This is a genomic window from Bacillus sp. 9.4 (assembly GCF_055486415.1).
Genome location: NZ_JBVFMU010000002.1, coordinates 688,184 through 743,544, shown reverse-complemented (window position 1 = coordinate 743,544; position 55,361 = coordinate 688,184). Strand labels below are relative to the sequence as shown.

The window sequence follows — 55,361 nt, the reverse complement described above, 5'->3', positions numbered from 1 at the left end:
CGTTATCGTGGAAAGAAATAAAGAAATAATCGGGAAAGAACGCTATCACGAGGTTGAGCTTTGTGATCGTGATGTCATTGAAATTGTCCATTTTGTAGGAGGCGGATGAGCATGTTAACAATTGGCGGAAAATCATTTCAATCAAGATTGCTGCTGGGCACGGGGAAATACCCATCGTTTGACATTCAAAAGGAAGCAGTAGCTGTTTCTGAGTCTAATATTTTAACCTTTGCTGTGCGGAGAATGAACATCTTTGAAGCATCTCAGCCGAATTTTCTGGAACAGCTTGATTTATCCAAATATACGCTTTTGCCGAATACAGCGGGCGCCAGCACTGCTGAAGAAGCGGTTCGGATTGCAAGGCTGGCGAAAGCGTCAGGCCTTTGTGACATGATTAAAGTTGAAGTTATCGGATGCAGCCGTTCCTTGCTGCCTGACCCTGTTGAGACATTAAAAGCGTCTGAACAGCTTCTTGAAGAAGGCTTTATTGTGCTCCCGTACACGTCGGATGACGTTGTGCTGGCGAGAAAGCTGGAAGAGCTCGGCGTTCATGCCATCATGCCGGGTGCATCTCCGATTGGATCAGGACAAGGAATCTTAAATCCTTTGAATCTGTCGTTTATTATTGAACAGGCGAAAGTGCCGGTCATCGTGGATGCTGGAATCGGCTCGCCTAAAGATGCGGCATACGCAATGGAGCTTGGAGCGGATGGCGTACTGCTCAATACGGCTGTATCGGGAGCTGACGATCCTGTGAAAATGGCTCGTGCCATGAAGCTCGCGGTGGAAGCAGGACGCCTTTCTTATGAGGCGGGCCGAATCCCGCTTAAGCAATACGGAACGGCAAGCAGTCCGGGAGAAGGTCTTCCTGTATGACGGGCAGGTATTCAAGGCAGGAGCTGTTTGCTCCGATCGGCCCATCCGGCCAGAAAAAATTGAAAGAAGCGCGCGCCGTGATTATCGGCGCCGGCGCGCTCGGAACAGCCAGTGCAGAAATGCTGGTGAGAGCGGGAGTCGGCTCTGTGAAAATTGCCGACAGAGATTATGTTGAATGGAGCAACCTCCAGCGCCAGCAGCTTTATACAGAAGATGATGTCAAAAAAGAAATGCCGAAAGCAGCCGCTGCGGAGCGCCGTCTCCGTTCGATTAACAGCGATGTTGATGTGACCGGCCTTGTCAAGGATGTGACAGCAGAAAATATCATCGAGCTGATTAGGGATGCATCGATTATTGTGGATGCGGCTGATAATTTTGAAACCCGCCTGATCGTAAATGATGCTGCGGTAAAGGAAGGGATTCCTTTTCTTTACGGTGCCTGTGTAGGGAGCTACGGCCTCACCTTTACCGTGGTGCCGGGTTCTACTCCTTGCCTGCATTGCTTGCTCGATACACTTCCGATTGGCGGAGCAACATGTGACACAGCCGGCATCATCAGTCCGGCTGTTTTGCAAGTAGCAGTCTTTCAGGTAACAGATGCACTGAAGCTGCTGACGGGAGAGGAGTGCGAGCCGGTGCTGCGCTCTTTTGATTTGTGGAAAAATGAGCGGTCAGAAGTGAGAGCAGCCAGTCTCAAACATGACGCATGCCCAAGCTGCGGCACAAAGGATTTTCCGTTTTTGTCATATGAAAATCAAACAAAAGCGGCTGTATTGTGCGGCAGGAACACGGTGCAGATCAGATCATCTATTACGAAAGAAGCGGATCTTGAAGCGCTTGCCGCTCAGCTGAGGCAGGCCGGGCTTGAAGTAGCTGCGAACCCGTATTTAATTTCCTGCCGCTCGGATGATATGAAAATGGTGCTGTTCCGGGACGGCAGAGCTTTGATCCATGGAACAAATGATATTGCCCGGGCAAAATCCATTTATCATAAATGGATTGGGTAATAAAAGGAGTGTAGTGTAATGAGTATATATAAAGCATTGACAATCGCCGGATCAGATTCAGGCGGCGGCGCAGGGATACAGGCTGATATTAAAACCTTTCAAGAGCTTGATGTATTCGGAATGTCTGCGATTACGGCGGTAACCGCTCAAAATACGCTTGGCGTTCACGGTGTGCATCCGCTGACTGTAGAGACGTTGAGACAGCAAATTGACGCTGTTGCTGAGGATTTGAGACCGGATGCAGTTAAGACGGGAATGCTCTGGAATGCCGACATGATTGAAGAAGTGGCAAGAAAAATTGACGAGTACGGATTCAATCGTGTAATTGTTGATCCGGTTATGATCGCAAAGGGCGGGGCATCCTTGCTGCGTGATGAGTCAGTTGCCACCTTAAAGGAGTTGCTCATTCCAAGAAGCTACGCGATTACGCCGAATGTCCCGGAAGCAGAAACGCTGACAGGAATGACAATCAGCTCGCTGGATGACCGGAAAAAAGCAGCGGAGCAGCTCGTCAAGATGGGTGCGCAGCATGTCATTATCAAAGGCGGGCACCAGCCTGAAGACAATCACATTACTGACCTTCTTTTTGATGGCAGCATGTTTATGCAAATCACCCATCCTTATATCAATACGAAGCATACGCATGGCACAGGCTGCACCTTTGCTGCGGCTTTAACGGCCCAAACGGCTAAAGGAGACAGCATCCATCAGGCATTCGAGGTCGCGGCCAACTTTGTCCGTGAAGCGGTGGAAAATACGCTCGGCATCGGATCGGGACACGGGCCGACAAACCATTTCGCTTTTAAACGAAACAGCTTAAATACAAGCCGATGAGATCACCAGCTGATGGTGATCTCTTTTGCGTTTGCTACGGTATGCGCTTTTCATCTGGACAAGGTTATGATATGATAGGAATTAAGATCAGGTACTAATACTATGTCTTTATTAAATATAGGAGGCTTTATACATATGAATTTTTCACTTGAAGGCCGCAACATTGTTGTGATGGGGGTAGCCAACAAACGCAGCATCGCCTGGGGCATTGCGCGTTCTTTACATGAAGCGGGTGCACGTTTGATTTTCACATACGCTGGTGAACGCCTGGAGAAATCCGTTCACGAGCTTGCCGGAACATTAGACCGCAACGATTCCATCATCCTCCCTTGCGATGTTACAAACGACGCAGAAATCGAAACTTGCTTCGCAAGCATTAAGGAGCAGGTCGGTGTAATCCACGGTATCGCGCATTGTATCGCGTTTGCCAACAAAGAAGAACTTGTCGGCGAATACTTAAACACAAATCGTGACGGCTTCCTTTTGGCTCATAACATCAGCTCATATTCTCTGACTGCTGTTGTCAAAGCGGCACGTCCGATGATGACTGAAGGCGGAAGCATTGTTACTTTGACGTACCTTGGCGGAGAGCTTGTGATGCCAAACTACAACGTCATGGGTGTAGCAAAAGCTTCTCTTGATGCAAGTGTGAAATATTTAGCTGCTGACTTAGGAAAAGAAAATATCCGCGTCAACAGCATTTCTGCCGGCCCGATCAGAACATTATCTGCTAAAGGCATCAGCGATTTCAACTCTATCTTAAAAGACATCGAAGAGCGTGCACCGCTTCGCCGCACGACAACACCTGAAGAAGTGGGCGATACAGCTGCGTTCTTGTTCAGCGATATGTCCCGCGGGATTACAGGTGAAAATCTTCACGTTGATTCAGGTTTCCATATCACTGCCCGCTAAGCAGGATCTATATCAAGCAATCCCGAATAGGGATTGCTTTTTTATTTCTTCTGATTTTCAGCTTTCTGTCATATAGATAGAATATGACACAATCGGAGGGATGAAGATGTCTAATAAGAAAAGAAACGCGGATAAAAAACCGCTCATGTATATTGTTCAGCCGGATTATGCAGAAACTACAAGGTCATCCATGCAGGAGATTGTCATCAAAAGAAAGGCCGACAAACCCGCTCCGCCAAAAGCTGAGGAAAAGCCGGCTTACCATGAGAAGCAGCAGGAGGAAGCCGTGGCACAGGATGTCCTGCAAGAAGACCAAAAGCCTGCAGCCGAACCAGTGAGTCAGCAAACACAAGAGGTGAGAGAGCCAGAGAACATAAAAAGCCAGGAGGAACAGAAAGCAGAGCCGCAGGCCGTAGAAGAAACCGTTGAACACGAGCCCCCGAAAGCAGAAAAAAAGGAAGAGCCTGCACTTGAGGCCCGGAAGCCTGAGAAAGAACCGGAAGCTGTCCATAGTGCTGATAAAGCGGAGGAAAAAGCACCGCCGGCACGAAAAGTGAAAAAACCGATGAGCAAGATGACGATCCACGAAAAAATTGATTTTTTAACAAAGCTGCCTCATAACATGCCGAGAGCGCTTTGTTTGATTGAAGCCAATGGAAGAACGTACAGGGGCGTGATTGTCGGAAGAAGAAATGATTCCGTCCTGCTTCGAACAACCGGAAACGGAGCCCCAACCGAACTGGCAATCGATGATATTACCTCTTTGCACCCGCTCGGTTTTTAACGAAAAAGAAAAAAGCTGCCCGGCTGATGTTGCCGGACAGCTTTTTTACATAGAGAAAAGCCTGCAGGCCTGCAAGCTTTTCCAGCTTATGATTAATGATGATGTGTACGATTGATTAATCGAGGATTTAAGCAGTTGATTGCGCAGAAGCAGTCTAAGTCAACTTCAATACAGTAGTTCGTTTTTTCGAGTCGGAACACTTCACACACCGTATCTTTATCGGTGAAGTCCAAAATGTGTTTGTGTTCGTCAAATGCGATTAATAATGACAGTGTTGCGCAGCTTCCATGCACTCTTTCGACCCTGAAAAATACTGTATTAAAGCAAGGGCCGTTATCGAGTTCGCCGACATTTCCGAAGGCGACTAATGGCGTTGATTTTGATGTAAATATTGCAAAAGGCACTGTGTCGCCTAACGAATGGCTTACAGATAAAAGCTTAGAGTGGCAGCCGGTCGGGCAGTCTTCTTCAACAGCGTTTTGCAGATCTTCAATATTTTCTACAGCTTCACGCACGCAGCTTGATGTTTTCTGGCTCATATTATCCCTCCTGCCTTATAAATTTGAGACTGGCGAAATGATGGAGAGTCAGCTGCCTCACGCTGGAAGCAGCTGAATGATTTGCACCTGTAATAGAGTTTGGAAGGGGATTCCTCTTTACAAGTGTTTATCCATTGTGATGATGCTTTTTATCTTTATGAGGCGATGTTCTGTCAACTAGCTCTGGTGACAGGCACTGAATCGCGCAGAAGCATCCGAGATCCACTTCAATGCAGAAATCTGTTTTTTCTAGCCCGAAGAAATCCGGGTCGCAAGGGTGGCAAACACTTAAGGTATCGCCTTTGACATCGACCGGGCGTAAAATAGAAAGTGTTGCACAGCAATCGCATAATTTTTCGACGCGGAAGAAAATGGATTCAAAGCATTGCATATCATCCACAAATCCCCCCACGTTTCCGAATGTGGAGAACAATCCGCCTTTTTTATCAAAAACGAGAAACGGAATTGTGTCTTTTCCAGCAATCGTAGGGTTTAAAAGGTTGGTATAGCAGCCAGTCGGACACTGTTCTTCAACTGCCTCCTGCTCTGCTAAAATCTTTTCCACTGCATCGCATACACAGTTCTCATGCCGGCCATGGGTTTTTCCGCAGCTCATTGATTTCAGCTCCTTCTTTATAGGGTATTTGACTTTAGTCCTTAACAACATATGTACCCGTGCCCCACTTGGTGTGGGTGAACGTCTATATATTCATCATATGCTTGGAAAATAAGAAAAAGCAGAGCGTTTTTAGCTCTGCTTTTAGGTTCTAGAGGACAAGAGTGATAACTAGGATGGCTACGAGTGTATTTGTTGCTGTAGAGATAAGGGTTGCGATATCGGCATCTACTGTTGTGACGTTTACGCCGCGGGAACATTCGATGAGAAGTTTTTGGCGGTTTACTTGTTTGTTGGCTGTAAGCTGTAACAAATCTTGTGCGACTAATTCGGCAATTACGCCGTCTGCAATTGATGTCAGAGTTGCCGTTACGACAGCGGCATTAAGTGCTGTTACAACTGATGTTACGGCTTGAACGTCTGTAGATGTAACATTGATGTCACAAGAATCTCTAATAATAATCGTTTCATCTGATACTTGTTTGTTGAGATTTGCTTGAGCTAGATCTTGGTCGATGAAGGCGTTGTCGTTGCCAAAAAAACCATTGCCATTACAGCAAACGTCGCAATGACATTTTCTTTCGTGTTTTTCTTTATCTTTCTCTTTGTCATCTAACGGATGGTCACAGTCAGGATCAAGTGCAACCCAAGAATATGGTCTGCTTTCCATATCTATTCCTCCTTTTCTTTTACTGTTATTAAATGAGCGAGCCTCTTATTTTGACTGAGTCATATATCCTGATGAAGAACCCTATTTTTTTTATGATTGGCTAATTGTTATCGTTTTTCCGTCTTTGTCTGATCTGTTCAATGAGCTGCTCTCTGCGGCTTAGCGGTTTTGTGTTTTGCTCTTGCACGGCTGCTTCTTCTTTTTTCTTCTTTTGGTTTTCTATTAGCGCTTGTGATTTAGCTTGTAAGTCTTTTACAAGATTTAAGAGCATTTCTTTTTCTTCGTCTGATACTTTTTTCATTTTGTCTTTCGTGACACCATGTTTAGAAAATATATTTTGGACCAGCATTTTCGTCATTGGATCAACTTCTGGAAGCTTTGCAAGCTCTTCTTTGAATTTATCGTTATCTGACATTTGTTTTCACCTCGTCTTTTAAGTTTGTGAAAAAGAAAGGGTTAAAGGACGTCAAGTTCACTAAGAATGCTGTTTAACACCTGAAGCAAGATTTGTACAAAGGTTATTATCTCGTCGGCAGACAAAGTAATTTTGATGTTGCGGCTGTTGATAATTTTAATGATGGTTCTTTTTTTGATTTGTGAGCTATCGAGAATAAGAATTTCACTTGCCACTGCGTCAGCCAAATCCTCGTCGGCGATGACGAACTGAGTCGCCACGATAATCATGGTTGTCACAAAGGCTTGTATAGAAAGGGCAGCTGTTATATGTGACGTGTCAATTGTGATATTTTCGCAATCAATCACTTCGATCTGCTGTTCGAATTCGCTTGATAATTGCTCAAATATTGCAGGGTGCAGGGATTCGACTTTTTCTTCAAATGACATAACCTTCACTCCTTTCTTATCCATACTCTATATAATGCAAATGGGGTGCAGAGCGGAATAATAAAAATAACCAATTTTCTGCCGGACAAGATACAATTCATGAAGAATAGGGTTTTGGCATATATGTGAAGGGATCATGATTGGCAAAGGAGTGAACGAGTGGTTATAAATGGGCTGACAATTGTTCTTCTTTCGCTTGCGGTCTTTCGGCTCGCCCGCCTGCTGGTGTTTGACACGATTATGGCGCCGCTTCGCAGTCTGTTTCATGAAGAGAAGGAAGAAAAGGATGCGGACGGGAATATTCAAACCTATATCGTGATTAAAGGAACCGGTGTCAGGGCGTTTATTGGTGAATTGCTGAGCTGCTATTGGTGCACAGGCGTGTGGTGCGCCGGCTTTTTGATTTTATGCCAGGTGTTGATCCCGCAAGCGGCGCAGTGGCTGATTTTACTTTTGGCGATCGCCGGCCTTGCCGGCATCATAGAAACGCTCGTATCAAAATGGCTGCAAGAATAAGGCGTTACCACCAGCAACTTTCTGTCAGAATACGCATAAAGTAGCATATATGACATAAGGAAAGGAAGGGGACAAAAATGAATCAACATAATAAACCTTCCCAAAAATCTCCATATACAGATTCATCGTATCAATCAAAAAAGATAAAAAAGAAAGGCTGCGGGTGCGGAAATAAAAAGAAAAAGCCTCAATAGCCTGGCAAAGAAACCGGAGAACTCCGGTTTTTTGTTTTTTTAACGGGGCGGCCTCGCTCAGCATATATCATAAGCGGGGGGATAAAAGTGAATGAGTTTGAAAAATGGATAGAAGGAAGATATGAACCACACGAACAAAAGCAAAAAGAGTATGAAGACACGATGGGCCGCATCAGAAAAGACTTGGATGCATTTGATAAAGCCGGTCTGGAATTTGAAGATGAGATTGAAGAGCTGGCTGAAAAAACGGAGGCCTTACTTAAAAAACATCAAGCTCAATATGATCAATCGTAAATCCGCAAACGCCCTATGCGAATATCCAAGCCGATCCAAGCAGCTCACATAGTGTATAGAGAGTAAAGGAGGTGCTTATCTATGGGCTTTGGATACGGATTCGGCGGCGGCTACGGCGGCGGCTGTTATGGCGGTTATGCTGGCGGTTACGGCGGCGGCTATGGTTCAACATTTGTTTTGTTGGTCGTATTATTCATTCTCCTCATCATCGTAGGTGCATCTTTCTTTTAAGATGTATTGAGGAAGTACGGGTTATAACCCGTGCTTCCTTGCCTTGTGTTTATTTTTAAAAATGTTGGAAAAGCACATTGTATTATGTGCATTCATACAATACCGTATTACTCCGCCAAAAGGAGGCGCATTATGGATAATCAATTTTTTAAGAACATCGAAAAGAAAACAGGTGTGAAGATGCAGGATGTAATGAATCTTGCCGGATCACTCCAAAACGCTAATTTTAAAGATGAAAATACAGTCCGCAGTGTCATTAACCGCGTAGCGCAGCTCGCAAACAGACGCGTGCCAAAAGAATTAGAAGATAAAATTGTGGAATCTATTACAAGCGGAAAAGAAAAGCTTGATTTTGGCACGATTTCTAAAATGATGGATAATAAATAAGTGGATGGCCTGGCTGACTCACTGCAGCGGGCCTTTTTTTTACCGTAAAAACCCGGCAGTAATCTGCCGGGCTGTTAATGATGCAAGGGCTGTCTTGCTTTCTGTAGCAGGGGATACAAAAATCTTGAGCGGTTGGCTGTTTTGCCGCGCCTGTTAGCGGGGCAAGACAAATATAAATGCTGTTTCGCCCGGGTCATGGCTACATATAAAAGGCGTCTTTCCTCCTCAAGAGCGGCCTCGTCTCCTTTTCTTGCCGTTTCTAATGAGAAATCGTGCGGAATCGAGCCGTCTACAGTGCCTAACACGTAGACTGTTTTGAATTCAAGGCCTTTTGACCGGTGAATGGTCATCAGCTGAACGCCATGTTCATCCGTTCTGTTTTTCTCAGCGGCCCTCATATGGTCTACGTGGGCAAGAAAGTCAGGAATCGTTTTGAACTTCTTGGCGACAACCTTGATGTCGCGCAAGTCATCGGAACCTTTTTCCAGCTTGTTGCCCTCATTGCCCCGCTTTTTTAAATACTCGGAGAAGCCCATTTTTCCTTCTGCAAAGGTGATGGCTTCTACGGGTTTCATTGTGCGGAGGCTTGCGAAAAACGGTACGATTTTCTTGATTTTGTCCAGCTGGAATGGCTTCAGATCAGGCAATTTGGCCAGCGCTTTGATCATGGTACAGTCCTCTGTAATCGAGAGCGCCTTCAGCGTATTCAAAGCGGACTGTTTTAAAAACAAGGCGGGAAGCAAGTGTTTAATCGCTTCGGTGTCATCCTCATTTTGGCTGGCATACAAGTAGGCGAGAATCTGGCGGACGATCCGTCTGCTGTAAAACGATTGGACGCCGCGGTCAGCTGTATACGGAATTGACGATTGATGAAGCCTCTCATATATAGCACGGCCTCCGCTGTTTGTACGATAAAGAACCGCAAAGTCATCTGGACTGGCTCCATTTTGAATTTTTTCTTTGATATCGGAAACGACCATTGTGGCTTCTTCCTCTTCATCGTAAGGATAAAACAGCACAGGGGCCTGAATGTCATCGCGGGCCGCTTCAAGCGTTTTGGCATATCTGTTTTTGTTCTTTTTCACGACGATATCAGCACTAGAGACGATCGGGTGCGTAGACCTGTAGTTCGCAGTTAAATAGATCGTCTTCGCTCCCGGATAATCCTTTTGAAAATCAAGAATGAAAGACGGATTGCTTCCGCGAAACGCGTAGATGGACTGGTCATCGTCTCCGACACAGCACAGGTTTTGCTCCGGGCTGGCGAGCATTTGCATGATTTTGTATTGAACCGGATTAATGTCCTGAAACTCATCAATTAAGATATACGTAAACCGAGATTGATATTGTTCCAGAAGGTCAGGCCGCTCGATAAACAATTCATAGCAGGCTGAAGCCATGTCATCAAAATCAAATTGGCTGTGTTCTTTTTTCTGGCGTTCATAATGTTCATATAAACGATAAACTTGTTTTTCCCACTCATCTTTTAGAGGGATGCGTTCATTTGGGACATAAGTGTTTTTCCAAAAACCGATCTGCTGCAGGGCTTGGTCAACTGGGAATTCTTTCTCATCGATGCCCTCTTCATAGAGTGCTTTTTTGATATATTGTTCCCGCTGCCACTCCATTTTCAGCAGATGCTCACCGTTCCATTTAGCAGAATTAGAGTGATACAAGATCTTATAAAACAGACTGTGGAATGTTCCTGTCACAAGTCTTCGGACTTTTGCAGGCTGTAATCCGTACTGGTTCGCCATACGCTCTTTCATTTCAGCGACAGCTTTTGTTGTAAAGGTGACAAGCAGCATATTTTCAGGCGGTATGCCTAAGTGTTCGATCATGTGGGCGGCACGGGCTGTCAGCACCCGTGTTTTTCCGCTCCCCGCACCTGCAAGCACAAGCAGCGGGCCCTCTGTTTCCGTGACAGCTTTCAGTTGATCCGTGTTTAAACCGACAGACGGAAAAAGGCTCGTATCGGGTTCTATTGTTTTTGGCACAAATGGTGTTCCTGGTTTAATGCTTCTAGGACGATGCCATTCCGTAACAGCTGGGGACGGGTCAGCGGCGATCGCTTTTCCCTTGGGTAAACGAATGACACCAGATTCCTGATCGTCTTCTTTTTTTTCCTCTTTAGAAGGCTTCGGTTCGCACGCCTCCTCACATGCCGGAAAATCGCCTGGCTGGCGATGGATAAACTCTGGCGGATCGGCGATGTTAAGCCGTAACAAAACGGGCTTTCCGCAATGAGAACAAAATAAATGTCCTTTTATTCCCTCTTCAAAGAGGAATTGATAATGTTCTCTCGAATATGTATGTAAATGTATGATTCTATCATTCAGTCGGGCGCATTTCAAAAAGGGGTCCTCCCTATCAAAAGGTGTTCATTACAGACAATGACTATCATATCAAAAGAAATGTGTTTCAAAAAGTAAGTTTAAGGGAAAAGAGACAGCAGAGGGGTGGGTATTGTATGATATATGCAGGTCAAATTCAGAACCAGCAATACGCTCAATATGCTAATAGAACGATTGGACATAAGCAGGATTATGCCGGAACCGAAAAAATCAGCTATGTGCCGTTTCAGCGGGTATACAAAGAACTGGAAAAGCAGCAGGAGAATCAAACGGCCGCTGAAAGAAAAGTAAACGAAATGAAACGTAAGCGCTCTCTTTATAAGAGGTTGCGAGAAAAAGGAATGGGCACATATATTAATCGATATGTATAAAAAACCGTTCATACCAGAGAACGGTTTTTTATATGCAGTAAAAATCCGGATCTCAAAAGATCCGGATGCGTTCAGTCCTTCATCATTTGTAAGTGCGGAATGCCGGCATCGAGGAATTCTTTTTCAGAAAGCACGCGATACCCGTGTTTCTTGTAAAACGGCACAGCCTGTGTTTGCGCGTTTAAAATGAAACCGGAAGCGCCTCCGTCTGCCGCTGCTTTTTCGAGCGCTTTCATAATGATACCGCCGACACCGGCTGAGCGGTGGCTTTTCAGTACGCAAATCCGCTCTAACTTGCCGTAGCCGTCCTTCATACGCCATCTTCCGGCACCGACAGGCTTTTCACCGTCATACACGACGATATGCTCTGACTCATTTTCAAGTTCGTCAATTTCTTCTTCAGCAGGCACGTTTTGTTCTTTGACAAAGACTTCTTCTCTTACATAGAATGCATCTTTCAGTTGTTCTTCATTTTTTGCGATAACTGCTTTCAAACATTATTCTCCTCTGCCTAGCAAGAAGGTTTCATATACTGTCCACGATCCGTTTTCCAACTGGTAAAGCAAGTGGAAACGGTCAACGATTTCTTCATGCGACACTTCCTGCATTTTTAATTGTCCCAGCACATCTGAATGCTCATCGTCGGAAAGATTTTGGCCGACCGTCACATGCGGAACGAAATTATATTCCTGTTCTCCTGCCAATACACCGGTGTATAGCTTTTCATTGAGTGTTTTTAACTCTTCCGTCGGTTCTGCTTTGATGTAAATGACATTATTGACAGGCGCAAATGAGCTGTATTTTGTCATTTTGAGAACGAGTGGGTGGGACTCTTTTGCGATGTTTCTTAAATGTGATACGAGCTGATCCGCTTTCTCCTCCGCGCATTCAAAGGATGCTCTCAGCGTCAAATGAGGCGGGATTAGAGAGTAGCTTGGGTCATAGCGCTTTCTGTAAGAGTTTGCAAGGTCTTGGAGCTTTTTTGATGGAAATAAAACGATTCCGTATTTCATATTATGTCCCTCCTGGAAATAAAGTATGATAGAGTGTTAAAGCATTTTTTTCAGCGCCGGGGTGATGAGCGGCTGCCAGTATGTCCATTTGTGGTCTCCGTCAAATGGCTCGAAATCATAATCGGAAAGCTTTTTCTCCAGCAGCTGTTTCAGCTCCCGGTTCGGTTCTGTAAAGTCCAGAATGTTCCCGTCTGTCGTGTGGACGTCAGTTTCTTTTGTTCCGATTTGGTGATAAATAGAGAGGTGTTTGATATCGTCTGACTGTTTTACGGCTTCTAGTACGTGTTTGTCAACATAGGGAGACTGCATGATGATGTTGCCAAACATATTCGGATAATCAAGCGCTGTCATAAGTGACACGGTTGCTCCGAGCGAATCACCGATCAGCGTTCGGCCGTAACCGATCTGATAGGTTGGATACTCATCATCTGCAAAAGGAACGAGCTCATGGGCGATGAACCGTTTATAAGCCGAAAATTTTGAACCCTCCGGATGATAGGTGTTTCTGCGCTCTTTTACATCCTTATAAGGAACACCGATAATAATGCTCCGGTCTATTTCGCGTTTCGACAGCAATTCCTCAACCTGTCTGCCGATTCTCCCCAGCCTGAAATAATCGTGGCCGTCCTGCGCGATAATGACATGGTATTTATAAAGCGGGGAGTAGTTGGACGGCAGATAAACAAGCAAGGTCATTTCCTCGTTAAGCTCTTTTGAAAAGAATTTCTTTTCTTGCACTGTGCCGTTTTTCGGTGCCATAAAAACATTCCTCCAGGACATCACTATACTTTCTTGCATTTTCAATTATTGTACCATGAATTATTAGAAATTTCTCTCTTTAAACGGTTCGGCACACGAAGAAAAAAGTGTTGAAATAAACTGTGAATTGTGTTAATATAAAACAATCAGAAAATTGAAATCGATATTTCTTATCGTGAGAGGTGGAGGGACTGGCCCTTAGAAACCTCAGCAACCGGCTTGTTTTGCATGTGCAAAGCGCCAAGGTGCTAAATCCAGCAAGCGTTTTTTATGCTTGGAAGATAAGAAGAAGCGTTAAACCCCTTCTTCTTATGAAGAAGGGGTTTTTATTTTGAAAAGGGAAGGTGTCAGCTATATGTCACAGCACGTTGAAACGAAATTAGCCCAAATTGGGAACCGTAGCGATGAAGTCACGGGGACAGTGAGTGCTCCTATTTATTTATCAACAGCATACCGCCACAGAGGGATCGGAGAATCTACCGGATTTGATTATGTCCGCACAAAAAATCCGACACGCCAGCTTGTTGAGGACGCGATCGCTAACTTAGAAAACGGCGCAAGAGGGCTTGCCTTTAGTTCAGGAATGGCTGCTATCCAAACGATTTTGGCGCTGTTTAAAAGCGGAGATGAACTGATCGTTTCATCGGACCTATATGGCGGCACGTACCGTTTATTTGAAAATGAATGGAAAAAATACGGATTGACTTTTCATTATGATGATTTCAGCGATGAGGACTGTTTACGCTCTAAGATTACGCCGAATACAAAAGCGGTGTTTGTGGAAACGCCGACAAACCCCCTCATGCAGGAGGCGGACATTGAACATATTGCCCGGATTACAAAGGAGCACGGTCTTCTGCTGATCGTAGATAATACATTTTATACACCGGTCTTGCAGCGGCCGCTTGAGCTGGGAGCTGACATTGTCATTCACAGCGCAACCAAGTATTTAGGCGGGCATAACGATCTGCTTGCTGGACTTGTCGTGGTGAAGGATGAGCGGCTCGGAGAGGAAATGTTTCAGCATCAAAATGCGATCGGCGCCGTCCTGCCGCCATTTGATTCGTGGCTTCTGATGAGAGGAATGAAGACGCTGAGCCTCAGAATGCGTCAGCATCAGGCAAACGCGCAGGAGCTTGCGGCGTTTTTAGAAGAGCAGGAAGAAATTTCGGATGTGCTGTATCCCGGAAAAGGCGGCATGCTGTCCTTCCGTCTGCAAAAAGAAGAATGGGTCAATCCGTTTTTAAAAGCACTGAAGACCATTTGTTTTGCAGAAAGCCTCGGCGGGGTGGAAAGCTTTATTACATACCCTGCGACCCAGACGCACATGGATATTCCTGAAGAGATCCGCATCGCAAACGGGGTGTGCAATCGGTTGCTGCGCTTTTCTGTCGGTATTGAACATGCGGAAGATTTAAAAGAGGATCTAAAACAGGCATTATGTCAGGTCAAAGAGGGAGCTGTTTCATTTGAGTAAACACAATTGGACGCTGGAAACCCAGCTCGTGCACAATCCATTTAAAACAGACGGCGGAACCGGGGCGGTCAGTGTACCGATTCAGCACGCCTCGACTTTTCACCAATCTTCATTTGAAGAGTTCGGGGCATATGATTACAGCCGCTCTGGCACGCCGACAAGAACAGCTCTCGAAGAAACAATTGCCGCATTGGAAGGCGGAACAAGAGGATTTGCTTTCAGTTCAGGCATGGCTGCTATCTCAACAGCATTTTTACTTCTGTCACAGGGTGATCACGTTCTTGTGACAGAAGATGTATACGGCGGAACCTTCCGTATGGTGACAGAGGTGCTGACCCGGTTTGGCATTGAGCATACGTTTGTCGACATGACGGATCGTAATGAAGTGGCGCGGAGCATCAAGCCGAACACAAAGGTCATTTATATGGAGACACCATCAAATCCGACACTTGGGATTACGGATATTAAAGCAGTTGTTCAGCTTGCAAAAGAAAACGGCTGCCTGACCTTTCTGGACAATACATTCATGACGCCGGCACTGCAGCGTCCGCTTGATCTCGGCGTGGATATTGTACTTCACAGCGCGACAAAATTCTTAAGCGGACACAGCGATGTGCTCTCAGGTTTAGCTGCTGTCAAGGATGAAGAGCTTGGGAAGCAGCTGTATAAGCTGCAAAACGCGTTCGGCGCCGTCCTTGGCGTGCAAGATTGCTGGCTCGTGCTGCGCGGCTTAAAAACGTTGCAGGTCCGTTTAGAAAAAGCGAGCCAAACAGCGCAGCGGCTTGCGGAATTTTTCCAGAAGCACCCGGCGGTCAAGCGCGTGTATTATCCGGGACTGGCTGATCATCCCGGCGCTGAAACCCATAAAAGCCAGTCAACGGGAGCGGGCGCCGTACTATCTTTCGAGCTTGAAAGCAAAGAGGCCGTTAAGAAGTTAGTCGAGAATGTGTCACTTCCAGTCTTCGCTGTCAGCCTTGGCGCCGTGGAATCGATTTTGTCTTATCCGGCAACGATGTCTCACGCGGCAATGCCTAAGGAAGAGCGTGAAAAACGCGGTATCACTGATGGCCTGCTCCGTCTGAGTGTGGGCGTCGAACATGCAGACGATTTAGAACACGATTTCGAACAAGCGCTGAAAGAAATTGCTCCAGTTGCGGTTCGTTAAAAAAGAAGCCGGGGATGGCCCGGCTTCTTTTATTATTGTTCGTCATCAGGATTCAGAATCGCGAGGACTTGATGATCCTCCCAAACGCCATTAATTTTCACATTTTTTCGGGCGATGCCTTCTTTATGAAATCCCGCTTTTTCTACAACACGCATGGACCCGAGATTACGGGGCATCACACCGGCTTCAATCCGATGCAGTTTCAATTCGTGGAACGCATAATCAACAACCAATCTGACTGCCTCTGTCATAATGCCCTTTCCATTATGGGCTTTGTCTAAAAAATACCCAATGAACGCAGTTTGCAGCGCTCCACGGATGATTTGAAAGAGCGAAACCGTCCCGATTAATCTATCGTCTGGCGTTGTAAAGATGCCAAAATGATATTCTTCATCTTTCTCAAGTCTTTCCTGATACTCGGTTATTCGTTTTCTTTGCCCCTCAACCGTATAGTAATCGTCTGCGCGTATCATAGAAAACTGTTCGAAAAAATCCCGATTTTCGCTTTGCAGCCGCAGATTTTCTTCTGCATCCTTTACTTCTAAAGGTCTTACATAAATGGTATTTCCTTTTAACATACATTGATCTCTCCGTTCTCATGTCGGCATTCCTCTTACATTATTCTCAGGGAAATGCAAATATCCTTTTTATAAGAAGGAAGAAAACCAATTTCCCATAAAAGTGCCAACATAGTTGCCGATTAAGTAGCCGAGCGTACCGACAAGCATGATCGGGGCGACAAGCTCCCGCCATCCCTTGGCAATTGCCATCGCAGCCGCAGTCGTCGGTCCCCCGACAGTAGCATTGACGGCGAGCAGAATTTCTTCAAGCCGCACACGGAACAATTTTCCGGCAGCTAAGGAAACCGCTAAATTGCTAATTGCAATGATAAACACGAATAATAGAATAAGAGGCGCATTCGTGACGATTAAGCGGAGATCTGCAGGAATGCCGATCACCACAAAAAATAAATAAATCAAAAAGGTTCCAAGCTCCTGAGATCCATTGAGCCTTTCAAAAAAACGCGGGAAAAGAAAAATGATAAGAACAGTTAAAGACGTAAGCACCAGGTACTGATCGCCAAGCGTACCGGTCAGCAGGGGATGAGAAAAAATGCTTTTAAAATAAACGGAAACCTTCATACTCACCGCAACAAGCGCGAAAGCAGCACCGGCATTAAATGCGATATCCTTTAAGGAAATATCCTTCCGTTTCCAATAGCTTTCAGCACTGTTTCCGCTGTTTCCATCGGCTTTTACCTTCTCTTCAAACGGCATGGCATAATGCCGCTGAAACCATTTAAGTGCAGGAATGCTGATTAAAATAAAAAACAAAAGCGCCATCATAAAATTATCAGCCACAACGGTAGCCGACACATATTCACCAGGCGTCTCAAATTTTCCCGCCATCGCCGCAAAGTTGACCCCGCCGCCGATATAAGAGGCGCTGATCATCCCGCCGATTTTATCGAGATAAGGAATATGCTGTTTGAGAAGAAAAAAAGCTAGAATGCTCCCAAGGACAGTGCCAGCGGAGCTAATCAGAAAAATAAACAGCAAACGCCTGCTTTCCTTAAAAATTTGCCGAACATTGATCTGAAACAATAAAAGTGGTATCGCCAGCGGCACCACATAAGACCACACAGTATCATACACAGGCGACTCAACAGGAAGCACTCCTACATTTGTAAACACCATAGCACCTGCCAGCGCGATAATAGCACCCGACACAGCGGACGCCCACTTAAAGCGCTGCTCCAGCCCGATGCTCACTGCCGCCCACACCGCAATAAACCCCCACAATACCCATGTATCATTAGAAGAAATCAAAGAATGCAAAACCCCATCACCTCTATTGTTAGAAAATTAAGACATATTATAATAGCCGGGGAACGGAACAGCAAGTCCAAAAAAAGTTTTTCTAAAAAAGCAGTTGACGAATAGAAGGGAAGGTTATATAATAGAACTTGTCAGAAAGACAACAACATACCCAGCAACACATACATATCATGATTCCGTAGCTCAGCTGGGAGAGCGCTACCTTGACAGGGTAGAGGTCGCTGGTTCGAGCCCAGTCGGAATCATAGCTTAAACCCTTGCGTAGCAAGGGTTTTTTTACTTTGCTTTAATAAAGGCGGTTTATCAAATTCGCGAGTTGTTGGCGAACTTGATTTTTTGGCTTCGAATTCATTTACCTGTATAGCATCAAAATTGTTGGGAAAATCAGCTGTCTTATCAGCTGATTTTATTGTTGCATGGCCATATCTATCGAATGTAGTTTGATTACTGGAAAGCGACACAAGATAAGATTGATGAAATCGACAAAGAAGATGACGAAGCTAAGTATCAGAAGGAATTAAAAGAGAAGAATCAAGCCATCCAGGAAACGAAAGATAAAATTAATAAGCTTTCAATGGATGATTCTGACGAAGCGAAAGCTCAAGTCAAAGACCTAGAGAAACAGCTCCAAGAACAACAGGAAGCATTAGACGAATTCATTAAAGACCGCAGTAATACAATACGGAAAGAAGCTCTACAAGATCAGCTTGAAAAAGATCAGGACGCCATAAAATGATAAGTACGAAAATTTAACGAATGACGAAAGAGCAATTAAGAAGATTGAAGACAAACTCATGAATGGAAAGATAACTGATATCAGCAAGCAATTGAACGAGTTTTCAAAGTTTATTAACAGCAATATGGAGTCTATCGGTAAGAGTATTTCAAACAACCTTATTGATAAGTTAAAAGAGGCTTCAAATGCACTCTCCACAGTAGTTAAGGGGAACACAACCGGTAAAAAGGTATCGTCATTTGATACAGGCGGATACACAGGAACAGGCTTAGGTGCTGGTAAGCTTGCATTCCTGCATGACAAAGAACTTATTTTAAATAAGACAGATACTGAGAACACGCTTCAAGCTGTTAAAGAAGTACGTAAGCTATCTAATAGTGATTTAGAAGCTGAGAAGCAAGTTAAACCCGACCTAAGCAAGTACAAAGATATTCTCAGTTCTGTATCGTTTGCAGCTGGGAAACTTGGATTGCCAAACCTAAATGCAAATGTAAAGACGAATGTTCCAAATTCCATAGTGAACAATAACACTGAAAACTCAACGGTTAATAATGATTTTAAATTCCAAGTTACAGTTAATGAATCAGGAAATCCACAAAAAGCAGTTGATTTGATGTACAAACAATTTGTTAATGGACTAAAACAAAGTGGTATTAACCTAAATTTCAATATGAGATAAATAGATTTAAAGCGTATTACATAGTGGAAATACGCTTTTTTGTTTATTTTTGGATTTGGATATAGGATAATGGTATTAATAATAAACAACGGTAAGTTGATCTAATTGCAATGGGGAGAGTTATATTGAAAGTAAGGAAAAGAGGAAGGCTTGAAACTTTTGAAACCATGGGAAAATGGTGGACAAAGGATAATCCAGATAAAATGGTAACCGGGACATTAAAGTATACTCCTGAAGAAATCACGCTTGATTTAATTGGGGTTCTTGGTGAAGATTACTTTCTAAACTTTGAAAATGAAACACCAGAAGAAATTTACGGAATATCTGTAGGTGGAGAAAGCTTTAAACTTGATGTCTTAAATAGAAGTGGGTCTAGATCTTCTTCGCCAGGCATACCTATTGAAACCTATAACGTGAGAAGTTTTTTAGCAGGTAATTATACAGAAGAATTTCCTGAAAGTTTTGATAATGTATTGTTTAGCGCAGATTACTTAACTCCCTGGATTGATCCAGGGGTATTTGAAGAAGAACGATCAACTAAAGATAACTATTATAAAATAGAATATTTTCCTCCAGAAACAAAAGAATACAAGATAAAGAGCATTAACACCACTATTGAAGAAAATTTTATTGGGAATACAAAGAGAGATTTTATTTCAAAGGTAGAGATCAATGCTAGTCATACTTCCTGGTTTAAAATAAGTCCAGATGAAAACAAGAATCTGACTTGGTTTTTGGATATAGTTCGTTCTTTTAAAGGCTTTTTAAATCTTTTATTAGATTATACTACATCAGATGAGCATATTTTATTTAGGGTGTTTAAAAAGGAAGAAAAAAGATATTTAGAATACAAATATTTTGAGAGTATTAAAGAAGTTAAAAAGAAAAAAAGAAATATTCAGTTCCTATTTAAGTATAATGATGTAAAAGAAAACCTTGAGTCAATACTAAATAATTGGTTTGAAAAAGAAGAGAAGCTAAAAACGATAATAAGTTTTCACTTAGTTAATTTTGAAAGATTATATCTTGATACTAAATTTATTAATTCTGTTCAAACATTAGAAATCTTTCATAGAAGATTCTATGAAGGAGCTAAAATAGACCAAGAATTATATAGTGATAATACAAAAAAAATAAAGCAATTTATTATTGAAAATATTAAGGACGAAGAAGTAAAATCCTTCTTTTTAAATAAATTCAATCATGGCAATGAATATAACTTAGGGAGAAGATTAAAAGAGTTAATAAATGGGTTGTCACAGGATGTTAAAATCTTTTTAATAGGGAATAGCGAGAATAGAGATCGTTTTATTCAAAAAGTAGTTGAAACAAGAAATTATTTAACTCATTTTGATTATACGAATAAAAAAATGGTTCTTGAAGAACCCATTGGAAAATTTTATGCTGCATATCGAATGAAGGTAATTCTTATTTTTATTGTCTTGAAAGAATTGGGATTAGAAGAGGAATTAATCTTTAAGAAGGTTAAAGAGCATAGAACAATGAGTACATTCTTGGATCAAAGTAAAGAGGTTTTAAATAAGAAGAAGTAAAATTAATTTAACCCTATCCAGTTTAAAGGATAGGGTGTTTTATTACTCATAATTATTGATGCACTCGACAGCCACACACAAATAAAGTGTACATGCTTGTTCCCATTCCAGTTACAAACATAATTAGTTGATTTTTTTTGACATGAAGGGCAAGTTACACCAGGTTTAATGTTAGGTTCGCCGTCATGCTGTTCATAAACCTCTAATACATCATCAAACATTTTAAGCACTCTTTTTAGTTCTTCATCAAGCTCCTTTGTATTTTTTACTTTGCTCATCTGTTTCACCTCGCACTGAGTAGCCTAAGTTCTTATCTAATACAAAAAAGCCCATTATAGGGCTGCGCTTTATAGATCTGCTTTTTTACGCTGACGGAGTCTGATAATAAGATACAACTCCTATTATTGCTAACACGATGAATACGGCTAGGATGCTCCATAACGTTATTTTAACGCCCTTTGTCATCTTATGCCCCTCACTTTTTATTAAGTTCCAACCGGTCTCTCTGCAATTTGGATATCAGTTCCGACTGGTTTTTCACTAAATTGAATGTCTGACTGAGTAAACAAACTAGCGCCAGCAGCTAACCCACTTAAGATAATAGCTGTAACAGACACACGAAGTATTAATCTTTTCATCCTATTCCCTCCAACTGCCTCATTTTCTTTTCGGCTAAAATAGCTCGCTTAGAAAATTCAAGAGCATCCTTATAACATTCTTTCTCCTCGCAGTACTGAGAGATAATCAAGGAAAGATCAAGAACACTGTCTAAGTCATTCTTTTTTTGAAGGAAATGAATGTAACTCCAACATTGCTCAATGGTTTCGTTTTGATTATCTTGAAGAAGTGCATAAATGATGTTTATTTTAGCCTCATACACTTTATTCTCTTTCTGGGTTAAATTTCCCTGTCCTTTTTTGTAATAATATACAGCTTTATCTTTTTGATCCATGAGGAATAACTCTTTGGTAGCCATGTAAAGAGAGTTAATGTAATAAACTGATTGTCGCCACTCTTTATTTCTTATGGCTTTTCTCAGTGCGTTGAGACAGTCTTGGGATCTGTTTGCAGCTGAGTATGTAATACTTAAATTGTGATGGATTTGAGCTTCAAAAAAATATCATCAAGCTCTTTTGAAATTCTAATGGCTTGGAAGTAAGCTTCTTCAGCTTTATCGAATTGTCCTAGATCTGTATAGTTAGTTCCAACAACCATCAGTGCTGTTGCGTACTTCCTTTTGTAATTTTCATTCCCTTTATAAATGTTAAGTGCGTTGTTTATATAATTTAATGAAACAATACTCTGACGGAGTATCATGTACATTGAGGCCACTTTAGAATAAAATTCGGCAGCTTCAATTTCATCAGGAATAATGGATAGCTTTTTCTCAGTAATTTTAAATAAGCTTATGGCATTCTCGAAGTTTCGATTATAGGATTCGTATAACGCTTCAAACAAAAAGAAATAGTACTCTATCATGTTATCTGTTTTTTGAATTTCTCTTGCATGTCTTTTGTTGAAGTAGGAATGCTTGGGAAAGTCTGTTCCTTTTACTTGATACATCATCATTTTATGTCTCTCTTCAAGTAGAGAGTAATACATCAATACTTCCTGGTCTTCTTCCATGTCATCAAATAAAGATTTGACTTCTTTAAAATATTTTTCAGCAGCCTCAACATTCTGCTGTTTTATGGCCATATACCATTCATTTAAGAAATTAGCAACATATTCAGAAGCAAGTTTACTCATAATAAACCTCTCTTTCTGTCAAAATTCTAAATTATCAAACAAATGTTAACACATATTTAACATTAAATGTAATATATAGAAAAAATTTTCGACATAGCGCAATTCTGCTTTCGTGATGACGCAATTAAACTCAAGGGATAATATGCCTAATTTTTAGGATGCGAAAGAACAGATTGCCTAGGTCTTGTATATCGATTATATGGAAATGTCCTTTTCTGGACAATCGATTGAGTAAAAATAACTATTTCCATTGGAGGATTTCTGGTATTTGGCCGATCTTAAAGCCGTTAACTCTCCTAAACTATGGTAAAATTTTGAGTATTGAGTGTCAGAAAAAGGAGAATGGTATGAAGGTATTTGAAGCAAAGTCATTACTTTCTGAAGCGGATAAACGTGCAAAAGAGTACAAGGAACTCAGATCACAAATAGTTAAGCTCAGAAAAGCATTTAACGACGTAGCAAACTTAGATGACAGCGAGTTTTCAGGTAAGGGTGCAGACAACATTAAAGCGTTTTATCATGATCATGTCGGTGTTACAGACCAATGGATTGATCTTATCGATATGAAAATTGCTTTCCTTACAAGTATCTCTGGAGTTGTAGAGGAAGCTAGCTTATCAGATGCATACGTCGAGGAGTCTTTTTTAGAGCATGAACTTGCAAATGCATATAAAAAATCAAAGGCTATTATGTCCGAACAGAAGAAAGCAATGAAAGACATTCTGAATGATATTGACGATATTCTACCACTTGATCTGTTTTCAACAGAAAACTATAAAGATGAACTTGCCCGTGCAGATAAGAAACGTGAAAAAACAATTGATAAAATTGGAGAAGTAGATGATGATTTAACAACTGAATATGCATTAACAGAACCAAACGAACAATTCATTCAGCAAGATTTTAAAAAGCTTCAGGAATCAACAGGTAAAGGGAAAAACGCCACACCGATTCACTATAACGCCAAAGCGTATAGAGAAAGTGACATACATAAGAAAAAAGGCGATATTGAAAAACGTACAGAAGCTTATTTGACGATTAAGAAGAAGGAAGAAAAAGACCGAGAGATTGAAAAACTGAAAGAAAGGCTAAAACACTACGATTATGCGGATGCCGATGAATTTTACTCAATGGCCAAAACCATTGGTTATGAAAATCTGACAGCAGATCAACAAAGATATTTCACACAGATTGAAAACACACGGGAGCTAGTGGCTGGAGCTAAAGGTACTGTTACAGCTCTATATGATATGACAGCTGAAACATTAGACTATATGGCACACAATCATCCTGTCGACATGTTTATTAATTCTGCAGTTGCAGTTTATCACTATGATTCCACGTTTAATTCAATTAAAGATGCAATAATAACCTCCTATATTAGAGACGTAAAGAACGGAGACGCAGAATCAACGGCTCACTGGATTACGTGTGCAGCAGTAAACATCTTTGCTTTAAAAGGTGCTGGTTCAGTTGCTAAAATAGGAGTGAAAACAGCCGGAAAAGCTGCAGTCAAAAAAGTGTCTAAAAAACTGGATGAAACTCCTGATCCACTAACAGCAATCAAACCGTTTGTCATGCGTGAAGATGTAGTTGTAGCAGGTGGTGTGCCGTATAATGTCATCAACGATGTGAGCGCAAAAGATAGGCTGCTTCAGCTTGCTAAAAAATTAGATGAGAGCAGAAAACCTTTTACAGGTAAGGAAATAAATCTTCCTTGGTTAAATAAAGAAAAGTATCGTGCTGTTGAAATAGACGGCAAAGTAAAGGTTAAAGGTGAAGTTAGAGATGTAAGCCGGAGAGTTTATACCTTAAAGGACATTGATATTAATCAAAAAACTCCAAGAGGAAAAACCAATCTTGAATTAATGAAGGATGGTAAATCTCCTTATGCTAAAGACGGTACACAAATTAACTTGCATCACCTCATACAAGAAGAAAGTGGAACATTGCTTGAGATTCCTAACAGTTTACATACAAAGTATAGTGACGTGATACATGGCCTAAAAGGTAATGGCGAAAGCTTTAGGAATGATGTTTACCTGGAGAAACAATACAATAACTTTAAGACAAGGTATTGGAAGTGGAGAGCAAAACAATATGAGAAAGAATAAGGGGTTATAAACCATGGATTTTTATTTGAAAGTAAAAGAATTCTTAGCTGAAAATGCAAAGGAAAAAGATTTCACAGGTGGAATTAGCGAAGATAGAATTTTGAAAATCGAACAAGGTCTTCAAGTCAAACTTCCAGATAGCTACAAATGGTTTCTTAGAAACTATGGTTCTGGCGGGGTTTATGGAATCGATTTATTAGGCTATGACTTTGGAGGTGCTTCAGTTGTTGAGACAACCAGGGAATATCGTGAATATAGGGAATTGCCAAGTGGATTGGTAGTTATAGAGCATGTTGATTTTTTTGGTTATTGCTTAGATACCAATAAAATGAACAATGAAGGAGAATGTCCAGTTGTTATTTGGAGTGAATTTGGTGGCTATAAAGAGCTTGATTCGGCGCATTTTATAAAGTTCTTTTATGAAAGACTTCTTGAGATGAAAGAAAACTGGGAAGAAGATGAAGATTGGGAAGATTAATAAGATTAAATTAAGGGGGGATGAATCTGCCCCCTTCTTTAAAGTTGTTCTACCTGGAAGTGAATTTTGGGATCAGTACCTTCTTGGAAGAATTGTAATGAATTGGAGAAGACTTCTTTAACACTAAGTGTAACATCTTCACTTAATGATCTATCTTCACCAAAGACGTATGGATAATGTTTATGTCCTTCTAGGATCGACCCATCATTACATTCTACCTTATATACACTAAGACCATCAGCACATCCAGTTATTGTAGGCCTTATAATTTCTTTGTATGGAAATACATTTTTAATTCCCAAAAATTTATCTAGTTCTGAAAATCCTTCGGTTACTATTGTTTTTAATTTTGTTCTTGACAAGTTTGTTTCTTAATATACCCGTTTCAATTGTCTTTTTTGATAGCCCTTTCAAACAAAAATTGTGCGATCTCCTTATAGAACGCTTCTTTGTCATCACTACCCTTTGTTTGCTCGATAAACCTTATTGAATAATTCTTCTTATGAACAACCTTAATTGTTTTCTTCTTCAGTTCTTTATACTCTTCAAATGGCTTACCTTCATTAGACAATTAAAATCACCTCTTAGCTTTAAAATTCTAGCTGCAGTTTTAAGTCAATTCTCAATACTCTTAAGTATCATTATTCCTCAATTTAAAATCTACGTTTAAATTTTTCCAAGAAAAAAGAGCCTTAATCGGCTCTAAGTGTTAATTGCAATACTTTTGCTTCTCCGAAATTCGGAAGAGCAGAATATTTCAATGGTTTTGTTTAACGAATTAAAAAATAAAAGCAATACTTTTGCTTAAGAGTTTCTAGAACTGTTTTCTTTTTTAAATTCAATGACATCAGTAAGATCACAGTCTAAAGCAGTACAGACTTTATCTAAAGTGTCTAACGTAATTGTTTTAGCTCTTTTTTCTTCAGGTAAACTGTCGTGATTGACCCATTGACCAATTGTATTAGATCTGACGCCTGATTGTTTAGCTAACCAGTATGGCGTTCTATTTTGTTTTTTTAAAGTTTCATTTAACTTGAATCTGATCAAAAGTATTCACCTCAGAATAATAATACCATAATCCATCATTAAAAAAATAATTAATTATAAACTCTTGACGTTATCAACCTGATGAGATGCTATTAACTCATGAAGTTGATAACTCGATGAGTTGTTAAAGGTGAGGAGAGTATTTGGAGGAGGAGTGGAATGAAACACATAATCATCCGCAGAAGTGACTTAGGAGATTTACCTGCAATACTTTTTTATAAGCAGTTCGCAATTGGTGCTGAAGAGGGTCAAGTTCATCTGTATCACGTCTTAAAAAGAGGAGATGGGACGTACGATAGCCTTCATTCAGATTTCTTAGGTGAAGATATCCAATACAAAAGTCTCGTTAGTCTGACTGATGCAGTGGTAGAGAAGTTACTTCACACAACCTTATGGAACATTCTTATTGATGATCGTAGTTTGTTTATCACGTATGACAAGTTTCAAATCTTAGACAAAAACAAAACATACTAAAGGGGATAACGGCAATGCAAATTAACCGACACACTGTAGGAACTAACGTAGCGAGCTTAGGGACAATCACTAACGAGGAACGCTTTGAGGATATAGCTAATCACTTTCACCATTTCATTGGCAAGAAATTCGAAGAGGATAACCACTTTATTAAAACACATGATGACGGAGAGCTTTCAAAGTTCTTCGACATACATACTAGTATCGGTGTTCCCTCATTTATTCAAATGAAAGGGAAAAATAAGAAAGATATTATGGATAAGATTGAACTCATTCAAGAAATGGGAGTAAAGCATGTACATATTATGTTGGAGTTGCATGGAGGACAGACCGTAATTCCAATGGTAACGAACAATACTTTTGAACTTGATCCTGATACTTCAATTGAGGAAGCTTATGAAGATGAATAAAACTGAGGTACATAATGATTGGTTCTGCAAAGTGGGTTTTGGAGTAATGATTGTAGCTGTACCGGCTATATGTATCCAGTTTGTAGCTTGGTTTGGATGATTAGGGAGTGCGGGCACACTCTCCTAATCGTAAAAGGGTTGATACCCTCCCATTGTATTGAAACAAAACAATTTAATCAAGGGGATGAATTGAATGGAATCATTTTATTATTCTTACTTATTGAAGTCTTATGACAGAAAGAACAAGTGTTTAATTTCTGGGTTATCTTGTGATTATAAAAAAACTCTACCTTACTTTGTTGCACATGTTAAAGAGAAATATCCAGATGTTGATGTAGTTGAATGCACTGTAATCAAGAATGATGAAGATTCCTTTAGAAAAGAGTATGTAGACATTTTCATCTTATGGAAAGCAGATGATGAAGTATTAGCAGTTTAATATGCCTATTCATTAAAGGTGATGATCGTCTAACCAAAAAATATACTGGGGATGGAGAAAGAGAAACTTTGGCGGGCAAGTCTTTCTTCATTGTACACTTCTCAAGGTTGCATTGATCGGAATAATTAAATATGGGGTCGTGCAATGCGACTCCTTACAATTAAATAAAGTCAGTCTATGCTCCTGAATTAAGGTGTTGTCTTTAGTGATGCCTATTTTAAGGATCAGACTGCCGTGGAATGCGCTAACACACGTAAAACTTGACAGGGTAGTGACTCAGCCGACGCAAAAAATGAGGATAGGATGCCTTCTGTGTTTCCCTATTTACACATGCATCTGAAAGGCGAAAGCTGCCATTAAGTGCTGACGAAGGAAGGGTGTATCGTTTCTGACGATGCAGGACAAGCCACAAGTATACGAACCCAATTTTGGGTTGGTTGAACCTGTTAGGGACACTTGACACAGTAGGCTTATTTGGGGAATAACCAACGGCAAATAGGGTGAACACACGGATACCACAAGTGGATATACAATCAAGTTTCAGTCGCCTGCCTGAGTTTGTTTATTTTTTTACAAGCAAACTCAGGCAGACAACTTGTCCAGTCGTTGTCCACAGTCTCAACCAATCAAGCAAAAAATCAAAAGAAAAGTCAAGACAAATAACAAAGAAATTTGTGAGGTTCACTATGAACCTGGCAAGGTATAGTTCAAGCTGAACCAGACCCAGACCCTTTGGTTAAGTATATATACTTAAATGAAACCAACAAACGACAGTTCAGTATGAACCATCGTTTCTCCAGAAATGGGGAATGAGACAGAGATACATGATGAAGCTCTGTCACTCTGCAAAATAGAGTAATGAAAAAAGGGCGTTTCAAAAAGAAACACCCTCTAAACCATTATCTTTCTAACGGATTAATAAGTTAAATAAACCTGCAAGGATTATAATTGCTCCACAAACTGTAATAAACGTTCCGTTTTTTTTATTTTCTGATTTAGATGTTAGTATCCCTCTGATTAGATAATTAAGACCGACTAATATTAGTGACCAATAAAAGAAAACTCCTTTTAAGGTAAAGCCCAGTATGATAAATAAAAGAACCAATGCTAGTGTTGTGTAGTGGAAAAGTCTGAATGTAAGACTAGTCATTATAAACCCCCTAGTTTAAATTCTCCTTAAAATACAATTAATGGGTTGTATTTAAATCTATAAACATCCAGAATTGTAAATGTATAACAAAAGGAGATTTTAATTTATCATGAAAAAGATTGTCCTTTCAAGTGTTGCTGTGTTGACTGCTGTTACAATTTTTAGTCCTGTTTCAGATGCAAAAGAACTTCAATCTTCAAGTCCAGTTGTCCAGAATGTAGAACCGACTTATGAAACTGAATCTGTAGAATACAACGGAACTACGTACACTTTTTCTGAAAGAACTGTTAATGATGTAGTTGAGATTATTGTAAATGATGGGGAAAAAACAGACAAGATTCAATATGACCAGAATATTGGAAAACTTGAAGTTAATGGCGAAGTGGTGAATTATGAAGAGGCTTCATCACCTATCGAACAATTGGCTAATAAAAATGATACATCGGCTGGAATCTTGAGAGATCAATGGTCAGGCTATAATGTTAGTAATGGTACTTATAGTACGATTAGTGCCAGTGTTGCAGTTTTTGCCGGAGTCCTTTTGGCTACTAGCATGAAAACAGCTAAAAAGGCGGCGGCCGTTACAGCAGCAGCTGGTGTCATTGCTGCTGTAAGTAGTGTAAAGACTACAGTTTATTGGAGTAGATTAGATTATAAGTTGATGAATGCCAAGAAGGGGCAATATGAGCGTAAATCAGATACATTTTTTAAAAACTATAAAAATAAGCATCTTTTCAAGACTTCTTGGCTCTGGAAAAGAAAATTAAAATAAATATTCTCGGTTTTTAAATGATTAAAAAGATAATTAGACTCCCTTTTGGGAGTCTTTTTTATTGAGTTAGGCGAGGTAATAGATGGAGTCCTGTATTGTTACTCGCTAACTAATCCTCAAATTGAGGACTTGTGAAGCTGGCTTTTTGTGTCACCATGGAGTCACATCGGAGTCACAAAAACTTTAAAAAACACTTAGTAACAACAAATATCAATCAGGAAACTAAATCCTATGACCCCTTATGTGACAAGGGTTTAGACGATTTTTTAGGATTGTTAAAGATTAGTCAGAATACGTGTCTCGTCCTTGATAGGGTAGAGGTCGCTGGTTCGAGCCCAGTCGTAATCATAGCTTAAACCCTTGCGCATTTTATAGGGGGTTGTCGGTTTGTTAATGCAGTATATGATTTAAATGAAAACTCAGGAATAATATTGAGTTGAGAAGATAAAATAAAAACCCCATTTCTAAAGTCCAAAATGGGGTTTTTTCTTAATATCATATTAAGTTGCTGCTCTATCTGCGACCTTATAAGTGGACTGCTCAGAAAGAGCGTATGAAGCGCTGGATACTCCAACAATGCCAAGCAAGAGCGCTAAACAAATTGCAATTTTACATTTTTTCATTTAAATGTTTCCCCCTTTGAATTTGTTTACGTGCTTCAATTGCCATTTGATAAAAATCGACCGCATCATGTCTGTCTTCTTTGTTGGTCAAAAAATCAGCAACAGCAACAGCGTATTCTTCCATATCACCATAAAGGTTTTTCTCTTTGAAGAACTTGAACACTTCTCTAAGTGTTTGTAAGTCAAATGATAAATAAAGACCTTTAACCAGTTTTAATTTCTCGGTTACTTCCTGGTTGTTGTGTCGGGCAGCAACCTTCTGACCTTCCTGGTATAATTCTAACGCAGCCTTTAAATCATTCTTCTTTGCTTTGACATACGCCAGATTAAAAATCGCTTTGGACTCATAAATGTGCTTTCGATTCTTATGAATTTTATAGGCGATTTGAAAATGTTTCTCAGCATTGTCAAGTTCTTCAAGATTATTATAACATAATCCCACATTAAAATGAGCTGAACCAATTAAATGTTGTTCCCCTATTTTTATAGCATCATTTAAGGCTTTTTCAGCTGTTTCTAAAGCGTCCTCATAACACATTTTATCTAGCCAGTTCCCAAAGATAACAAACTGACATTGGACCATTTCCTTGCCATATGTAAGGTTCCCCTGAGCATCTTTTTGCTCTTTAAATATAGAGTATGCTCGCTGGGCATAATTCATTGAAAAATGAGTCTCTTTCATATAGTAATAGACTTCTGACATTTTGAAATAGAACTCTGCCTTATCTGTATTTGCGTTCTTATCTAATAAATCAAGATATTTTTCGGCTTCGCGATAATATGTTAAAGCAATAACTAAATCTCTCGTTCTAAAATGATACATGCCGGTAAAAAAATGATAATAGAACTCTATTGTATTGGTGAGGGATTCAGGAGCCATATTTTCCCTTGTCTTTTTGAGATCAGCATAAACACCGTCTATATTTTTAACAGAGTCAGGTTCGAGATACGAAAGCATTATTTCGTGGCGCAGATTTAATAGCTGGAGATAGACTGCTACTTTTTCATTTTTCTCCATCATATCGAATTCTTTTTCAACTTTTTGTTTCATTTCTTTTGCTTTCTCAACTCGACCCTGTTTTATGACAACATACCAATGATTAATGTCTGTAGTTACGTAATGATATGGGATTAAATCCGAAACAGACAATCATCTTTTTCAAGAAAATGTTATAATGAAAAGCCATAAAATGATAGGAGGGGGAATTTCGATGCATTACATAACGGCATGTTTAAAAATCATCAGTGATAAAGACCTTAATGAGATAATGAAGGAATTCAAAAAACTTGAGGAAGAAACGAACAAAGAAGAGGGTTGTATTACATTCCATGCTTATCCGCTTGAGCCATCAGAACGTAAAATAATGCTTTGGGAGATTTGGGAAAACGAAGAAGCTGTGAAAACCCATTTCACGAAAAAACACACAATAGACGTTCAAAAACAAGAATTAACGGAAGTAGAATGGTTAATGAAAAGCAATGTGAATGATTGAAAGGCTCTTTAAAAAGAGACATTCAATGACTTAGAATCAGCCATTTGTGATTAAGTAGTAAATTGTTGTCCAACTCTTATTTTTTTCTATTTAATATTTTTTGAGACGAAAATGTTTTTTTGAGCTGATTTTGAAATGTATTCAAAGTCAGCTCTGTTTGATTTAATGGATTATATTCTTTGGATAGCTTGTTACCCATAATAATGGAGATACTCCGTATAAATTGGAGGTTAAAATAATGAGTCATTCTCAAGAAAAAATTGCACTAATTACAGGAGCAAGCAGTCAAGGGGATATTGGTACGGCTATTTGTCGTAAGTTAGCCTCACAGGGTATACATATCTTCTTTACTCACTGGAACTCTGATGCGGCCTGGATAGAAGAATTTCAACAAGAAATTTTACATATGGGTGTGCGCTGTGAGGCAATGAAAATTGATTTATCAGATGCACATGCTGCATTCACAATACATGAAAAAATTTCAGATAAATTAGGATATCCTTCCATCCTTATTAATAATGCAGCTCATTCCGGAAGTGATAATTATGTATCGTTAGATGCTAAATCACTTGATGATCATTATGCGGTTAATATGAGATCAAATTTTCTTCTTTGTGTTGAATTCGCCCGTCGGTTTAAAAAATCTAATTTAATATCAGGAAGAATCATCAATATGACATCAGGGCAGGATTTAGGTCCTTTGCCTGGGGAGTTAGCGTATGCAGCTACTAAAGGAGCTATTTCTGCCTTTACTAGGTCGTTATCACAAGAACTTGCACCATTGGGCATCACTGTTAACGCTGTAAACCCAGGTCCAACAGATTCTACTTGGATGACAGATGAAATAAGAAATTTTCTTTCACCTAAATTTCCAATGGGGCGTATTGGCACACCAGATGATGCAGCACGAATGATTGCTTTTCTTGCAAGTGATGAGGCTGAATGGATAACTGGACAAATTATTCATTCAGAAGGTGGATTTATTCGGGGCTAAGCTAATGAAACACAATATACAACAATGTATGATGTATTCCCAAAACTAAATCTAAACTTGAAGCGCAATTGAAATAAAATAAGGTCCCTTCTCTTTTTAGAGGGGGACCTTATTTTATTCATGCATGTTTTGCATCCAGAAAATCTGGCGGATAAGAGATTAATAAACCGTTACATATACTTTTCCGAATACTGCAGTACCTTTAAACAAAGTAATCGTGGCTTTTCCTTTTGATTTAGCCGTCACTAAACCATTTTGATCGACTTCAGCAACTTTTTGGTTATCAGTCCAATAACGAGTAGCTGAATTATTTTTAACAGAATAGGTTTCTCCAACTTTTAGAGGTAAATTATAGTCTTGAATCTTGATAACATGTGTAGGTGAAATAGAAATGTTCTTTACTTCAGTAGGTGTGGAGTTTATTTCATAAGCTGAAGCTACCCCGCTGACCGACAGAGCTAACGCAGAAATCGATAAAGCAGAAACAACAGTTTTTTTGAAATTCATTTTGAAACACTCCTTTAAAGTTTTTTGTCTTGCACTATAACAATTCAATAAAAGTAATTATTTTCCTTGTAAATAAATGTTAATAATGTGTGAACGATCAATTGATTTGAGCTAAGACTATTGTGTGCCCTGCACAGAGTTTGTATTTATCATTGAAAATTGCTGAGAGAGAATGGCCATCCTTAAAATGTTAATAAAACACATTTGATGGGGTTATTAGTTTGTTGAGCGTGTGGAAATTTTGTTTGTTATCTGCACTTTATCCCCGAAGATGCCAAATCACTTTTCTTCATCATGTTCTTACTTTCGTACTCATACATTAGAAAATCTTCGTTCTAAATAGGTGAAGAATTGGAGTATTTTTATGAATTTCTGCTGAATAACGAAAAAAAATACATTACATAGCAAACTCAAAGAATATAAAAATCGCTTTTTTCCGGAAGCTTCGGTAAAAAACGAAACTTTTGTCTCTATGATTTTATTTTATAATGTAAACGGTTTCTTATATAGTATACTTATACTATCAATTTGCTCAAGTAGACACTGACAGGAAGGATAGAAAAACAGATGGAATACATAAATACAAGACAAAAAGAGATTTTGTATCTGTTGTTATCTGAACCTGATGACTATTTAGTTGTGCAAGATTTCGCAGATAGGGTACAGTGTTCTGAAAAAACAATCCGGAATGATTTGAAAGTGATCGAGGATTATCTCAATGAGCATTCTCATGCACAGCTTATTCGAAAACCAGGGTTGGGCGTTTATTTACATATAGAAGAACAGGAAAGGACCTGGCTAAGCCAACAATTACATACTGAACATTTTTCTTCTAGGCAGCGGAGCGATGAAGAAAGAATGCTGCACATTGCTTATGACTTATTAATGAATCCGAAGCCTGTTTCCGCAAAAGACATTGCCGCTCGGCATTTTGTCAATCGATCTTCCATTAAAAAGGATTTATACGCAGTAGAAGAGTGGCTGAAGCGTTTTGATCTCACACTGGTTTCTAGGCAGCGGCTTGGATTAAAGGTTGAAGGGAACGAAAGAAATAAAAGAAAGGCATTGGCAAGAATATCTGATTTGATTCACAATACAGCGTTTACCAGCCAATTTATTAAAAGTAAGTTTTTACATTATGAAGTAGACTTTGTGACGAAAGAAATCAAATCACTACAAAAAAAGCATTCCCTCTATTTCACAGACGAAACGTTTGAAAGTTTGCTGCTGCATACATTGTTAATGGTCCGCCGCATCAAAATGAAGCAGCCGATTTCATTGTCCCCAAAAGAAATGGCGGCAGTAAAAAAGAAGAAAGAATATCAATGGACATTTGCTTGTTTACAGCGGCTTGAACCGGTTTTTGCAATCCGCTTCCCAGAAGAAGAAGCCGTGTACTTAACATTACATATATTGGGCGGTAAAGTTCGTTATCCATTGCAGAAGGAAGAGAACCTTGAAAATGCTGTGCTTCCTAAGGTTGTAGGGCATTTAATCAATCGTGTTTCAGAGCTGAAAATGATGGATTTTCATAAGGATCAAGATTTGATCAATGGTTTGAACATTCATCTCAATACTGTGCTACAACGGCTGAGCTACGATCTTTCTGTAGCAAATCCTATGCTCAATGACATCAAAAAGATGTACCCTTATTTGTTCCACCTCATCATTGATGTTTTGGAAGATATCAATCAAACTTTTGATCTTCATATTCCTGAGGAAGAGGCAGCATATTTGACATTGCATTTTCAGGCAGCGATCGAACGGATGCAGTGCAGCAGCGAGACACATAAAAAGGCGATTATCGTCTGCCACATGGGGATTGGGATGTCACAATTGCTGCGGACAAAAATTGAACGGAAATGTCATCAAATCGCTGTAATGGCCTGTATTGCAAAGGCCGATTTAAAGGATTATATCAAAAAGCATGAGGATATTGATCTTGTCATATCCACCATTGCGCTGGAGAATATAACGGTTCCCCATATTGTTGTGTCTCCGCTTTTAGAGCCTGGCGAAGAGAAGAAATTAAGTGCGTTTATACGTCAGCTGGGCGAATCACACCGCCAAAAACAAAAAACGTTTCAAATGCTGAACAATACGACTCCTTTTTTGGTTTTTTTGCAGCAGGAGGCGGAGCATCGCTACAAGTTAATCGAACAGCTGGCGACAGCTTTGTTTGAGAAAGGCTATGTTGATAAGGACTATGCGGTTCATGCGGTGATGAGGGAAAAAATGTCGGCGACAAATATTGGATCAGGCATTGCCATTCCTCATGCAAACGCTAAATTTATTAAACAATCAGCAATCGCGATTGCCACATTAAAGGAGCCGCTTGAATGGGGAAATGAAAAAGTTTCGCTCGTTTTTATGCTGGCTGTCAAACACGAGGATCAAACCATGACAAAGCAGCTGTTTAGCGAGCTTTCATATCTTAGCGAGCAGCCGGCCTTCGTCCAGAAGCTGACGAAAGAAGCCAATGTCATGACATTTTTATCTCATTTGGATTATTAAAAGCAGGGATTATTCCTTGCTTTTTTTTGTTATAGGGAAAAATGCCTTTATTACCGGAACCTATGGTAAAAAAAGCGATTTTATTGAGCTGATTTCGGTATACAGTTGAGACAAGATCTTATTATTCACACTTTAAGGAGGTTTCCTATGAAACTGTTAGCGATTACATCTTGTCCGAACGGAATCGCCCATACGTATATGGCAGCGGAAAATCTGCAAAAAGCTGCTGACAGACTGGGCGTTAGCATCAAAGTTGAGACCCAGGGGGGAATTGGTGTCGAAAATAAGCTAACCGAAGAGGAAATTCGCGAAGCGGACGCAATCATTATCGCGGCGGACCGTTCGGTGAACAAAGACCGATTCGCGGGAAAAAAGCTGCTGGCTGTCGGGGTTCAGGAAGGCATCCGCAAACCGGAAGAATTAATTCAAAAAGCGCTTAGCGGTGAAGTGCCGGTCTATCAATCTGCTTCAAAAGCTGAATCCGCAAGTCAGCAGGGTAAAAAACAAAACCCGATTTACCGTCATTTAATGAACGGCGTTTCTTTTATGGTTCCTTTCATTGTCGTCGGCGGATTATTGATAGCGGTTGCATTAACTCTAGGAGGGGAGAAAACACCTAAAGGCTTAGTTATTCCGGATGATTCCTTCTGGAAAACGATTGAACAGATCGGCAGTGCTTCATTTTCATTTATGATTCCGATTTTAGCCGGCTATATCGCCTATAGCATCGCTGATAAACCGGGACTTGTGCCAGGGATGATCGGCGGTTATATTGCGGCGACTGGAAGTTTTTATGACAGCGCAAGCGGCGCCGGATTTCTCGGGGGGATTATTGCCGGGTTTTTGGCCGGATATGCTGCACTTTGGATAAAAAAATTAAAAGTTCCAAAAGCAATCCAGCCAATTATGCCGATTATTATTATTCCGGTGTTTGCATCACTGATTGTAGGTTTAGCGTTTGTGTTTTTGATCGGCGCGCCTGTAGCTCAAATTTTCGCCTCTTTAACAGTTTGGCTGGCGGGGATGAAAGGGTCGAGCTCGATCCTTCTGGCATTGATTTTAGGGGCGATGATCTCATTTGATATGGGCGGTCCCGTAAATAAGGTGGCGTTTCTGTTTGGATCGGCAATGATTGGAGAAGGAAATTATGAAATTATGGGACCAATTGCTGTCGCCATTTGTATTCCCCCGATTGGCCTTGGCATTGCGACGTTTTTAGGAAAAAGAAAATTCGAGGCATCTCAAAGAGAAATGGGGAAAGCGGCATTTACGATGGGACTCTTCGGCATTACTGAAGGAGCGATTCCATTTGCGGCGCAGGACCCTCTGCGCGTCATTCCAAGTATTATGGCAGGCTCAATGACAGGTTCTGTGATAGCGATGATTGGCAATGTGGGAGACAGAGTGGCGCACGGCGGACCTATCGTTGCAGTGCTTGGCGCAGTTGATCATGTCTTGATGTTTTTTATTGCTGTGATTGCAGGATCTCTTGTCACTGCTCTGTTCGTCAATGTACTAAAAAAGGATATTACGGCGTCTCCTGTGCTCAGTGAAACTGCACCGCCCTCCGCGCCAAGTGAAGCTGCGGCAGCAAATGAAATAAAGCAGCCAATCCAAAGCCAAAAAGCTGAGATGTCGGAATTTAAAAAACTGACAGACATTATCAGCCCGGAATTAATTGAACCAAATTTATCGGGGGAAACGAGGGATGACATCATAGATGAATTGATTCAGAAATTGTCCCGAAGAGGTGCGCTGCTTTCAGAGAGCGGGTTTAAACAAGCCATTTTGAATCGTGAACAACAGGGAACAACGGCGATTGGCATGAATATCGCGATTCCGCACGGAAAGTCTGAGGCGGTCAGGGAGCCGAGTGTTGCCTTTGGGATCAAACGATCAGGCGTTGATTGGAATAGCCTGGATGGATCAGAAGCTAAATTAATCTTTATGATTGCTGTACCGAAAGAGAGCGGGGGAAACCAGCATCTCAAAATACTGCAGATGCTATCTCGAAAGCTAATGGATGACAATTATAGGGAGCGGCTGCTCTCCGTGCAAACAACAGAAGAAGCCTACAAGCTGCTAGAAGAAATCGAATAAAGCGGGGGATTTTCATGACGACTGAACCGTTATTTTTCAAGCCTGTTTTCAAAGAAAGAATTTGGGGCGGGACCGCTTTAGCTGATTTTGGCTATACCATTCCATCACAACGAACAGGAGAGTGCTGGGCTTTTGCCGCGCATCAAAATGGTCAAAGCGTTGTTCAAAACGGAATGTATAAGGGGTTCACGCTCAGCGAATTATGGGAACATCATAGACATTTATTCGGACAGCTTGAAGGGGACCGTTTCCCTCTGCTTACAAAAATATTAGATGCTGACCAGGACTTATCTGTTCAGGTGCATCCGAATGATGAATATGCCAACATACATGAAAACGGCGAGCTTGGAAAAACAGAATGCTGGTACATTATTGATTGCCAAAAAGATGCCGAGATTATTTATGGCCACAATGCAACAACAAAGGAAGAACTAACTACCATGATAGAGCGTGGAGAATGGGATGAGCTCTTGCGCCGTGTAAAGGTAAAGCCGGGGGATTTTTTCTATGTGCCAAGCGGTACTGTTCATGCGATTGGAAAAGGAATTCTTGCTTTGGAGACGCAGCAGAATTCAGACACAACCTACAGATTATATGATTATGATCGAAAAGATGCAGAAGGCAAGCTGCGCGAGCTTCATCTGAAAAAGAGCATCGAAGTGATAGAAGTCCCGTCTATTCCAGAGCGGCATACAGTTCACCATGAACAAATCGAGGATTTGCTTACAACGACATTAGTTGAATGCGCTTACTTTTCGGTGGGGAAATGGAACTTATCAGGATCAGCAAGCTTAAAGCAGCAAAAACCATTCCTTCTTATCAGTGTGATTGAAGGGGAGGGCCGTATGATCTCTGGTGAGTATGTCTATCCTTTCAAAAAAGGAGATCATATGTTGCTGCCTCACGGTCTTGGAGAATTTAAACTCGAAGGATATGCAGAATGTATCGTCTCCCATCTGTAACATGGCAGGGCTTGAGAAATAAATTTGCGAGTGAAGACGCCTATTCTCCAGCAATGATCTAACTAAAATAAGAGTTTAATAGTTGGAGAAGAAATGTTACACTCTTTTCTGTATATGGTAAAGAATGAAAAAACACGATTCGGTTGGTAGTCCGGATGCATGATTGATCATGTCAGTAACCTTCCCCTCCTCGGGATGTCCATCATTCTTTAATATCTTTTATGAGGAGGGAATCGTTATGAAATTAACGGTTTACTATGATGGTCAGTTTTGGGTAGGCGTTGTTGAAGTTGTGAACAATGGAAAGCTAAGAGCCTTTCGTCATCTTTTTGGCACAGAGCCGAGGGATTCTGAAGTATTAGAGTTTGTTCATAACCAACTCCTGAATATGTTGGCCCAAGCTGAGCAGGAAGGAGTTCGTTTACAAGGCTGACGTCAAAAAAAGATCAATCCAAAAAGATTGCAGCGCCAGGTTTCAAAAGAGTTGAAAAACGCCGGAGTAGCTTCTAAAGCTCAAGAGGCGATAAAGCTAGAGCTTGAAGCAAGAAAGCAAGAGAAAAAACAAATAATGAAAGAACAACGAGAACATGTAAAAGAGCAAAGGTATATGCTCAAAAAGCAAAAAGCGAAAAAGAAGCACAGAGGTAAATAATCCAAACAAAAGCAGGCGCAGTGCCTGCTTTTGTAATTAAGGACTCTACTTTGTAACATATATCCAATGTTTATATTCCGCTGATTTATGATTCAATATAAACCCTAACTTCTCCAAGGTTTTTTGTGAGCCTAGATTATCATGTTCGCATCTTGCGGTGATCCGGGATACTGTTTCTTGGCTTAATGCCCAGTTTATTAGTTTTTGGGCGGCTTCCACACAATAACCTTTGCGGCGATGACTTTTATTTGTTGCAAAACCGATTTCAATCATGCCATTTTCGTCTGGGTCACCTAAAAATCCAGTTCCCCCAACAATTTCATGACTGTCCTTCTTTACAATAATCCATGAATCAAATCCTTTTGTTCCATTGTTTTTGACTAAAATCTCGCGGAAATAAGGTATCGCTTCAAAAAAATCAGAATTTGGCCATTCACCATTTGTTTCATAACCTAAGTCTTTGATAGCCTGATGATCTTGTTTAGACGCGGCGTCAAGAAGGGGAATATCAATCGTTTTTAAACGTAATCGATTCGTTTCAAGGAGAACCATATATCAAATCCTCTTTTCTTTTTACTGGGAATAATGATAACATATAACAATTTTCTCTGATACCTTGGCAGTAGAGAAAGATGAAAAAATTGAGGGGGATTGAAAGAGTGACAGGTGAGAGTTTGCCCAGCCCAAAAACGGGTAGGAAAATGCTGATGTTAATGTGTCCCTACCCGTTTTTCTGTTCCTGAATGCAGGGTTTCTGATAACATGTTGTGCTACCTTTTCGCAATCAAATAAAGCGATATGGCTCTTTGGGTTTGCACAGGATTATGAATGATAATGACCCATTGGTTTCTTCGTCTTGGAAAGCTTGCTACCGCATACAATGGAGCAGTATCGCGCGGAGTGAACCCACCATTTATCACGTTGATATCTCTTCCTTCTAGATGACAAACTAAGTATTCACCTGGATTGATGACCTGTTGGTTCGTCCATGCGTAAGAATAAAAGCCGTCTCCAAGATCTTCGGTGGAAGATGGGGGGACAAAGCCATCTACAGTCAATGTGATTTCTCTTCTTCGCTGTCTTTCTGAAAAGTCTGGACTTCTTTGAGGGTTATGAGTATGTGAAAAGTAAGGAATTAACGCAGGGCCATAAAAGTAATGATACAAAGCAACCACTCCTTTATTTTCCATTCATACAAATTGTATGTGGGAGTTATTTGTTCATTCCTGTTTTGTTCCATGTAGACTAATAATGGGCTATAGGCGTCCAAGGTAATCAATTTGTACTTTCGTTGTTCAATGCTAGTAACCTTGAAAATGCAGGTTAGGATGATAGAATTTACATATTACTGCAAGAAGTTAGACATACATCATTTTGATAGTGGGTGAAAACGATGGCGAAAAAAATGGCAAAAACAAATGCGGTTCGTCTGATAGAACAGCAGAACATCTCTTATGAGTTATTAGGGTATAAAACAGACGGCCAGCCTGTAGATGGCATCTCTGTTTCGGAAAAAATCGGTTATCCTGTGAAATATGTATATAAAACGTTGGTTGCAGCAGCAGGAACAAATCATTATTATGTCTTTGTTGTACCCGTTGCAGAAGAGTTAGATGTAAAAAAGGCAGCAAAGGTGACAGGGGAAAAGAAAATAGAAATGATTGCAATGAAGGAGCTATTAGCGGTAACTGGCTATCTTCGCGGCGGCTGCTCGCCAATTGGCATGAAAAAATTGTTCCCGACCTATATTGATGCATCTGCAGAAACGCTTGATTTTATCATTGTCAGTGCAGGGAAAATCGGTATGCAGCTAAAGTTGGCGCCACAAGATTTAGCCAAATCATGTGATGCCGCATTTGCAAAAATTGTATAGATGCAGATATAGGGGAAACGAAAAAGCTTAGTCATATCGATTAAGCTTTTTCTGCATCTCTTTCAAATATGATTTCAAAATAAGCAGCTGCCCCATACCCATCTATACTGGGAGCGAAAATCTGAACGAATCTCCAGCCTCTTTTCGCATAATCATGGATGATTTGCTGGTAGTCTTCTTTAGGCCTTCTTCTCATCGTACTCAGCTCAACTCTTACGAATTCATATTCTTTCATCGTTTGATCCCTCCTATTAAGGTATACGCATAATTGAGCAAGAAGTTCCAAAAACCTAGGTTAAGGTCCGAAAGTATATTTCACTCACTAAACAAATACATTTATCCCTGATGCCTGCATGCATCTGGGAAGAGTTAAGGGGCTATAAAAACGAATTTTACCGGGTCAGCAGTCTAAATGAATCTCTTGCTTATTGCATTTGACTGAGTATATAAGTAAAAAAAGAGCGGCCAGAACATATAAGAAGGAGATGATCATTAACGCACTCATAACAGGGTAGTGTTTAGCGGAGTAGATGAAAAAATCAAGCTGTGAAATTTGTTTGGGGCTGCTGACGGCATCAATTCCATTTAGCAGTTTTGAGAGTTTAGCAGTATAGTTCCAATCAAATCGATCTGAAACAAGCTCGCTTCCTTGATACCAATTAACAGCAGCTAAAAACAGAAATATCATAATAGAAAATCCAAGCTGAACAACTAAAAATATTCCCTTCACTTTTATATGACCTCCAAATCTATGAATATGGGAAAATCAAACAATATATTATCACCGTATGGGTTATTCTTGCAATTTCACTTTCATACAACTCAAACGCAAGTCTATTTTTTTGTTTGTTTTTGGCTTATAATACCTGATGATGGAAAAAGAATGCGGGTTTATAGATTAGAGAAACAAATGTATTTCTTAGCATTTTTTATTTGTGGAGAGAGTATAGAAGCATTCGATTAGATCTGCTTTTTCACAGAAACGGTTTTCATCTGTTTGCCTGAGCTTTACAATTGGCTGGCAGAAAAACAATGATTTCTTTCAATCAAAACATGCAACGATGCGACACATTTTATATCTTGATGACTTATCTCATTGCCTTTAAGTCATCCTATCGAGAAAGCGATGGTATTTTATGAACAAAGAAACCCTAAAAAACATACTCATGATTTTTTCAATATGCGCAACCCTCCGAGAAACCGATGGTATGCGCATAGCTGATAGCTGGATTTTGAGTGAGATTATACGATTTTTGATTTGCATGGTTGTGTTTTTTGCCATGACATTTCTATTAGATGCTGTTTTTCCAAACAAAAAAGAGTCACATTAATGTGTGGCTCTTTTTGCATCATCTGATCAGAAACATCATAAATGAATCGATCATCATGATGAAGAACAGCAAGCAAAAATAAATAAGCGAGTAGACAAACATATCCTTTGCCCACTTCACGTCATCGTCTGTTTTGAATCCTTTGATGCTTTTTTTGATCCATATGCCTCCGAGAACCAAGGCGGCTAAGAAATAAAATGGGCTTATATGGCCGGTGCCGAGAGAGAAAGGAAATAATAGCGTGACCGGCACCAGGACGGCAATATATTGCATCATTTTTATTTTTGTTACATGGTTGCCTTTGACTACTGGCAAGAGCGGAATGCCAGCGGCGCGATATTCCTCTTTGCGTCTTATCCCAATCGCCCAAAAATGCGGCGGCTGCCACAGAAACATAATCGTGTACAACAGCACTGCTGGCATACTGAAGTCACCGGTTACGGCACAATACCCCATCAATGGCGGCGCAGCACCTGGAAAGCTCCCGACAAATGTGCTCCACACAGACGTTCGTTTCACCCATACCGTATAGATGATCGCATAAAAAATAAAGGCGGCCAGTCCGAGAAAGGCCGTTAATGGATTGAGGGAATAAAGCATGGCAAGACCTGCGATTCCTAAAACAGAGCCATATGTTAAGATCATGGCTGGCGGCATTTTCCCTGTGACCGAGGCCCTGCTGCGAGTGCGTGCCATTTTTGCGTCCATATGCCGATCAAAATAGTTGTTATAGACAGTGCCGGAAGCCATCACAAACGCGGTTCCCAACATTGCTGTCACCATTGTCATCAAAAAAGCCATGCCGGTTAACGTTTTTTCTGCGCTTGCAAACGCGATCCAAAACCCGCCGAAGGCTGCTATCGAGTTTGATATGATAATGCCGGGTTTTGCAAGTTTGATAAAATCGTAAATGGTTACCCGGTTCGAAGCTTTTATGTATTTTGTTTCAGATATGGCTGCAGAATCCCTTGTATTCTCCAAAAATAGACGCCTCCCCCAAAACTGCATGCTTTTGTTATCGTAACAAGAGGGAGACGGAATCACAATTATTTCCTATATTTGTCATGATATTGTCATTTTTAAAATAAAAAAATGGGGAGCTGGACTGCCCCCATTTTGATATGCGGCGACTAGTAACCGTAACCTCCGCCATATCCTCCGCCATAACCGCCGCCGTAACCGTACCAAGGGTAGTAAGGCGGTCGCGGGCGCGGGTAGTAATAAGGCGGGCGCGGATAAAACGGGTAGAACGGATAATACGGTCTTGGATAATAAGGCGGATAAAATGGCGGTCTCGGACGCGGATAATAATAAGGCTGTCTTTCATCATAAGGGGTAATTTGTTCAAATGGCTGTTCATTCAAAGGGTAATCCAAGAGGAAAACCTCCCTAGCTTTTTTTATTCCTTTTACTATATTCTTGATGCTTAAGTTGGGTGTATGTACATTCATGAAACTCGGTTTTTTTTATGATGAAATTCCTTAAAAAGGATTGACATGAACTTCTAAATCTCATAGTATTACAAATGTGAAATAAATGTTACTACAATGTTACAAAAACATTTCTAAATAGATACAGTCCCAACTGATGAAGAGTAAATCGAAATGGCTACGAAAGAAGGAGTTTTTGTTGTTGGCAAAAAGAATCAAATGGTTTCATGTATTAATAGCAGTTGTATGTGTGGTGGGTCTTATCGGCTTTTTCCATAATCATTCATTGAAAAAAGAAACGGTCATGAATAAAGTAAGAACTGATTCTCAATATGGGAATGTTGAGATCGCAACGCTTGTGAATGACGGGAAAACTTTTAATTACGCGGTTAACTATCCCGTTTTCAAAAATGAAAAAATGGATTCGGCATTAAAAAGATTCGCAGAAAAAGAGGTTCGTCAATTTCAAAAGGAAACAAAAGACGTTGACCAAGAGCATACGACAAAACGCAACGAATTAAATGTTGATTATAAAATTGTCCATTATGCCAAACAGACAGTGGCGATTGTATTTAATGAATATAAATACATCGGCGGGGCACATGGGCAAACCGTGAAAAAAACGTTTAACTATGATTTTAGTAAACAAGCGTTTCTTTCCATTGATGATATTTTCAAAGAGGACGCTGACTACTTACATAAGCTTTCGTTAATCGCTTATCACGAGCTGAAAAAGAATAAGGACATTGCCGCGGACGATGCACTGTTAAAGGAAGGGACGGCTCCGAAAAAAGAAAATTTCAGCCGCTTTGCCATCAAGGAGGATTATATCGAACTTTACTTTGACACATATCAGGTTGCAGCAGGCTATCTTGGAGAGCAATCGATTGCCATTAAGAAAAGTCTTTTGAAAGACATTCTGAAAGAACAATATATTGATAAAGCAAAAAATAAAAATAAAATCAAAGAACAAAAGCCGAAGCATGAAGTGATTTCTTTACCCAAAGAGGAAACGGTTGATCCAAATCAAAAAGTCATTGCGCTTACTTTCGACGACGGCCCGAATCCTGCGACAACAAATCAGATTCTAGACTCCTTGAAGAAATATAAGGGTCATGCCACGTTTTTTGTTTTGGGGAGCAGGGTTCAATATTATCCGGAAACGCTAATAAGAATGCTGAAAGAAGGAAATGAGGTGGGGAACCATTCTTGGAGCCATCCGCTTCTCACAAGGCTTTCAGTGAAAGAAGCGTTAAAGCAGATCAATGATACGCAAGACATCATTGAAAAAATAAGCGGATACCGTCCGACGCTTGTAAGACCCCCATACGGCGGCATTAATGATGAACTGCGGAGTCAAATGAAAATGGATGTTGCGTTATGGGATGTTGACCCGGAAGATTGGAAAGACCGTAACAAAAAAACAATCGTTGACCGTGTCATGAATCAGGCGGGAGATGGAAGAACCATTTTGATTCACGATATTTACCGCACCTCTGCTGATGCGGCCGATGAAATTATGAAAAAGCTCACCGATCAAGGCTATCAATTGGTGACAGTTTCTCAGCTTGAAGAGGTTAAAAAACAAAGAGAAGCGAAATAAATTAAAAAAGGCTGTCCGTACGGACAGCCTTTTTTCTATTTAATAAGAGCCTGTGGTGGCCCAAACATTTAAGTTTGGTCCTGAATATTTGCCGAAAGCGTAAGAAGTCCTTGGATCTAAATCATATACCATCGGTGTATAGCAAGACTTTTGGCCGGCCACCGCTTTTCCATTGCCGCCTGCAGAATCACAATTATATCTCTTGCCGTCCGTGTTTCGGGTAATCTCCGCATTTGCTTCAAAGCCAGACGTCAATGTATTATTCATCGTGATTTTTGCCCAAGCCGTTTTACATGTACTGCTGAATTTAAGCTCGACTACTCCGATGACTTGATTGCTTGCATTCACTAAGTTTGAGGATTTTTTTGTAGAGCCGCTGGACGCACAATCATTGTAATAAGGGCTTTTTCCATCGTAGGCATGGGTTTCCGCATTGGCGGGTACACCTTTGACGGCAAAAACAAATACTACTGCGAATAACACCAATGAAGCCTTCGTAAACAGTCTTTTCATATCCTTTATGACCTCCTTAATATGGCAAACAATAAATCATACGGAGGAACAATCAAAACATGCATGCTTTTTTGTGAACAATAAAGGCGGCCGGGAGGATGGAGTTATTGGCCGCCTTTGGTGTGAGGTTAAGCTTTTACATCAATGGTTTGTCCGAGAGTCGGATGCTGAATCATCTTTAAGGTTTGATCGGCATTTTGCTGGGCGGTGTCCAGCATTTTTTTCGTTAAAGCGATATTAACATTCTGGGCAAGGGATGCTTGATGCATCGCAACTGATAAAGCAGGAATATCCATCGTTCCACCTCCTATGCCTTACCTATCGGCGGCTTTGTATCATTTTACAGTGAAAAATGGCTTAATTTCTCCTGTTGACCCTTACGCTAGAGCATACCGTATGTTTTTGACAAGGAGGGAATCAGGATGAATCTTGTAATGGAAAAGACCTTTGAGCAATACGAAAAGCTGTTTTCAATGGAAGAACAGAAAAGAGAAGATGAATTTCGGTATACGATGATGAGGCCGTTTGAAAAGATGTGGACTGCCATCCAAGTTCCGCTGAAAGCGAAGGAGCCAAACGGCTATGATGTGATCATGGCTGCGAAAATGCTGGGCTATTTGGATGTCCGTGATGCTGAAAGCGGGCAGAAAGCACTGCAAATACTGAAAGAATCACATGTTTCAGAGACAGCTGAGTCTGCACTTCGGCAATGCATATTTTTTGCTGAGCGCGAACAGCTGCGGGTGAATGCAGAGGAGATCAAATTCGGCCTTTATATCGCTGATCCAAATAAACTTCAGCTGCAAAAAGGTCACTGCGGGTTTGGCGGGATACCGGGCTTTATTCATGTATGGATTGATCCGAACCGTTATAACCTGCCAAGGATTCCTTCAATTATTGCTCATGAATTTCATCATAATGTGCGGTTTTCGTATATAGATTTTCATCATGGCTCTGTAAGTGTCGGGGATTATCTTGTGATTGAAGGATTGGCGGAATCATTCGCCAGAGAGCTGTTTGGCACGGAACGATTGGGCCCTTGGGTAACTCGTTTTGATCATGAGGATTTGCAATATTCCATTGATGTGATTAATGAGGTGTTGGATGTGAAAGGATTTTCGGAAGTCAGCCGTTATATGTTTGATGATCCAATTGCTAACGACCAAGGCTTTAAGCCTGCAGGTTTATCGGCTTTTGCGGGTTATGCAGTTGGCTATCATGCCGTTCAGTCATTTATGAATCAACATCATATCACGATAAGCGAGGCCACGCGTTTGGATGCGAAGACCATTCTTTCTCAGTGCGGATTGTTTTCCAAATGAAAAAAAGCGTCACATACAGCGGCGCTTTTTGATTCCCAAAACCAGCAGTTCTATGGCGGCACAGGCGGCAATTCCGATTGTATATGCTTCGATATCGCTCCATAAAAAACCGTACCCCAGTACAAGTCCGCCAAGAGAAGTATCCCTAATCTGATCGATCCATTCGGCATGATAGAGCTGGCTGAATTCAATGACAAAACAGAAAGAAAGACTGATAATGCCCGTTATCATTGTCTTCAGCTTCCGAAATAGAAATCCGCATCCCGTAAAGATCATGGCGGCCCACAACGAGTCCCCAAGATAAGTATTGAGGGTATCAGGAAGAACCCTGGAGTATGCTCTGGATCCAAGCCCCAGCCCAATGATCAGTAAGGTGAAAACTGCATATATCCAACGATTTCGCTTCATTGCGAATTGATACCCCGTCTCTGCTTCATCTCCCTGTATTGTAAGGAATATAGCTTTTATTTGTCCACTAAAAAAGCGGCTGAATAGCCGCGTAGGGTGTTTATTTTGCTTTTAGGTTTACATGGTCGGCTGTCTGATCCGTGCCTATTACAAAATGGAGTTCATAGCGGCCTGTATCATATACATAATCGATTTCATCGGTAAACGGGACGGTTAACACCCGATTTGCTGGCCCTAATTGCTTCTGCAGCACTTCCGGCGTAACTCCGCCTAAATTCAGCTGCCGTTCCACACCGGTTCCAAAGTAGCGGATTTCTGAAATTGTCATGTCTTTATGATAGGAAAATCCGTAGCCCGGCTGTCCCATATTCCAGTGATATAAATCAAATCGATTGTCTCCCCCGACTGGTCTTTCCGGTTCCCCAAACGCAGCGTGGACATCCCCTTTTGTGCTTTTGTTAATGGTAAGGCCTTGCGCCTGCTGAGGCATTTCCCCTTTATAGGCGGTGTTATAGAGGTTTTTGACAAGCTCGGCGGCTGATTGATTCGTGTTTTCTGAGAGTGTGTTTGTTTGAGCTGCGGCCTTTGCAGGTGCTGAAAAGGACGCAGCCCCAAAGCCGGTAAAACAGCTTGTTACTGCTGCCGCAGCGGTAATAGCAGACATTGTCTTTTTCATGTTGATCCCTCCTTATTGATCTACCATCCCGTTTCCCGGTGTTAGTGCAATAAAACATGTGAGTGCGCTTTGTATGTTTTATTGAGTTGTTGTAAGGGAACTGAAATAGGTAATTCGGTATATAAAGCAAGAAAGGGGAATGGAGATGCCTGGCAAGAAAAAAATCACAATAAACGGCGTTGAAATGGAAGCGTCCGAGGAACAGACGGTGCTGCAGCTTTTGAATAACAGCTCGATTGAAGTGCCGCAAGTTTGCTATCATCCAAGCTTAGGGCCGATTGAAACATGTGATACGTGCATCGTCAGCATCAATGGTGAGCTGAAGAGGTCGTGCTCCGCTGAATTAAAGGATGGGGATATCATTGATACGCTCTCATCTGACGTGAAAAAAGCGCAGGTCATCGGGATGGACAAGATTTTATATAATCATGAGCTTTATTGTACAGTTTGCGATTACAACAATGGGGGATGCGAAATACATAATACGGTGAAGGAAATGAAAATCAATCACCAAAGCATTCCGTTTGATCACAAGCCATACCATAAGGATGAATCCCATCCGTTTTATCGTTATGATCCAGATCAATGTATTTTGTGCGGACGCTGTGTTGAGGCATGCCAGGACGTTCAGGTAACTGAAACGCTGACCATTGACTGGGAGCGGAAACGCCCGCGCGTCATTTGGGATAACGACGTGCCGATCAATGAGTCCTCATGTGTGTCATGCGGCCATTGTTCAACGGTCTGTCCGTGCAACGCGATGATGGAAAAAGGAATGGAAGGGGAAGCCGGATATTTAACAGGCATCAATAACGAAACGCTGCGACCGATGATCGAGATCACGAAAGGCGTAGAGACAGGCTACGGCTCGATTCTCGCGATTTCTGATATGGAATCTGCTATGCGTGATGAACGAATCAAAAAAACGAAAACCGTCTGCACGTATTGCGGCGTCGGCTGCAGCTTTGATGTCTGGACAAAGGGCAGAGACATTCTGAAAGTAGAGCCGCAGGAGGAAGCGCCAGCCAACGGCATTTCTACTTGTGTGAAAGGCAAGTTCGGCTGGGATTTCGTTAACAGCGAAGAACGCCTGACAAAGCCGCTGATCCGTGAAGGTGACCATTTTCGTGAAGCAGAGTGGGAGGAGGCGTTATCGCTGATCGCCAGCAAGTTCACGGAATTAAAAGAGGCGTTTGGCCCGGATTCTCTCGCTTTTATTACATCTTCTAAATGTACAAATGAAGAATCCTATCTTATGCAAAAGCTGGCCAGAGGGGTCATTGGCACAAATAATGTGGACAACTGCTCTCGCTATTGCCAATCTCCTGCGACTGCCGGCCTGTTCCGGACAGTCGGCTATGGCGGTGATTCAGGATCAATTACAGATATCGCGCAAGCGGACCTTGTTTTGATTATCGGTTCGAACACGTCTGAGTCGCATCCAGTCTTATCCACTCGCATTAAACGGGCTCATAAGCTAAGAGGGCAGAAAGTGATCGTCGCGGATATCAGAAAACACGAAATGGCAGAACGCTCCGATTTATTTGTCCAGCCGCGTGCCGGATCGGATATCGTCTGGCTGAATGCGATCGCCAAATATTTAATAGAAAACGGCAAGGCCGATGAACGATTTTTGAGAGAAAGAGTGAACGGACGAAATGAATATGTAAAAAGCCTCGCGCCGTACACACTTGAATATGCTGAGGAGAAAACCGGGATTGATCGAGAAACCCTTATCCAAATGGCAGAGATGATCGGGCAAGCTGACAGTGTGTGCGCCTTGTGGGCGATGGGCGTGACACAGCACATTGGAGGAAGCGACACGAGCACGGCGATCTCTAACCTGCTGCTTGTGACAGGAAACTACGGAAAACCGGGAGCAGGTTCTTACCCATTGCGCGGCCATAATAACGTGCAGGGAGCAAGTGACTTCGGAAGCATGCCTGACAGAATGCCGGGCTATGAAAAAGTGACGGACGAACAAGTCCGCCAAAAATACGAGCGGGCGTGGGGCGTGCCGCTGCCGAAGGAGCCGGGTATGACCAACCACGAAATGATTGAAAAAATCCATTCCGGACAGCTGAAAGCGATGTATGTAAAAGGTGAAGAAATGGGCTTGGTGGATTCCAACATCAATCATGTACACGCCGCATATGAAAAGCTTGATTTCTTTGTGGTGCAGGACATTTTCCTTTCACGTACAGCGGAGTTTGCTGATGTGGTTCTTCCTGCGAGCCCAAGCCTTGAAAAAGAAGGAACCTTTACAAACACAGAACGCCGGATTCAGCGTTTGTATCAGGTGTTTGAACCGCTGGGCGAATCAAAGCCGGATTGGCAGATTATTATGGAGGTTGCCAATAAGCTTGGCGCCGACTGGCACTATAAGCATCCTGCAGACATTATGGAAGAAGCAGCCAAGCTGTCGCCGATTTATGCCGGTGTCACCTATGAACGTCTTGAAGGCTATAATTCCCTGCAATGGCCTGTAAACGCTGATGGAAAGGATTCGCCTTTACTCTTTACAGAGCGCTTCCCTTTCCCGGACGGCAGGGCCATTCTCTACCCTGTCCAGTGGACAGAGCCTGAGGAATTCGGTGAGGAATATGATATCCATGTCAACAATGGGCGGCTCTTGGAGCATTTCCACGAAGGGAACCTGACTTACAAATCAAAAGGGATTTCGGAGAAAACACCGGAAGTGTTCTTAGAAATTTCTCCTGAGCTTGCGGCAGAACGAGGGATTCAGGACGGAACCCTCGTCAGACTCACATCGCCTTTCGGAAATGTCAAAGTGAAGTGCCTGATTACTAATCGAGTCAAAGGGAAGGAAGTATATCTGCCAATGAACGATTCAGGGGAAGCGGCGATCAACCTGTTAACAGGCAGCCATGCCGATAAGGATACCGATACGCCTGCTTACAAAGAAACATCGGCCAAGATGGAAATTTTGAAGCACGACGGAATCAGCCCGCTGCCTAAGATCAACCACCGCAACGGCAATCCGCAGCCGCAAATCGGTGTGCAGGTTCAAAAGAAATGGGCGCGGAAGGATTATATTTTCCCTGGTGACGCTGTGAAAAGGGGGATGGGCCATAATGGCTAAAGCGATTAAACAAATCCAGAAAATCGAGGTAACCGAGGAGGATCAGCGAAAGCGTGATTTGCGGGAAATTGAAGATGCTCTAGTTGATCACAAAGAAGCGATTCTCGAAACCTTGCATATGCTGGGCCATATGAACGAGCGCGGTGTCCTGCCGTTGCTCCGCGGCCTTTTTGGCCAAGGGGATAAAGTTCTTGATATTCTGGTGAAAAAGGCAGATACAGAGGAAACAGCCAATACGCTGAAAAATCTGCTTCTTCTGTTTGGGACACTCGGCATGCTGGACGTGAAGCAGCTGGAGCCTCTCATTTTGAAAATGAATGCGGGTGTGGCAAGCGCTGTAGAGCAGAAAAACAGCGAAGAAAAGACAGGTTATTTTGATATTATCCGCTCGCTAAAAGACCCGGAAATCAACAAATCAATTACACTGCTCTTTTCCTTTTTAAAAGGAATGGGACAAGATACAAAGGAGCTGGAACGCACGACGCAGCCTCCGGAACACCAAAAACATCATCAGGAACCCCGAGAGAAAAGAGGAATGAACAAGCGAGATTGACCTCCTGCCCGAGCGGCTTCAGCCAGCTCGGGTTTTTTTATGAGGTGAGTCTTAGGAACTAGGATGAAATATCTAATTCAGAAACAAGACAAAGTAGCTTTGATTTTGGAAAAATGAAATGACAGCATAGGTCCGTCCAGTATTTTTTCAGTAGAGGATAGATATCTATATCATTGGCTGACCTATAATATGACTGGAAATGATAGAGTAATTTGTTACTTTGTTCTCTGTTAAGAAAAGGAAAAGCGTGATTATAATAGAAAACGATTACTTTAGATGGAGGAACAGCAATGAAAAAAGCATTATTCATTTTGTTTGTGCTAGCGATTGGCTTTGCGCTTTCTGCGTGCAGCAAGTCAAGTGATGCGTCAGCTGAGCAAAAGACAGCAAAGAAAGAAGCAACAGCAACGGAAAAGAAAACAGAGGAAAAAAACGAAACCAAAACGGATGAAAAGGTGCATAAAGTAGGCGAAACTTTTAAAGCTTCCAGCACAAATTTCTCGGTTAATAAAGTATATACGACGGCAGAACAAGGTGAATATAAGGCGAAAATAGGAGATAAAGAAAAAACAATAAATCAAAAGGAAGAATTTTTAATAGCTGAGGTAACGATCGAAAATACAAGCGACAAGCCTTTCAATTATACGAGTGGCGGTTTTGAATTGAAAGACAGCAAGGATCAATCGATCAGAGCAAACATAGTATCTACTGCTGACCTGAAAACAAGCCTAAAATCAGGGAAGTTAGCCTCGGGTAAAAAGGTAACAGGCACAGTCAGTTTTGTGATTCCAAAAGGAGAAAAAAACCTTACTCTATCATATAATCCATCATTTTTAAATTTTGAAACAGAGGATATTACATATTTGGTAAAATTGAATTAAGGTATCTTTTGAGCATGTCACCGGAAGATCGGAGCATGCTTTTTTTATTTCAAAGAGACTTATGGTATAAAATGGTAGTGAGGTGATCGATTATGCAAACCAAATGGCTGGAACGGGTACAGCGGATTCGGGCGATCGCACAGGGCGGGCTTGCTTTTTCCAAGGATGTGTACGACAGGGAGAGGTACGAAGAGCTAATGAAGCTCAGCGCGGAAATGATGGCGGATTACTCGGAGAAGGAGATTGAAGTCATCACTGATTTATGGCAAGGCGAGAAAGGCTATCCGACACCGAAAGCGGATGTGCGCGGCGCAGTATTCCGAGAGAATCAGATTTTGCTTGTCCGGGAGAAGCATGATGAGCTGTGGTCGCTCCCGGGTGGATTTTGCGAGATTGGTTTATCGCCAGCTGAAAACGTCGTCAAGGAAATCAAAGAAGAGTCGGGGTATGATACAGAGCCGTCTCGATTGCTGGCCGTGCTAGACAGCCAAAAACACTCTCATCCCCCTCAGCCTTATCACTATTATAAAATCTTCATCGCATGCAGCATTACGGGCGGGCAGGGGGAAACAGGGATTGAGACGAATCATGCCGCTTTTTTTCCGGAAGACAGACTCCCGCCGCTTTCTCCCAAACGAAACACCCCCTCACAGCTTAGCATGCTGTTTGACTTTTTGCGCCATCCGGACAAGAAAACGATATTTGACTAAAAAAGAAAGAGCCTGTGGGCTCTTTCTTTTTTATAATGTAATGTGTTTTTCGTTGGCGAGTTTCAGAAGGGTCAAAATAGAATCGGCTTGTTTATGGCCGAGTTTTTGCTTTAATTTGTTTTCTTCAACTAATCGGCTGCCATAAATTTTGACAGAGGCTTTGTCGACGACAGTATGCCAGTTTTCCTGTTTTTTTCCCTCAACAAGCGGTTTTTCATGTCTCTCAGAAAAAGAGAACACAAACAGTACGAATGCAAGTGAAAGTAGGATGCCGACAACTTGTTTTTTGTAATTAGTCTGTGCTGCCACGTTGTTCTCTCCTTCACCTTTTACCTTCTATTTAATCATAGAATCAGCTTATTTTACATAATGGGAAAGTCATTTTTGGAGTTAGTGCATTTGGTTGAAAACAGAGACGTTTTTTGAGCGGAGCGGTGCAATTGAATCCATATTGGCTTTGCGTGCTTATGCCTAAGGTCACGTTGTGAGCCAAAACAGCAGTGCAGAATAGAAAAAAATTGAAAGATTATGGTAAGATGAACGAAATTCGAGGGGGAATATATGATGCCTGCATCAAACATCGTGATCGCCTGCCTGCTGTTATCAATTTAATTATTTGTGGTAGTCCCTCTCTTTTTCGAAAGCGGGAGGTGAAGTGGAACATTAATTGCTGAATTCTTTCAAGGGGAGTGACCGTACATGAATGTGTTAAACCGCCGGCAAGCCTTGCAGCGAGCGCTGCTCAATGGGAAAAACAAACAGGATGCGTATCATCCGTTTCCATGGTACGAATCGATGAGAAAGGATGCGCCTGTTTCCTTTGATGAAGAAAACCAAGTGTGGAGCGTTTTTCTTTATGATGATGTCAAAAAAGTTGTTGGGGATAAAGAGCTGTTTTCCAGTTACATGCCGCAGCAGACAAGCTCTATTGGAAATTCCATCATTAACATGGACCCGCCGAAGCATACAAAAATCCGTTCAGTCGTGAATAAAGCCTTTACTCCGCGCGTGATGAAGCAATGGGAACCGAGAATTCAAGAAATCACAGATGAACTGATTCAAAAATGTCAGGGGCGCAGTGAGTTTGACCTTGTTCACGATTTTTCATACCCGCTTCCGGTTATTGTGATATCTGAGCTGCTGGGAGTGCCTTCAGCGCATATGGATCAGTTTAAAGCATGGTCTGATCTTCTGGTCAGTACACCGAAGGATAAAAGTGAAGAAGCTGAAAAAGCCTTTTTGGAAGAACGAGATAAGTGTGAGGAAGAACTGGCTGCGTTTTTTGCCGGCATCATAGAAGAAAAGCGAAACAAACCGGCACAGGATATTATTTCTATTTTAGTGAAAGCGGAAGAAACAGGCGAGAAGCTGTCCGGTGAAGAGCTGATTCCGTTTTGCACGCTGCTGCTGGTGGCCGGAAATGAAACCACTACAAACCTGATTTCAAATGCGATGTACAGCATATTAGAAACGCCAGGCGTTTACGAGGAACTGCGCAGCCATCCTGAACTGATGCCTCAGGCAGTGGAGGAAGCCTTGCGTTTCAGAGCGCCCGCCCCGGTTTTGAGGCGCATTGCCAAGCGGGATACGGAAATCGGGGGGCACCTGATTAAAGAAGGTGATATGGTTTTGGCGTTTGTGGCATCGGCAAATCGTGATGAAGCAAAGTTTGATAGACCGCACATGTTTGATATCCGCCGCCATCCTAATCCGCATATTGCGTTTGGCCATGGCATCCATTTTTGCCTTGGGGCTCCGCTTGCCCGTCTTGAAGCAAATATCGCGTTAACGTCTTTGATTTCTGCTTTTCCTCATATGGAGTGCGTCAGTAT

General features: G+C 41.4%; 62 protein-coding genes, 1 tRNA gene, 3 pseudogenes and 1 riboswitch (2 of these 67 running past the window's edge). Of the genes and pseudogenes, 36 read left to right on the top strand and 30 right to left on the bottom strand.

Features of this window, described 5'->3' with window-relative positions; all coding sequences use genetic code 11:
* The 6 genes from thiS to cotO form a co-directional block, all read left to right on the top strand.
* Positions 1-109: the 3' portion of a sulfur carrier protein ThiS gene (thiS, locus tag ACZ07B_RS10415; protein ID WP_072173897.1), read on the top strand. 92 nt of this gene lie to the left of the window's left edge; the window shows 109 of its 201 coding nt (coding positions 93-201); its start codon lies beyond the left edge, outside the window; it ends in the stop codon at positions 107-109.
* A complete protein-coding gene (gene thiG / locus ACZ07B_RS10410; RefSeq protein ID WP_080262691.1) occupies positions 106-876 on the top strand; it encodes a thiazole synthase in 771 nt (256 codons plus the stop codon). Before thiS ends, thiG begins: the two co-directional genes overlap by 4 nt.
* Entirely contained in the window at positions 873-1,883 is a 1,011-nt protein-coding gene (gene thiF, locus ACZ07B_RS10405; protein ID WP_101169459.1) for a thiazole biosynthesis adenylyltransferase ThiF, read from the top strand. The genes thiG and thiF overlap by 4 nt, the downstream gene beginning before the upstream one ends.
* An 18-nt stretch (positions 1,884-1,901) precedes the next feature.
* Positions 1,902-2,717, top strand: a complete 816-nt coding sequence (gene thiD / locus ACZ07B_RS10400; RefSeq protein WP_003245050.1) for a bifunctional hydroxymethylpyrimidine kinase/phosphomethylpyrimidine kinase — start codon at positions 1,902-1,904, stop codon at positions 2,715-2,717.
* Positions 2,718-2,852: 135 nt separating this feature from the next.
* Positions 2,853-3,629, top strand: a complete 777-nt coding sequence (gene fabI / locus ACZ07B_RS10395) for an enoyl-ACP reductase FabI (RefSeq protein ID WP_003232896.1) — start codon at positions 2,853-2,855, stop codon at positions 3,627-3,629.
* Between the two features lie 100 nt (positions 3,630-3,729).
* On the top strand, positions 3,730-4,413 hold the full coding sequence (gene cotO / locus ACZ07B_RS10390; protein ID WP_128737751.1) for a spore coat protein CotO: 684 nt from the start codon (positions 3,730-3,732) through the stop codon (positions 4,411-4,413).
* 92 nt (positions 4,414-4,505) lie between these two features.
* On the opposite strand, the gene cotZ is transcribed toward cotO, so the two are convergent.
* The 5 genes from cotZ to cotV form a co-directional block, all read right to left on the bottom strand.
* Entirely contained in the window at positions 4,506-4,952 is a 447-nt protein-coding gene (gene cotZ, locus ACZ07B_RS10385; protein ID WP_003244982.1) for a spore coat protein CotZ, read from the bottom strand.
* A 127-nt stretch (positions 4,953-5,079) separates the two neighbouring features.
* Complete coding sequence (gene cotY, locus ACZ07B_RS10380; RefSeq protein WP_003239243.1) at positions 5,080-5,568, bottom strand: spore coat protein CotY; 489 nt, start codon at positions 5,566-5,568, stop codon at positions 5,080-5,082.
* 151 nt (positions 5,569-5,719) lie between these two features.
* Complete coding sequence (gene cotX, locus ACZ07B_RS10375) at positions 5,720-6,238, bottom strand: spore coat protein CotX (RefSeq protein ID WP_003244668.1); 519 nt, start codon at positions 6,236-6,238, stop codon at positions 5,720-5,722.
* A 100-nt stretch (positions 6,239-6,338) separates the two neighbouring features.
* The gene (gene cotW / locus ACZ07B_RS10370; protein WP_024572403.1) at positions 6,339-6,653 is read right to left on the bottom strand and encodes a spore coat protein CotW; all 315 of its coding nucleotides are present in this window, start codon (positions 6,651-6,653) and stop codon (positions 6,339-6,341) included.
* 41 nt (positions 6,654-6,694) lie between these two features.
* Positions 6,695-7,081, bottom strand: a complete 387-nt coding sequence (gene cotV, locus ACZ07B_RS10365; RefSeq protein ID WP_216995863.1) for a spore coat protein CotV — start codon at positions 7,079-7,081, stop codon at positions 6,695-6,697.
* A gap of 159 nt (positions 7,082-7,240) precedes the next feature.
* Here cotV and yjcA point away from each other — a divergent pair, with 159 nt between their 5' ends.
* The 4 genes from yjcA (at position 7,241) to spoVIF (ending at position 8,703) form a co-directional block, all read left to right on the top strand.
* Positions 7,241-7,597 (top strand): DUF1360 domain-containing protein, encoded by a 357-nt coding sequence (gene yjcA, locus ACZ07B_RS10360; RefSeq protein ID WP_216995861.1) that lies wholly within the window; start codon positions 7,241-7,243, stop codon positions 7,595-7,597.
* A gap of 281 nt (positions 7,598-7,878) precedes the next feature.
* Positions 7,879-8,085, top strand: coding sequence for a hypothetical protein (locus ACZ07B_RS10355; protein WP_017695696.1), 207 nt, complete (start codon positions 7,879-7,881; stop codon positions 8,083-8,085).
* An 81-nt stretch (positions 8,086-8,166) separates the two neighbouring features.
* Positions 8,167-8,316: a sporulation protein YjcZ gene (gene yjcZ / locus ACZ07B_RS10350; protein WP_003232872.1), complete on the top strand. Its 150-nt coding sequence runs from the start codon at positions 8,167-8,169 to the stop codon at positions 8,314-8,316.
* Positions 8,317-8,448: 132 nt separating this feature from the next.
* Positions 8,449-8,703: a sporulation-specific transcription regulator SpoVIF gene (gene spoVIF / locus ACZ07B_RS10345; RefSeq protein ID WP_014479471.1), complete on the top strand. Its 255-nt coding sequence runs from the start codon at positions 8,449-8,451 to the stop codon at positions 8,701-8,703.
* Between the two features lie 74 nt (positions 8,704-8,777).
* On the opposite strand, the gene ACZ07B_RS10340 is transcribed toward spoVIF, so the two are convergent.
* On the bottom strand, positions 8,778-11,057 hold the full coding sequence (locus ACZ07B_RS10340; protein ID WP_160244029.1) for an ATP-dependent helicase: 2,280 nt from the start codon (positions 11,055-11,057) through the stop codon (positions 8,778-8,780).
* A gap of 116 nt (positions 11,058-11,173) precedes the next feature.
* Here ACZ07B_RS10340 and ACZ07B_RS10335 point away from each other — a divergent pair, with 116 nt between their 5' ends.
* Positions 11,174-11,428, top strand: a complete 255-nt coding sequence (locus ACZ07B_RS10335) for a hypothetical protein (protein WP_003232866.1) — start codon at positions 11,174-11,176, stop codon at positions 11,426-11,428.
* Positions 11,429-11,499: 71 nt separating this feature from the next.
* Here ACZ07B_RS10335 and ACZ07B_RS10330 read toward each other — a convergent pair whose 3' ends face one another.
* From ACZ07B_RS10330 to ACZ07B_RS10320, 3 genes are read right to left on the bottom strand one after another with little or no spacing between them, the layout of a single operon-like run.
* Positions 11,500-11,922, bottom strand: a complete 423-nt coding sequence (locus ACZ07B_RS10330) for a GNAT family N-acetyltransferase (RefSeq protein WP_003245407.1) — start codon at positions 11,920-11,922, stop codon at positions 11,500-11,502.
* A 3-nt stretch (positions 11,923-11,925) separates the two neighbouring features.
* Complete coding sequence (locus tag ACZ07B_RS10325) at positions 11,926-12,441, bottom strand: YjcG family protein (protein ID WP_003232861.1); 516 nt, start codon at positions 12,439-12,441, stop codon at positions 11,926-11,928.
* A 36-nt stretch (positions 12,442-12,477) separates the two neighbouring features.
* Entirely contained in the window at positions 12,478-13,200 is a 723-nt protein-coding gene (locus ACZ07B_RS10320; RefSeq protein ID WP_003245358.1) for an esterase family protein, read from the bottom strand.
* 167 nt (positions 13,201-13,367) lie between these two features.
* A riboswitch (SAM riboswitch) is annotated at positions 13,368-13,488 on the top strand.
* Positions 13,489-13,555: 67 nt separating this feature from the next.
* Here ACZ07B_RS10320 and metI point away from each other — a divergent pair.
* Positions 13,556-14,677: a cystathionine gamma-synthase/O-acetylhomoserine thiolyase gene (gene metI, locus ACZ07B_RS10315; protein WP_464877223.1), complete on the top strand. Its 1,122-nt coding sequence runs from the start codon at positions 13,556-13,558 to the stop codon at positions 14,675-14,677.
* A complete protein-coding gene (metC, locus tag ACZ07B_RS10310; protein ID WP_021479530.1) occupies positions 14,670-15,842 on the top strand; it encodes a cystathionine beta-lyase in 1,173 nt (390 codons plus the stop codon). Before metI ends, metC begins: the two co-directional genes overlap by 8 nt.
* A gap of 32 nt (positions 15,843-15,874) precedes the next feature.
* Here the strand turns inward: metC and ACZ07B_RS10305 are convergent, their stop codons facing one another.
* Positions 15,875-16,420: a GNAT family N-acetyltransferase gene (locus ACZ07B_RS10305; protein WP_464877166.1), complete on the bottom strand. Its 546-nt coding sequence runs from the start codon at positions 16,418-16,420 to the stop codon at positions 15,875-15,877.
* A gap of 69 nt (positions 16,421-16,489) precedes the next feature.
* Entirely contained in the window at positions 16,490-17,680 is a 1,191-nt protein-coding gene (locus ACZ07B_RS10300) for a DUF819 family protein (protein WP_464877165.1), read from the bottom strand.
* A gap of 172 nt (positions 17,681-17,852) precedes the next feature.
* On the opposite strand from ACZ07B_RS10300, the gene ACZ07B_RS10295 reads away from it, so the two are divergent.
* From ACZ07B_RS10295 to ACZ07B_RS10285, 3 genes and pseudogenes are all read left to right on the top strand, one after another.
* Positions 17,853-17,925 (top strand) — tRNA-Val (locus ACZ07B_RS10295).
* A gap of 206 nt (positions 17,926-18,131) precedes the next feature.
* A pseudogene (locus tag ACZ07B_RS10290) lies at positions 18,132-19,095 on the top strand (phage tail tape measure protein); the annotation flags it as partial.
* A gap of 125 nt (positions 19,096-19,220) precedes the next feature.
* Positions 19,221-20,648: an ApeA N-terminal domain 1-containing protein gene (locus ACZ07B_RS10285; RefSeq protein ID WP_350415955.1), complete on the top strand. Its 1,428-nt coding sequence runs from the start codon at positions 19,221-19,223 to the stop codon at positions 20,646-20,648.
* A gap of 2 nt (positions 20,649-20,650) precedes the next feature.
* On the opposite strand, the gene ACZ07B_RS10280 is transcribed toward ACZ07B_RS10285, so the two are convergent.
* The 3 genes and pseudogenes from ACZ07B_RS10280 to ACZ07B_RS10270 all read right to left on the bottom strand — a co-directional run bounded on the left by ACZ07B_RS10280 (position 20,651) and on the right by ACZ07B_RS10270 (position 22,397).
* Entirely contained in the window at positions 20,651-20,926 is a 276-nt protein-coding gene (locus ACZ07B_RS10280; protein WP_464877164.1) for a hypothetical protein, read from the bottom strand.
* Between the two features lie 207 nt (positions 20,927-21,133).
* A complete protein-coding gene (locus ACZ07B_RS10275) occupies positions 21,134-21,286 on the bottom strand; it encodes a PhrK family phosphatase-inhibitory pheromone (protein ID WP_014479495.1) in 153 nt (50 codons plus the stop codon).
* Positions 21,283-22,397: pseudogene (locus tag ACZ07B_RS10270) on the bottom strand (response regulator aspartate phosphatase). The gene ACZ07B_RS10275 and the pseudogene ACZ07B_RS10270 overlap by 4 nt, the downstream one beginning before the upstream one ends.
* Before the next feature lie 347 nt (positions 22,398-22,744).
* On the opposite strand from ACZ07B_RS10270, the gene ACZ07B_RS10265 reads away from it, so the two are divergent.
* Both ACZ07B_RS10265 and ACZ07B_RS10260 read left to right on the top strand, forming a co-directional pair.
* Positions 22,745-24,511 carry a T7SS effector LXG polymorphic toxin gene (locus ACZ07B_RS10265; protein ID WP_464877163.1) on the top strand — a complete coding sequence of 589 codons (1,767 nt, stop codon included), beginning with the start codon at positions 22,745-22,747 and terminating at the stop codon, positions 24,509-24,511.
* 13 nt (positions 24,512-24,524) lie between these two features.
* On the top strand, positions 24,525-24,989 hold the full coding sequence (locus ACZ07B_RS10260; RefSeq protein WP_464877162.1) for an SMI1/KNR4 family protein: 465 nt from the start codon (positions 24,525-24,527) through the stop codon (positions 24,987-24,989).
* A gap of 38 nt (positions 24,990-25,027) precedes the next feature.
* On the opposite strand, the gene ACZ07B_RS10255 is transcribed toward ACZ07B_RS10260, so the two are convergent.
* From ACZ07B_RS10255 to ACZ07B_RS10245, 3 genes are all read right to left on the bottom strand, one after another.
* Positions 25,028-25,351: a hypothetical protein gene (locus tag ACZ07B_RS10255; protein ID WP_464877161.1), complete on the bottom strand. Its 324-nt coding sequence runs from the start codon at positions 25,349-25,351 to the stop codon at positions 25,028-25,030.
* A 23-nt stretch (positions 25,352-25,374) separates the two neighbouring features.
* The gene (locus tag ACZ07B_RS10250; protein WP_464877160.1) at positions 25,375-25,560 is read right to left on the bottom strand and encodes a hypothetical protein; all 186 of its coding nucleotides are present in this window, start codon (positions 25,558-25,560) and stop codon (positions 25,375-25,377) included.
* A gap of 233 nt (positions 25,561-25,793) precedes the next feature.
* The gene (locus tag ACZ07B_RS10245; protein ID WP_213401864.1) at positions 25,794-26,036 is read right to left on the bottom strand and encodes a helix-turn-helix domain-containing protein; all 243 of its coding nucleotides are present in this window, start codon (positions 26,034-26,036) and stop codon (positions 25,794-25,796) included.
* A 159-nt stretch (positions 26,037-26,195) separates the two neighbouring features.
* Here ACZ07B_RS10245 and ACZ07B_RS10240 point away from each other — a divergent pair, with 159 nt between their 5' ends.
* From ACZ07B_RS10240 to ACZ07B_RS10225, 4 genes are all read left to right on the top strand, one after another.
* The gene (locus ACZ07B_RS10240) at positions 26,196-26,510 is read left to right on the top strand and encodes a hypothetical protein (RefSeq protein ID WP_464877159.1); all 315 of its coding nucleotides are present in this window, start codon (positions 26,196-26,198) and stop codon (positions 26,508-26,510) included.
* 14 nt (positions 26,511-26,524) lie between these two features.
* Entirely contained in the window at positions 26,525-26,920 is a 396-nt protein-coding gene (locus tag ACZ07B_RS10235) for a hypothetical protein (RefSeq protein ID WP_464877158.1), read from the top strand.
* Positions 26,921-27,113: 193 nt separating this feature from the next.
* Positions 27,114-27,359, top strand: coding sequence for a hypothetical protein (locus ACZ07B_RS10230; RefSeq protein ID WP_213401377.1), 246 nt, complete (start codon positions 27,114-27,116; stop codon positions 27,357-27,359).
* 1,259 nt (positions 27,360-28,618) lie between these two features.
* Positions 28,619-29,281, top strand: a complete 663-nt coding sequence (locus tag ACZ07B_RS10225; protein ID WP_464877157.1) for a hypothetical protein — start codon at positions 28,619-28,621, stop codon at positions 29,279-29,281.
* A 609-nt stretch (positions 29,282-29,890) separates the two neighbouring features.
* On the opposite strand, the gene ACZ07B_RS10220 is transcribed toward ACZ07B_RS10225, so the two are convergent.
* Positions 29,891-31,054: a response regulator aspartate phosphatase gene (locus ACZ07B_RS10220; RefSeq protein WP_464877156.1), complete on the bottom strand. Its 1,164-nt coding sequence runs from the start codon at positions 31,052-31,054 to the stop codon at positions 29,891-29,893.
* Between the two features lie 25 nt (positions 31,055-31,079).
* On the opposite strand from ACZ07B_RS10220, the gene ACZ07B_RS10215 reads away from it, so the two are divergent.
* A complete protein-coding gene (locus ACZ07B_RS10215; protein WP_015252322.1) occupies positions 31,080-31,397 on the top strand; it encodes a putative quinol monooxygenase in 318 nt (105 codons plus the stop codon).
* A 238-nt stretch (positions 31,398-31,635) separates the two neighbouring features.
* On the top strand, positions 31,636-32,391 hold the full coding sequence (locus ACZ07B_RS10210) for an SDR family oxidoreductase (RefSeq protein ID WP_217019721.1): 756 nt from the start codon (positions 31,636-31,638) through the stop codon (positions 32,389-32,391).
* A 159-nt stretch (positions 32,392-32,550) separates the two neighbouring features.
* On the opposite strand, the gene ACZ07B_RS10205 is transcribed toward ACZ07B_RS10210, so the two are convergent.
* Complete coding sequence (locus ACZ07B_RS10205; protein WP_217019720.1) at positions 32,551-32,898, bottom strand: Ig-like domain-containing protein; 348 nt, start codon at positions 32,896-32,898, stop codon at positions 32,551-32,553.
* A gap of 567 nt (positions 32,899-33,465) precedes the next feature.
* Here ACZ07B_RS10205 and manR point away from each other — a divergent pair.
* The 4 genes and pseudogenes from manR (at position 33,466) to ACZ07B_RS10185 (ending at position 39,126) form a co-directional block, all read left to right on the top strand.
* Positions 33,466-35,412, top strand: a complete 1,947-nt coding sequence (gene manR, locus ACZ07B_RS10200) for a BglG family transcription antiterminator (RefSeq protein ID WP_217002581.1) — start codon at positions 33,466-33,468, stop codon at positions 35,410-35,412.
* 147 nt (positions 35,413-35,559) lie between these two features.
* The gene (gene manP, locus ACZ07B_RS10195; RefSeq protein ID WP_217019719.1) at positions 35,560-37,512 is read left to right on the top strand and encodes a PTS mannose transporter subunit IIABC; all 1,953 of its coding nucleotides are present in this window, start codon (positions 35,560-35,562) and stop codon (positions 37,510-37,512) included.
* 14 nt (positions 37,513-37,526) lie between these two features.
* Entirely contained in the window at positions 37,527-38,474 is a 948-nt protein-coding gene (manA, locus tag ACZ07B_RS10190) for a mannose-6-phosphate isomerase, class I (RefSeq protein ID WP_125121310.1), read from the top strand.
* 169 nt (positions 38,475-38,643) lie between these two features.
* Positions 38,644-39,126, top strand: a pseudogene (locus ACZ07B_RS10185) (YjdF family protein).
* Between the two features lie 45 nt (positions 39,127-39,171).
* Here ACZ07B_RS10185 and ACZ07B_RS10180 read toward each other — a convergent pair.
* Positions 39,172-39,678: a GNAT family N-acetyltransferase gene (locus ACZ07B_RS10180; protein ID WP_167559944.1), complete on the bottom strand. Its 507-nt coding sequence runs from the start codon at positions 39,676-39,678 to the stop codon at positions 39,172-39,174.
* A 218-nt stretch (positions 39,679-39,896) separates the two neighbouring features.
* On the bottom strand, positions 39,897-40,292 hold the full coding sequence (locus ACZ07B_RS10175) for a hypothetical protein (protein ID WP_009967031.1): 396 nt from the start codon (positions 40,290-40,292) through the stop codon (positions 39,897-39,899).
* A 227-nt stretch (positions 40,293-40,519) separates the two neighbouring features.
* Between ACZ07B_RS10175 and ybaK the strand changes: the two genes are divergently transcribed.
* Positions 40,520-40,999 carry a Cys-tRNA(Pro) deacylase gene (gene ybaK / locus ACZ07B_RS10170; RefSeq protein WP_086343718.1) on the top strand — a complete coding sequence of 160 codons (480 nt, stop codon included), beginning with the start codon at positions 40,520-40,522 and terminating at the stop codon, positions 40,997-40,999.
* Positions 41,000-41,039: 40 nt separating this feature from the next.
* Here the strand turns inward: ybaK and ACZ07B_RS10165 are convergent, their stop codons facing one another.
* From ACZ07B_RS10165 to cotT, 4 genes are all read right to left on the bottom strand, one after another.
* Entirely contained in the window at positions 41,040-41,234 is a 195-nt protein-coding gene (locus ACZ07B_RS10165; protein ID WP_003232825.1) for a DUF4177 domain-containing protein, read from the bottom strand.
* A gap of 165 nt (positions 41,235-41,399) precedes the next feature.
* On the bottom strand, positions 41,400-41,729 hold the full coding sequence (locus ACZ07B_RS10160; protein WP_088325626.1) for a YjdJ family protein: 330 nt from the start codon (positions 41,727-41,729) through the stop codon (positions 41,400-41,402).
* 619 nt (positions 41,730-42,348) lie between these two features.
* Positions 42,349-43,338 (bottom strand): heme o synthase, encoded by a 990-nt coding sequence (gene cyoE, locus ACZ07B_RS10155; protein ID WP_217002672.1) that lies wholly within the window; start codon positions 43,336-43,338, stop codon positions 42,349-42,351.
* Between the two features lie 122 nt (positions 43,339-43,460).
* On the bottom strand, positions 43,461-43,706 hold the full coding sequence (gene cotT / locus ACZ07B_RS10150) for a spore coat protein CotT (RefSeq protein ID WP_029946224.1): 246 nt from the start codon (positions 43,704-43,706) through the stop codon (positions 43,461-43,463).
* 253 nt (positions 43,707-43,959) lie between these two features.
* Here cotT and pdaC point away from each other — a divergent pair, with 253 nt between their 5' ends.
* On the top strand, positions 43,960-45,363 hold the full coding sequence (gene pdaC / locus ACZ07B_RS10145) for a peptidoglycan-N-acetylmuramic acid deacetylase PdaC (RefSeq protein WP_038428808.1): 1,404 nt from the start codon (positions 43,960-43,962) through the stop codon (positions 45,361-45,363).
* Between the two features lie 39 nt (positions 45,364-45,402).
* Here pdaC and ACZ07B_RS10140 read toward each other — a convergent pair whose 3' ends face one another.
* Together ACZ07B_RS10140 and ACZ07B_RS10135 are read right to left on the bottom strand one after the other, a co-directional pair.
* Positions 45,403-45,876 (bottom strand): YjfA family protein, encoded by a 474-nt coding sequence (locus tag ACZ07B_RS10140; RefSeq protein ID WP_014663593.1) that lies wholly within the window; start codon positions 45,874-45,876, stop codon positions 45,403-45,405.
* A gap of 128 nt (positions 45,877-46,004) precedes the next feature.
* Entirely contained in the window at positions 46,005-46,172 is a 168-nt protein-coding gene (locus ACZ07B_RS10135) for a YjfB family protein (RefSeq protein WP_014476499.1), read from the bottom strand.
* Positions 46,173-46,298: 126 nt separating this feature from the next.
* On the opposite strand from ACZ07B_RS10135, the gene ACZ07B_RS10130 reads away from it, so the two are divergent.
* The gene (locus tag ACZ07B_RS10130) at positions 46,299-47,198 is read left to right on the top strand and encodes a DUF2268 domain-containing putative Zn-dependent protease (RefSeq protein ID WP_217019717.1); all 900 of its coding nucleotides are present in this window, start codon (positions 46,299-46,301) and stop codon (positions 47,196-47,198) included.
* Between the two features lie 9 nt (positions 47,199-47,207).
* Here ACZ07B_RS10130 and ACZ07B_RS10125 read toward each other — a convergent pair whose 3' ends face one another.
* Entirely contained in the window at positions 47,208-47,606 is a 399-nt protein-coding gene (locus ACZ07B_RS10125; protein ID WP_086344587.1) for a ribosomal maturation YjgA family protein, read from the bottom strand.
* A gap of 100 nt (positions 47,607-47,706) precedes the next feature.
* The gene (locus tag ACZ07B_RS10120; RefSeq protein ID WP_014476503.1) at positions 47,707-48,282 is read right to left on the bottom strand and encodes a YjgB family protein; all 576 of its coding nucleotides are present in this window, start codon (positions 48,280-48,282) and stop codon (positions 47,707-47,709) included.
* Positions 48,283-48,427: 145 nt separating this feature from the next.
* Between ACZ07B_RS10120 and fdhF the strand changes: the two genes are divergently transcribed.
* The 4 genes from fdhF (at position 48,428) to ACZ07B_RS10100 (ending at position 53,529) form a co-directional block, all read left to right on the top strand.
* Entirely contained in the window at positions 48,428-51,385 is a 2,958-nt protein-coding gene (fdhF, locus tag ACZ07B_RS10115; protein WP_406901279.1) for a formate dehydrogenase subunit alpha, read from the top strand.
* Positions 51,378-51,938 carry a helical membrane plugin domain-containing protein gene (locus ACZ07B_RS10110; protein WP_129092399.1) on the top strand — a complete coding sequence of 187 codons (561 nt, stop codon included), beginning with the start codon at positions 51,378-51,380 and terminating at the stop codon, positions 51,936-51,938. The genes fdhF and ACZ07B_RS10110 overlap by 8 nt, the downstream gene beginning before the upstream one ends.
* 290 nt (positions 51,939-52,228) lie before the next feature.
* Positions 52,229-52,819: a DUF4352 domain-containing protein gene (locus ACZ07B_RS10105; RefSeq protein WP_042974206.1), complete on the top strand. Its 591-nt coding sequence runs from the start codon at positions 52,229-52,231 to the stop codon at positions 52,817-52,819.
* Positions 52,820-52,911: 92 nt separating this feature from the next.
* A complete protein-coding gene (locus ACZ07B_RS10100) occupies positions 52,912-53,529 on the top strand; it encodes an NUDIX hydrolase (RefSeq protein ID WP_042974209.1) in 618 nt (205 codons plus the stop codon).
* Between the two features lie 30 nt (positions 53,530-53,559).
* On the opposite strand, the gene ACZ07B_RS10095 is transcribed toward ACZ07B_RS10100, so the two are convergent.
* Positions 53,560-53,838, bottom strand: coding sequence for a hypothetical protein (locus tag ACZ07B_RS10095; RefSeq protein ID WP_042974212.1), 279 nt, complete (start codon positions 53,836-53,838; stop codon positions 53,560-53,562).
* A gap of 390 nt (positions 53,839-54,228) precedes the next feature.
* On the opposite strand from ACZ07B_RS10095, the gene yjiB reads away from it, so the two are divergent.
* A protein-coding gene (yjiB, locus tag ACZ07B_RS10090) for a monooxygenase YjiB (RefSeq protein ID WP_015252307.1) crosses the window boundary here: on the top strand, positions 54,229-55,361 show its 5' portion. 58 nt of this gene lie beyond the right edge of the window; 1,133 of the gene's 1,191 nt are visible here — the first part of the coding sequence; it begins with the start codon at positions 54,229-54,231; its stop codon lies beyond the right edge, outside the window.

Excerpts from the sequence above, each read along its gene's own strand:
- ACZ07B_RS10215 (WP_015252322.1), top strand. The coding sequence starts at position 31,080 with ATGAAAAGCCATAAAATGATAGGAGGGGGAATTTCGATGCATTACATA.
- ACZ07B_RS10210 (WP_217019721.1), top strand. The coding sequence starts at position 31,636 with ATGAGTCATTCTCAAGAAAAAATTGCACTAATTACAGGAGCAAGCAGT.
- ACZ07B_RS10275 (WP_014479495.1), bottom strand. The coding sequence starts at position 21,286 with ATGAAAAGATTAATACTTCGTGTGTCTGTTACAGCTATTATCTTAAGT.
- thiF (WP_101169459.1), top strand. The coding sequence starts at position 873 with ATGACGGGCAGGTATTCAAGGCAGGAGCTGTTTGCTCCGATCGGCCCA.
- ACZ07B_RS10165 (WP_003232825.1), bottom strand. The coding sequence starts at position 41,234 with ATGAAAGAATATGAATTCGTAAGAGTTGAGCTGAGTACGATGAGAAGA.
- ACZ07B_RS10120 (WP_014476503.1), bottom strand. The coding sequence starts at position 48,282 with ATGAAAAAGACAATGTCTGCTATTACCGCTGCGGCAGCAGTAACAAGC.
- ACZ07B_RS10240 (WP_464877159.1), top strand. The coding sequence starts at position 26,196 with ATGAAACACATAATCATCCGCAGAAGTGACTTAGGAGATTTACCTGCA.
- cotY (WP_003239243.1), bottom strand. The coding sequence starts at position 5,568 with ATGAGCTGCGGAAAAACCCATGGCCGGCATGAGAACTGTGTATGCGAT.
- ACZ07B_RS10230 (WP_213401377.1), top strand. The coding sequence starts at position 27,114 with ATGGAATCATTTTATTATTCTTACTTATTGAAGTCTTATGACAGAAAG.
- manA (WP_125121310.1), top strand. The coding sequence starts at position 37,527 with ATGACGACTGAACCGTTATTTTTCAAGCCTGTTTTCAAAGAAAGAATT.
- cotW (WP_024572403.1), bottom strand. The coding sequence starts at position 6,653 with ATGTCAGATAACGATAAATTCAAAGAAGAGCTTGCAAAGCTTCCAGAA.
- ACZ07B_RS10105 (WP_042974206.1), top strand. The coding sequence starts at position 52,229 with ATGAAAAAAGCATTATTCATTTTGTTTGTGCTAGCGATTGGCTTTGCG.
- ACZ07B_RS10305 (WP_464877166.1), bottom strand. The coding sequence starts at position 16,420 with ATGTTAAAAGGAAATACCATTTATGTAAGACCTTTAGAAGTAAAGGAT.
- ACZ07B_RS10235 (WP_464877158.1), top strand. The coding sequence starts at position 26,525 with ATGCAAATTAACCGACACACTGTAGGAACTAACGTAGCGAGCTTAGGG.
- thiG (WP_080262691.1), top strand. The coding sequence starts at position 106 with ATGAGCATGTTAACAATTGGCGGAAAATCATTTCAATCAAGATTGCTG.
- ACZ07B_RS10280 (WP_464877164.1), bottom strand. The coding sequence starts at position 20,926 with ATGAGCAAAGTAAAAAATACAAAGGAGCTTGATGAAGAACTAAAAAGA.
- ACZ07B_RS10260 (WP_464877162.1), top strand. The coding sequence starts at position 24,525 with ATGGATTTTTATTTGAAAGTAAAAGAATTCTTAGCTGAAAATGCAAAG.
- ACZ07B_RS10100 (WP_042974209.1), top strand. The coding sequence starts at position 52,912 with ATGCAAACCAAATGGCTGGAACGGGTACAGCGGATTCGGGCGATCGCA.
- ACZ07B_RS10325 (WP_003232861.1), bottom strand. The coding sequence starts at position 12,441 with ATGAAATACGGAATCGTTTTATTTCCATCAAAAAAGCTCCAAGACCTT.
- ACZ07B_RS10130 (WP_217019717.1), top strand. The coding sequence starts at position 46,299 with ATGAATCTTGTAATGGAAAAGACCTTTGAGCAATACGAAAAGCTGTTT.
- cotO (WP_128737751.1), top strand. The coding sequence starts at position 3,730 with ATGAAGATGTCTAATAAGAAAAGAAACGCGGATAAAAAACCGCTCATG.
- ACZ07B_RS10320 (WP_003245358.1), bottom strand. The coding sequence starts at position 13,200 with ATGGCACCGAAAAACGGCACAGTGCAAGAAAAGAAATTCTTTTCAAAA.
- ACZ07B_RS10135 (WP_014476499.1), bottom strand. The coding sequence starts at position 46,172 with ATGGATATTCCTGCTTTATCAGTTGCGATGCATCAAGCATCCCTTGCC.
- cotV (WP_216995863.1), bottom strand. The coding sequence starts at position 7,081 with ATGTCATTTGAAGAAAAAGTCGAATCCCTGCACCCTGCAATATTTGAG.
- ACZ07B_RS10110 (WP_129092399.1), top strand. The coding sequence starts at position 51,378 with ATGGCTAAAGCGATTAAACAAATCCAGAAAATCGAGGTAACCGAGGAG.
- cotZ (WP_003244982.1), bottom strand. The coding sequence starts at position 4,952 with ATGAGCCAGAAAACATCAAGCTGCGTGCGTGAAGCTGTAGAAAATATT.
- cotX (WP_003244668.1), bottom strand. The coding sequence starts at position 6,238 with ATGGAAAGCAGACCATATTCTTGGGTTGCACTTGATCCTGACTGTGAC.
- metI (WP_464877223.1), top strand. The coding sequence starts at position 13,556 with ATGTCACAGCACGTTGAAACGAAATTAGCCCAAATTGGGAACCGTAGC.
- spoVIF (WP_014479471.1), top strand. The coding sequence starts at position 8,449 with ATGGATAATCAATTTTTTAAGAACATCGAAAAGAAAACAGGTGTGAAG.
- ybaK (WP_086343718.1), top strand. The coding sequence starts at position 40,520 with ATGGCGAAAAAAATGGCAAAAACAAATGCGGTTCGTCTGATAGAACAG.
- ACZ07B_RS10205 (WP_217019720.1), bottom strand. The coding sequence starts at position 32,898 with ATGAATTTCAAAAAAACTGTTGTTTCTGCTTTATCGATTTCTGCGTTA.
- fdhF (WP_406901279.1), top strand. The coding sequence starts at position 48,428 with ATGCCTGGCAAGAAAAAAATCACAATAAACGGCGTTGAAATGGAAGCG.
- manP (WP_217019719.1), top strand. The coding sequence starts at position 35,560 with ATGAAACTGTTAGCGATTACATCTTGTCCGAACGGAATCGCCCATACG.
- fabI (WP_003232896.1), top strand. The coding sequence starts at position 2,853 with ATGAATTTTTCACTTGAAGGCCGCAACATTGTTGTGATGGGGGTAGCC.
- cyoE (WP_217002672.1), bottom strand. The coding sequence starts at position 43,338 with ATGCAGTTTTGGGGGAGGCGTCTATTTTTGGAGAATACAAGGGATTCT.
- manR (WP_217002581.1), top strand. The coding sequence starts at position 33,466 with ATGGAATACATAAATACAAGACAAAAAGAGATTTTGTATCTGTTGTTA.
- ACZ07B_RS10265 (WP_464877163.1), top strand. The coding sequence starts at position 22,745 with ATGAAGGTATTTGAAGCAAAGTCATTACTTTCTGAAGCGGATAAACGT.
- ACZ07B_RS10225 (WP_464877157.1), top strand. The coding sequence starts at position 28,619 with ATGAAAAAGATTGTCCTTTCAAGTGTTGCTGTGTTGACTGCTGTTACA.
- ACZ07B_RS10125 (WP_086344587.1), bottom strand. The coding sequence starts at position 47,606 with ATGAAGCGAAATCGTTGGATATATGCAGTTTTCACCTTACTGATCATT.
- ACZ07B_RS10180 (WP_167559944.1), bottom strand. The coding sequence starts at position 39,678 with ATGGTTCTCCTTGAAACGAATCGATTACGTTTAAAAACGATTGATATT.
- thiD (WP_003245050.1), top strand. The coding sequence starts at position 1,902 with ATGAGTATATATAAAGCATTGACAATCGCCGGATCAGATTCAGGCGGC.
- ACZ07B_RS10140 (WP_014663593.1), bottom strand. The coding sequence starts at position 45,876 with ATGAAAAGACTGTTTACGAAGGCTTCATTGGTGTTATTCGCAGTAGTA.
- yjcZ (WP_003232872.1), top strand. The coding sequence starts at position 8,167 with ATGGGCTTTGGATACGGATTCGGCGGCGGCTACGGCGGCGGCTGTTAT.
- ACZ07B_RS10335 (WP_003232866.1), top strand. The coding sequence starts at position 11,174 with ATGATATATGCAGGTCAAATTCAGAACCAGCAATACGCTCAATATGCT.